The organism is Haloferax prahovense (genome assembly GCF_000723845.1).
GTDB classification, from domain to species: domain Archaea; phylum Halobacteriota; class Halobacteria; order Halobacteriales; family Haloferacaceae; genus Haloferax; species Haloferax prahovense.
Window position 1 is genome coordinate 1 of sequence record NZ_LK053002.1, and the last position, 56,285, is coordinate 56,285.

Annotated in this window: 52 protein-coding genes (1 of these 52 running past the window's edge); 21 read left to right on the forward strand and 31 right to left on the reverse strand. The window is 67.3% G+C overall.

Features of this window, described 5'->3' with window-relative positions; translation table 11 throughout:
- The 6 genes from BN984_RS17030 to BN984_RS17055 all read right to left on the reverse strand — a co-directional run.
- A partial coding sequence (locus BN984_RS17030; protein WP_049968843.1) for a DoxX family membrane protein occupies positions 1-386 on the reverse strand: 386 nt, incomplete at its 3' end.
- A gap of 183 nt (positions 387-569) precedes the next feature.
- Positions 570-2,207 carry a folylpolyglutamate synthase/dihydrofolate synthase family protein gene (locus BN984_RS17035; protein WP_081909254.1) on the reverse strand — a complete coding sequence of 546 codons (1,638 nt, stop codon included), beginning with the start codon at positions 2,205-2,207 and terminating at the stop codon, positions 570-572.
- Entirely contained in the window at positions 2,204-3,370 is a 1,167-nt protein-coding gene (locus tag BN984_RS17040) for a poly-gamma-glutamate biosynthesis protein PgsC/CapC (protein ID WP_049968844.1), read from the reverse strand. Before BN984_RS17040 ends, BN984_RS17035 begins: the two co-directional genes overlap by 4 nt.
- A 34-nt stretch (positions 3,371-3,404) precedes the next feature.
- Complete coding sequence (locus tag BN984_RS17045) at positions 3,405-3,779, reverse strand: response regulator transcription factor (protein ID WP_008093966.1); 375 nt, start codon at positions 3,777-3,779, stop codon at positions 3,405-3,407.
- A complete protein-coding gene (locus BN984_RS17050) occupies positions 3,776-6,478 on the reverse strand; it encodes a PAS domain-containing protein (protein WP_008093967.1) in 2,703 nt (900 codons plus the stop codon). The genes BN984_RS17045 and BN984_RS17050 overlap by 4 nt, the downstream gene beginning before the upstream one ends.
- 129 nt (positions 6,479-6,607) lie before the next feature.
- The gene (locus BN984_RS17055) at positions 6,608-8,224 is read right to left on the reverse strand and encodes a long-chain-fatty-acid--CoA ligase (protein WP_049968845.1); all 1,617 of its coding nucleotides are present in this window, start codon (positions 8,222-8,224) and stop codon (positions 6,608-6,610) included.
- Between the two features lie 195 nt (positions 8,225-8,419).
- On the opposite strand from BN984_RS17055, the gene BN984_RS17060 reads away from it, so the two are divergent.
- The 3 genes from BN984_RS17060 to BN984_RS19850 all read left to right on the forward strand — a co-directional run bounded on the left by BN984_RS17060 (position 8,420) and on the right by BN984_RS19850 (position 11,197).
- Complete coding sequence (locus BN984_RS17060; RefSeq protein ID WP_049968846.1) at positions 8,420-9,985, forward strand: cobyric acid synthase; 1,566 nt, start codon at positions 8,420-8,422, stop codon at positions 9,983-9,985.
- 146 nt (positions 9,986-10,131) lie between these two features.
- Positions 10,132-10,788, forward strand: a complete 657-nt coding sequence (locus tag BN984_RS17065; protein ID WP_008093971.1) for a lactate utilization protein — start codon at positions 10,132-10,134, stop codon at positions 10,786-10,788.
- A gap of 265 nt (positions 10,789-11,053) precedes the next feature.
- A complete protein-coding gene (locus tag BN984_RS19850) occupies positions 11,054-11,197 on the forward strand; it encodes an HVO_A0556 family zinc finger protein (protein ID WP_007276288.1) in 144 nt (47 codons plus the stop codon).
- An 89-nt stretch (positions 11,198-11,286) separates the two neighbouring features.
- On the opposite strand, the gene BN984_RS17070 is transcribed toward BN984_RS19850, so the two are convergent.
- Positions 11,287-12,543 carry an ABC transporter substrate-binding protein gene (locus BN984_RS17070; RefSeq protein WP_049968847.1) on the reverse strand — a complete coding sequence of 419 codons (1,257 nt, stop codon included), beginning with the start codon at positions 12,541-12,543 and terminating at the stop codon, positions 11,287-11,289.
- A 94-nt stretch (positions 12,544-12,637) separates the two neighbouring features.
- Here BN984_RS17070 and BN984_RS17075 point away from each other — a divergent pair, with 94 nt between their 5' ends.
- Positions 12,638-13,870, forward strand: coding sequence for an ABC transporter substrate-binding protein (locus BN984_RS17075; protein WP_081909255.1), 1,233 nt, complete (start codon positions 12,638-12,640; stop codon positions 13,868-13,870).
- Positions 13,871-13,900: 30 nt separating this feature from the next.
- Here the strand turns inward: BN984_RS17075 and hutH are convergent, their stop codons facing one another.
- From hutH to hutU, 4 genes are read right to left on the reverse strand one after another with little or no spacing between them, the layout of a single operon-like run.
- Entirely contained in the window at positions 13,901-15,487 is a 1,587-nt protein-coding gene (gene hutH, locus BN984_RS17080; protein ID WP_008093978.1) for a histidine ammonia-lyase, read from the reverse strand.
- Positions 15,480-16,718 carry an imidazolonepropionase gene (gene hutI / locus BN984_RS17085; protein ID WP_008093979.1) on the reverse strand — a complete coding sequence of 413 codons (1,239 nt, stop codon included), beginning with the start codon at positions 16,716-16,718 and terminating at the stop codon, positions 15,480-15,482. The genes hutH and hutI overlap by 8 nt, the downstream gene beginning before the upstream one ends.
- Complete coding sequence (gene hutG, locus BN984_RS17090; protein ID WP_049968848.1) at positions 16,711-17,661, reverse strand: formimidoylglutamase; 951 nt, start codon at positions 17,659-17,661, stop codon at positions 16,711-16,713. Before hutG ends, hutI begins: the two co-directional genes overlap by 8 nt.
- A complete protein-coding gene (gene hutU, locus BN984_RS17095; RefSeq protein ID WP_008093981.1) occupies positions 17,658-19,475 on the reverse strand; it encodes a urocanate hydratase in 1,818 nt (605 codons plus the stop codon). Before hutU ends, hutG begins: the two co-directional genes overlap by 4 nt.
- Before the next feature lie 87 nt (positions 19,476-19,562).
- Between hutU and BN984_RS17100 the strand changes: the two genes are divergently transcribed.
- On the forward strand, positions 19,563-20,213 hold the full coding sequence (locus tag BN984_RS17100; protein WP_049968849.1) for a helix-turn-helix domain-containing protein: 651 nt from the start codon (positions 19,563-19,565) through the stop codon (positions 20,211-20,213).
- Positions 20,214-20,228: 15 nt separating this feature from the next.
- Here BN984_RS17100 and BN984_RS17105 read toward each other — a convergent pair whose 3' ends face one another.
- Positions 20,229-20,630 carry a VOC family protein gene (locus tag BN984_RS17105; protein WP_049968850.1) on the reverse strand — a complete coding sequence of 134 codons (402 nt, stop codon included), beginning with the start codon at positions 20,628-20,630 and terminating at the stop codon, positions 20,229-20,231.
- A 368-nt stretch (positions 20,631-20,998) separates the two neighbouring features.
- Between BN984_RS17105 and BN984_RS17110 the strand changes: the two genes are divergently transcribed.
- A complete protein-coding gene (locus tag BN984_RS17110; RefSeq protein ID WP_008093987.1) occupies positions 20,999-22,132 on the forward strand; it encodes an MFS transporter in 1,134 nt (377 codons plus the stop codon).
- Positions 22,133-22,232: 100 nt separating this feature from the next.
- Here BN984_RS17110 and BN984_RS17115 read toward each other — a convergent pair whose 3' ends face one another.
- The 8 genes from BN984_RS17115 to BN984_RS17150 form a co-directional block, all read right to left on the reverse strand.
- The gene (locus tag BN984_RS17115; RefSeq protein WP_049968851.1) at positions 22,233-22,763 is read right to left on the reverse strand and encodes a 3-isopropylmalate dehydratase small subunit; all 531 of its coding nucleotides are present in this window, start codon (positions 22,761-22,763) and stop codon (positions 22,233-22,235) included.
- Positions 22,760-24,073: a 3-isopropylmalate dehydratase large subunit gene (locus BN984_RS17120; RefSeq protein WP_049968852.1), complete on the reverse strand. Its 1,314-nt coding sequence runs from the start codon at positions 24,071-24,073 to the stop codon at positions 22,760-22,762. The genes BN984_RS17115 and BN984_RS17120 overlap by 4 nt, the downstream gene beginning before the upstream one ends.
- A 1-nt stretch (position 24,074) precedes the next feature.
- Complete coding sequence (locus tag BN984_RS17125) at positions 24,075-25,034, reverse strand: hydroxymethylglutaryl-CoA lyase (RefSeq protein ID WP_049968853.1); 960 nt, start codon at positions 25,032-25,034, stop codon at positions 24,075-24,077.
- Positions 25,031-26,236 carry a CaiB/BaiF CoA transferase family protein gene (locus BN984_RS17130; RefSeq protein ID WP_004978204.1) on the reverse strand — a complete coding sequence of 402 codons (1,206 nt, stop codon included), beginning with the start codon at positions 26,234-26,236 and terminating at the stop codon, positions 25,031-25,033. Before BN984_RS17130 ends, BN984_RS17125 begins: the two co-directional genes overlap by 4 nt.
- A gap of 167 nt (positions 26,237-26,403) precedes the next feature.
- On the reverse strand, positions 26,404-27,804 hold the full coding sequence (locus BN984_RS17135; RefSeq protein WP_049968854.1) for a dihydroorotase: 1,401 nt from the start codon (positions 27,802-27,804) through the stop codon (positions 26,404-26,406).
- Positions 27,801-28,460, reverse strand: a complete 660-nt coding sequence (locus BN984_RS17140) for an isochorismatase family protein (RefSeq protein ID WP_049968855.1) — start codon at positions 28,458-28,460, stop codon at positions 27,801-27,803. Before BN984_RS17140 ends, BN984_RS17135 begins: the two co-directional genes overlap by 4 nt.
- 66 nt (positions 28,461-28,526) lie before the next feature.
- Positions 28,527-29,504, reverse strand: a complete 978-nt coding sequence (locus tag BN984_RS17145) for an LLM class flavin-dependent oxidoreductase (RefSeq protein WP_049968856.1) — start codon at positions 29,502-29,504, stop codon at positions 28,527-28,529.
- On the reverse strand, positions 29,501-29,902 hold the full coding sequence (locus BN984_RS17150; protein ID WP_049968857.1) for a nuclear transport factor 2 family protein: 402 nt from the start codon (positions 29,900-29,902) through the stop codon (positions 29,501-29,503). Before BN984_RS17150 ends, BN984_RS17145 begins: the two co-directional genes overlap by 4 nt.
- A 250-nt stretch (positions 29,903-30,152) precedes the next feature.
- On the opposite strand from BN984_RS17150, the gene BN984_RS17155 reads away from it, so the two are divergent.
- The 9 genes from BN984_RS17155 (at position 30,153) to BN984_RS17195 (ending at position 40,220) form a co-directional block, all read left to right on the forward strand.
- A complete protein-coding gene (locus BN984_RS17155) occupies positions 30,153-31,586 on the forward strand; it encodes an FAD-dependent oxidoreductase (RefSeq protein ID WP_049968858.1) in 1,434 nt (477 codons plus the stop codon).
- 120 nt (positions 31,587-31,706) lie between these two features.
- Positions 31,707-33,029, forward strand: a complete 1,323-nt coding sequence (locus BN984_RS17160; protein WP_049968859.1) for an ABC transporter substrate-binding protein — start codon at positions 31,707-31,709, stop codon at positions 33,027-33,029.
- A 93-nt stretch (positions 33,030-33,122) separates the two neighbouring features.
- Positions 33,123-34,088, forward strand: a complete 966-nt coding sequence (locus tag BN984_RS17165) for a branched-chain amino acid ABC transporter permease (protein WP_004978186.1) — start codon at positions 33,123-33,125, stop codon at positions 34,086-34,088.
- Positions 34,085-35,161, forward strand: a complete 1,077-nt coding sequence (locus BN984_RS17170; RefSeq protein WP_049968860.1) for a branched-chain amino acid ABC transporter permease — start codon at positions 34,085-34,087, stop codon at positions 35,159-35,161. Before BN984_RS17165 ends, BN984_RS17170 begins: the two co-directional genes overlap by 4 nt.
- Complete coding sequence (locus BN984_RS17175) at positions 35,161-35,952, forward strand: ABC transporter ATP-binding protein (protein ID WP_004978182.1); 792 nt, start codon at positions 35,161-35,163, stop codon at positions 35,950-35,952. Before BN984_RS17170 ends, BN984_RS17175 begins: the two co-directional genes overlap by 1 nt.
- Positions 35,945-36,649 carry an ABC transporter ATP-binding protein gene (locus tag BN984_RS17180; protein WP_008094004.1) on the forward strand — a complete coding sequence of 235 codons (705 nt, stop codon included), beginning with the start codon at positions 35,945-35,947 and terminating at the stop codon, positions 36,647-36,649. Before BN984_RS17175 ends, BN984_RS17180 begins: the two co-directional genes overlap by 8 nt.
- Position 36,650: 1 nt before the next feature.
- Positions 36,651-37,979, forward strand: coding sequence for an MmgE/PrpD family protein (locus BN984_RS17185; RefSeq protein WP_008094006.1), 1,329 nt, complete (start codon positions 36,651-36,653; stop codon positions 37,977-37,979).
- A 27-nt stretch (positions 37,980-38,006) separates the two neighbouring features.
- The gene (locus BN984_RS17190; protein WP_008094008.1) at positions 38,007-39,380 is read left to right on the forward strand and encodes an MmgE/PrpD family protein; all 1,374 of its coding nucleotides are present in this window, start codon (positions 38,007-38,009) and stop codon (positions 39,378-39,380) included.
- Between the two features lie 69 nt (positions 39,381-39,449).
- Positions 39,450-40,220, forward strand: coding sequence for an IclR family transcriptional regulator (locus BN984_RS17195; RefSeq protein ID WP_049968861.1), 771 nt, complete (start codon positions 39,450-39,452; stop codon positions 40,218-40,220).
- A 666-nt stretch (positions 40,221-40,886) separates the two neighbouring features.
- On the opposite strand, the gene BN984_RS17200 is transcribed toward BN984_RS17195, so the two are convergent.
- On the reverse strand, positions 40,887-41,975 hold the full coding sequence (locus BN984_RS17200; RefSeq protein WP_081909256.1) for a guanosine monophosphate reductase: 1,089 nt from the start codon (positions 41,973-41,975) through the stop codon (positions 40,887-40,889).
- A 417-nt stretch (positions 41,976-42,392) separates the two neighbouring features.
- Here BN984_RS17200 and glmU point away from each other — a divergent pair, with 417 nt between their 5' ends.
- From glmU to BN984_RS17215, 3 genes are all read left to right on the forward strand, one after another.
- Positions 42,393-43,640 carry a bifunctional sugar-1-phosphate nucleotidylyltransferase/acetyltransferase gene (glmU, locus tag BN984_RS17205; protein WP_008094012.1) on the forward strand — a complete coding sequence of 416 codons (1,248 nt, stop codon included), beginning with the start codon at positions 42,393-42,395 and terminating at the stop codon, positions 43,638-43,640.
- A 130-nt stretch (positions 43,641-43,770) separates the two neighbouring features.
- Entirely contained in the window at positions 43,771-45,168 is a 1,398-nt protein-coding gene (locus tag BN984_RS17210) for a response regulator (RefSeq protein WP_049968862.1), read from the forward strand.
- 215 nt (positions 45,169-45,383) lie between these two features.
- Positions 45,384-45,827 carry an Rrf2 family transcriptional regulator gene (locus BN984_RS17215; RefSeq protein ID WP_008094016.1) on the forward strand — a complete coding sequence of 148 codons (444 nt, stop codon included), beginning with the start codon at positions 45,384-45,386 and terminating at the stop codon, positions 45,825-45,827.
- Positions 45,828-45,853: 26 nt separating this feature from the next.
- On the opposite strand, the gene BN984_RS17220 is transcribed toward BN984_RS17215, so the two are convergent.
- The 3 genes from BN984_RS17220 to BN984_RS17230 all read right to left on the reverse strand — a co-directional run bounded on the left by BN984_RS17220 (position 45,854) and on the right by BN984_RS17230 (position 47,556).
- Positions 45,854-46,222, reverse strand: coding sequence for a winged helix-turn-helix transcriptional regulator (locus BN984_RS17220; RefSeq protein WP_008094018.1), 369 nt, complete (start codon positions 46,220-46,222; stop codon positions 45,854-45,856).
- 112 nt (positions 46,223-46,334) lie between these two features.
- Positions 46,335-46,691, reverse strand: a complete 357-nt coding sequence (locus tag BN984_RS17225; protein ID WP_008094020.1) for a hypothetical protein — start codon at positions 46,689-46,691, stop codon at positions 46,335-46,337.
- Positions 46,692-46,806: 115 nt separating this feature from the next.
- Positions 46,807-47,556, reverse strand: coding sequence for a DICT sensory domain-containing protein (locus tag BN984_RS17230; protein WP_049968863.1), 750 nt, complete (start codon positions 47,554-47,556; stop codon positions 46,807-46,809).
- A 162-nt stretch (positions 47,557-47,718) separates the two neighbouring features.
- Between BN984_RS17230 and BN984_RS17235 the strand changes: the two genes are divergently transcribed.
- Positions 47,719-47,952 (forward strand): hypothetical protein, encoded by a 234-nt coding sequence (locus BN984_RS17235; RefSeq protein ID WP_008094023.1) that lies wholly within the window; start codon positions 47,719-47,721, stop codon positions 47,950-47,952.
- 60 nt (positions 47,953-48,012) lie between these two features.
- Here the strand turns inward: BN984_RS17235 and BN984_RS17240 are convergent, their stop codons facing one another.
- The 5 genes from BN984_RS17240 to BN984_RS17260 form a co-directional block, all read right to left on the reverse strand.
- Positions 48,013-48,573, reverse strand: coding sequence for a helix-turn-helix domain-containing protein (locus tag BN984_RS17240; protein ID WP_049968864.1), 561 nt, complete (start codon positions 48,571-48,573; stop codon positions 48,013-48,015).
- A gap of 191 nt (positions 48,574-48,764) precedes the next feature.
- A complete protein-coding gene (glmS, locus tag BN984_RS17245; protein WP_049968865.1) occupies positions 48,765-50,582 on the reverse strand; it encodes a glutamine--fructose-6-phosphate transaminase (isomerizing) in 1,818 nt (605 codons plus the stop codon).
- On the reverse strand, positions 50,582-51,751 hold the full coding sequence (locus BN984_RS17250; RefSeq protein ID WP_049968866.1) for a sugar phosphate nucleotidyltransferase: 1,170 nt from the start codon (positions 51,749-51,751) through the stop codon (positions 50,582-50,584). Before BN984_RS17250 ends, glmS begins: the two co-directional genes overlap by 1 nt.
- A gap of 446 nt (positions 51,752-52,197) precedes the next feature.
- Complete coding sequence (locus BN984_RS17255) at positions 52,198-52,848, reverse strand: DUF7344 domain-containing protein (RefSeq protein ID WP_008094040.1); 651 nt, start codon at positions 52,846-52,848, stop codon at positions 52,198-52,200.
- A 472-nt stretch (positions 52,849-53,320) separates the two neighbouring features.
- Entirely contained in the window at positions 53,321-53,854 is a 534-nt protein-coding gene (locus BN984_RS17260; protein ID WP_008094042.1) for a DUF7344 domain-containing protein, read from the reverse strand.
- A 349-nt stretch (positions 53,855-54,203) separates the two neighbouring features.
- On the opposite strand from BN984_RS17260, the gene BN984_RS17265 reads away from it, so the two are divergent.
- Both BN984_RS17265 and BN984_RS17270 read left to right on the forward strand, forming a co-directional pair.
- Entirely contained in the window at positions 54,204-54,482 is a 279-nt protein-coding gene (locus BN984_RS17265) for a PadR family transcriptional regulator (RefSeq protein ID WP_008094044.1), read from the forward strand.
- Between the two features lie 592 nt (positions 54,483-55,074).
- Positions 55,075-55,497, forward strand: coding sequence for a hypothetical protein (locus BN984_RS17270; protein WP_008094046.1), 423 nt, complete (start codon positions 55,075-55,077; stop codon positions 55,495-55,497).
- A gap of 47 nt (positions 55,498-55,544) precedes the next feature.
- Here BN984_RS17270 and BN984_RS17275 read toward each other — a convergent pair whose 3' ends face one another.
- Both BN984_RS17275 and glmM read right to left on the reverse strand, forming a co-directional pair.
- On the reverse strand, positions 55,545-56,156 hold the full coding sequence (locus BN984_RS17275) for a nitrous oxide reductase accessory protein NosL (protein ID WP_008094048.1): 612 nt from the start codon (positions 56,154-56,156) through the stop codon (positions 55,545-55,547).
- A 116-nt stretch (positions 56,157-56,272) separates the two neighbouring features.
- Positions 56,273-56,285: the 3' portion of a phosphoglucosamine mutase gene (gene glmM, locus BN984_RS17280; protein ID WP_049913475.1), read on the reverse strand. The gene runs 1,313 nt beyond the window's last position; the window shows 13 of its 1,326 coding nt (coding positions 1,314-1,326); its start codon lies beyond the right edge, outside the window — the gene reads right to left on this strand; it ends in the stop codon at positions 56,273-56,275.

The following is a 56,285-nucleotide window of genomic DNA, read 5'->3' on the forward strand; positions in this document are numbered from 1 at the left end:
CCGACGATGGCGAACATCATCAGCCCGAACAGGTCACCGTTGACCACGCCGTGGGCCCAGTCGGCGTTCCCGAGGTAGAAGAACACCATCAGGACGCCGCCGAAGAAGGCGGCGAGCCGGACGAGTGCACCCACGATGAGCCCGAGACCGATGAGCGTCTCACCGACGGGAATCATGAAGTTCGTGAACTCGAGGAGCCACGGGGTCGCGGCGGCCCACGCGAAGAAGCCCTGCAGCGGCGAGGCGGCGGGGGCGTTCGCGAGGTAGCCCGCGGCGCTGAAGCCGCCGAGCTTCGTCACACCGGCGTGGAAGAACCAGTAACCGGTGATGAGGCGGGTCAGCACGAGCACGTAGCCCGTGACGCCCTGCGAGTAGTCGAAGTCCATCCTGTTCCCCAGCATCTCGATTTGTGAGTTAGCGGCCATTGTCTTTCACCTAACAAGTGGACGGACGACCCCCCATAGCATATAAAGAGAGCGTGATTTCCGAATCTAAGGAATCGAGAACGACCGAAATCGAAAGTGTGAGCCACGATACCGTCCGGTTCGGTCGTCGTTCGAACTCTAAACTCAGCTGTCGGTCGAGTCGAGCACGGTGTGGCTCGGGACCGCCGCCACGGAGTCCGCGCCCTCGGCGACCGTCGTATCTCTGTACGCCACGATTCGCTCGGCGATGGCGCCCTCCATGTCGCGCATGAAGTCGTCGACGGTGTTGCCCATCAGGACGACCGGGTCGCCCTCGGCGAGCATCTCGTCGAGGACCACGCCGGCGTCGTCGTCGGGGGTGTGTTGCGTTGTGGGCACGTCAACGGCGCGGGCGAACGCGCCGGTCTCTGCGCCGCCGACCCTGACGCGGTCGATGCAGTCGCGCTCGGCGAGGAGGTTCACGTACTCGGCGAACGAAGCCGTCCGCCCCCGGCGGTCGATACGAAGGTAGACGAACGGGAGGATTTGCTCGTCGTCCTCAGTGAGCGCGCGGCGGACGAGTTCGGTGCTCTCGACGTCGTTGACCTCGGCGGCGTTGTAGACGCGGCCGCCGGGGACGCGCGACCATTCGGGTTGCATCGCGTCGAGGTAGGCGTCGAGTTCGCCCGCCGGGAGCGGGTCTTCGCCGAGCCACTCCAACACGGCGTCGATGGCGTGGACGGTCTCCGCGCCGATGAGGTCCGCGTGGCGCGGCGGGACCTCGACCTGCTCGATGGTCGCGCCGCGATGTTCCAGTTCCTCGCGCATGTAGTCGTGAATGGCCGGGTGTTGCTCGCCGCTGATGACGTGGGTGTCCGCCGGGACCGCCCGGGCGAGCGACCGAGCGATGTCCTGTCGTCGCCGACCGAGCGTGTCGTTGTGGTCGTTTCGGACGTTGGTCAACACGAGCACGTCGGGGTCGACGAACGTCCGGTTGACGAGCCCCGTCGTGTACTCGGTAATCGCCTGATTCTCAAAGATGCCGATGTCGTCTGGGGCGTAAGCGTCGAGTTCGGGGGCGAACTCGCCGATGACGTTGATGTTCTCGTAGAGCGTCGTCCGCGGACCGAGCCGCGAAATGGGGTAGACTTCGCCGTTGTGGATGATGACGGGGTAGTTGCCCGTTATCTTGGTGAACGTGTCGTAGCCCCGGCGGTTGAACACGTCGTCGAGACGGCGGGTCGTCGAGGACTTCCCGCGCGACCCGGAGACGACGATTCGGGTGTCGAAGCGGTCGAGTGCTTCGCGGTGGCGGCGGCCGCGGGAGAGTTCCGAGAGCAGTTCGCGTATCGACGGCAGGCCGACCCGAACCGGGTCGGGGTCGGCCTGCCAGTCGTGCTCCGCGCCGACCATGAACACCGGGAGTGCGCCCTTCGCGACCGCGACGAACCGCGTAATCGACTCGCGGGCGGCGTCCTCGGAGGGATACTGCTGGGCGCTGTGTGCGAGCGTCTCGTCGTCAGTCTCCAGTCGCCAAACCCAGTCGTGTCCGTCGGCGGCGTACTCGCCGGCGGCGTCGGGGTAGCGCTCGGTCACAAACGCGGCCGATCGAACTGCCGGTCCCGCGAAAGTCGCCGCAGTGTCACTCTCACCGACGGCGCTTCTGACGCGGTCGACGGCCATCCGGGCGTCTTTCGAGCGGTCGTAGTGGCTCCCGCAGTGGGCGACCGGTTCGCTCCCGTCACGGAGCCGCCAACACCAACCGAAGCCGCGGCCGTAGACCTCGAAGGCGGTGTCGCTCACGAGCCGTCACCTCCCGAGAGCACCGACGCCGAGAGCACGGCGTCGTCGTCCGGTTGCCGCACGGTCTGGACATACGCGGAGGCGAACGCGCCGAGCGTGACGACGACCCCGGCGGTGACCACCGGCACCGACAGCGTCTGCGGGAAGCCGTTGGGTCCGGGGGCTGCGAGCGCACGGACGAGAAGCAGCATCGGGACGAACACGGCGAGTTGGAGCGGGGCGACGAGTCGCCGCTCTTTCGGCGCGGTCGCGTGAGCGTTGTACGCCATGACGCCCGCGACGACGCCGACGAAGAACGCCGCGAGCCCGCGCGAGATGGGGAGCAAGACGGTGAACCCGAGAGTAACGACGACGGCGAACGCCGACCCCGTACCGAGGAGCACCCGTCCGTACCGGAGCGTCCGGCGGTGGACGGTCGTAATGCAGAGATACGACAGCGCGACGACGACGACGTAGAGAACGAACAACCAGCGGCTCTCGACCGTGAACACGGCCACGAGTGCGGCGGCGATGACGCCGGTCCGCACGTCGAACTGTGAGCGAAGCCACTCGGCGGCGAGCATCCCGACGACGAGCACGAACACGAGACTCTGGCGAGGCATGAGCGACGACTCGGGCGAGCCGGGCACGACCGCACCGCGGAGGACCGCGATTTCGGAAGTCTCGCTGAACAGCACCGCGGGCGTGAGCCCACCGACGGCCCGCGCGATTCCCGGCGAAACGAGCGCCGCGCCGACGGCCACGAGGCCGGCGAAGACGACGAGCGTCGCGAGCGCGTCGTTCCGGCGGTGGCCCGGTTTCATCTGGTGGTAGTTGTACGCAGCCAGCCCCGGAAGGATGCTGCCGACGAAGGCAATGTTTCGAACGTCCCCCGAGAACTGAGAGAGCGTCGCCAACAGCGTCACCGGAATGAGCGTCCCGACGAGAATCGCCGCGAGGAGTTCGCTGCGGCCGTAAATGAGTGTCCGGCGCTTCAAGAAGTCGAGCCCGACGTACGCGAGCAGGGTGCTCAGGAGGAACACCGGGAACATCGCGAAGTTCTTGAGTGTGTAGACGGCGAGCACGCCAAGCGTAATCGTGCCGCCGAGTCGGTAGCCGCGCAGTTGGGTTACGCCGGCGACGACGAGGAAGCCGAACGCAGCGACGAGAGTGGCGATTAGCATGACGAGACACCGTGGTTACGAGCGTGTAGTCGGCTCATGAGAGGATTCGTTCGACGCGGGCGCGCAGTTCGAACGGTCTGAAGGGCTTGGTCACGAAGTCGGTAGCATCGAGGTCGAGCGCCCGGAGCACGTCGGCCTCGCGCCCGCGGGAGGTGAGAACGACGACAGGGAGCGACGCGAGGTCGTCGTCGTCCGCCCCGCGAAGTCGTTCGAGCGTCCCGAACCCGTCGAGTTCGGGCATCATCACGTCGAAGATGGCGAGGGCGGGGTCCGGCGCGTCGTCGTCGGTCAGATACGCCCACGCGGCCTCGCCGTCCTCGACGGGCACCACGTCGTACGCCGAGAGCGTCTCGACTATCATCTGTCGCATCGGTTCGTCGTCTTCGGCAATGAGTATCGTGTGTGTCATTCGTCTGGTTCCTCGGAATCAGTCGCCGTCGACCGCCCCGACGGCGTCACGAACTCGAACCGCGCACCACCCTCGACCGACTCGGCGAGCGAGACGGACCAGCCGTGTGCGTCGGCGATGTCGCGGACGATGGCGAGGCCGTAGCCGGTGCCCCGCGGCGTCGTGGTGTAGCCGTGGTCGAAAACGCGTTCGCGGATTTCTTCGGGGATTCCGCCGCCGTTGTCCTCGACGTAGAACCCGATTCGGTCGTCGAGCGCGCCGACGCGGACGGCAAGCGGGTCGTCCGGCGGTTCGGCGTGTTCGACGGCGTCGTCGGATGGAATCCGACTGCCTGTAGAACCATGTTCGACAGCGTCGCCGGGAGAATCCCGGCGGTCTGTCGAGCCGTGCTCGACAGCATTCCGAAAGAGGTTCTCGAAGAGCCTGAGCAGGCGGCCGTCGTCGCCCTCGACGACGAACAGTTCCCCGCGGACGAGCGTCGCGTCGCCGGTGTCGACGAAGCGCCACGCGTGGTCGACGACGCGGGCGAGGTCGACGGATTTGGCGTCGACCACGGGCGTCCGCTGGCGAGCGAGGTCGAGCACCTCCTCGACCAGTTCGGACATCCGCTCGACCGCGTTGGCGGCGCGTTCGAGGTGCGCCCGCTCGCCCGACTCAATCCCGAGGTCGAGGTAGCCGGTGGCGACCGCGAGCGGGTTTCGGAGGTCGTGGGCGACGATAGAGACGAAATCGTCGAGTCGCTCGTTGGCCGCGGCGAGGTCCGCCTCGCGGTTGCGGAGTTCCTGTTCGCGGACCGTTCCCGAGAGCGCGGTGGCGACCGTCGAGCCGAAGAGTTCGAACAGGTCCACGTCCACGTCGAGGAACGCGTCGGCGTCGGTCGAGACGACGAGGAGACCGTGGCTCCCGAGCGGGACGCGGAGGGCAGACGCCGCGTCCGACTCGGGGGGAAGGAGTCGGTCATCGACGGCCGCGGAGTCGACTCGGGTGACCGCGTCCGACTCGGAGCCGCCCGGGACGGTCTCGGTTCGAACCGCCGACTCGAACCCGTCGCCTGTCGAAGCGGCCGGCGACAGTCCCTCGCCGTCGTCGGCGAGCCAGATGGCTGCCTCGGCGTCGGGGACGAGTTCGGGGACGGCCTCGACCGCCAGCGCCGCGACCTCCTCGACGCTCTCGGTGAGAATGAGGTCCCTCGTGACCGCCTGTAGCAACCGGAGACCGTCCTCCAACCGCGCGCGGTCGGTGACGTCGATGGCGACGCCGAGGAGCTTCGACACCTCGCCGTCGTCGTCGAAGACGGGGCGGTACCACACGTCGTAGACCGCGCCGTGGTACTCTATTCGCGTGTCGACCGCCTCGCCCGACAGCCCGCGGGCGATGGCGTCGGTGGCCGCGGGCGTGTCGTCGTACAGTTCGAAGGCGGACCGGCCGACCACCTCGCCGGGGTCGCGGCCGAGCGACTCCAGACCGGCCCCTTCGGACATGGTGAACACGCCCTCGGAGTCGAACGCCGAGAGGATGACCGGCAGGTTCTGCAACAGCGTCTCGAGGCGCTGGTTGGTCGATTCGAGGGCATGGAGGTAGCGCTTCCGCGTCGTCACGTCGCGGAAGTAGACCGACAGTCCCGACGGCGAGGGGTACGCCCGGACCTCGAACCAGCTGTCGTGCTGCTCGGCGTAGGTCTCGAACGTCACCGGCTCTTGGGTCCGCATCGCCTCGTGGTAGTTGTCGTACAGTTCGGTGTCGACGACCGACGGGTACATGTCCCAGATGCGCTCGCCGAGTTCGGGCTCGCGAATCTCGCTGAAGATGGTCTTCGCGCGGTCGTTGAAGTAGACGAAGCGCCAGTCGGTGTCGAGGGCGAAGAAGGCGTCCGTCATGCGTTCGAGCAGTTCGCCCCGCTGGGTGGTGGCGACCTCGCGGTCGGTCACGTCTCGCGGGATGCCGACGACGCCGGTCACCTTCTCGCCATCGGCGGCGGGGGAGAGCTGGAGTTCGAACAGCCGCGGGTCGCCCTCGGCGTCGACGAACCGAACGTCGAGGCGTTCGGTGGTGCCCTCCGAGAGAACCCGCGAGACGGCGTCGCGATACCGCTCGTACTCGCCCGCGGGGAACAGGCCGGCATCGACGAGCGATTCGAACTGCTCGCCGCGGAGCGTCTCGGAGGCTCGCCCCGTTATCTCCTCGATTATGGGGTTCACGTACTCGACGCGACTTCGGTCGTCGAGGACGAACGCGCCGTCTTCCATCGCCTCGACGATGACGCGGTGGCTCCGAGTGCCGGGGCGGGAGTCGCCGGTGTCCGGATCCACGAGCGACCGAACCGACGCGACGAGTTCCGCGTGGGAGTCGTCGACGTCGTCGCGGATCAGGTAGTCGTCGACGCCGAGCGAGACGGCGCGAGCGGCGAACGCTTCGTCGCCCGCGGCGGCGTAGACGACGACCGGAAACTCGGCGTGAGAGCCGTCGCGGGAGACGAGCGCATCCAGTTCGAGTCCGTCGGGGAGGTCGGCGGCGGCGACGAGACAGGAGACGGGGCGGTCGTCGAGCGCCGACCGCACGGCGTCGACGCTCTCGGCGCGCGTGACCGGGCGCTCGAAGGCGTCCCGGAGCGCCGAGACGACCGCACCGGAGGCAGCGCCGTCAGCCGTGACGTAGAGAATCGCGCCGGCGGAGGTGCCTCCCGAACTCGGAGAAGACATGTTAGATACGAGATACTCGGTGAGCCAATAATATCTTGCGGGCGAAGCGGCCGACTCACCGGGAGACGAGAGTCGAAGCGGGTCGCGCGGGCCGCCGAGTCAGGGGTCGCCGGGGCGTCGGGTCGCCGCCTACCCCTGTCCGACCATCCGCTCTTCGTCGTCCCACTCGCGCTTGCGGAGTTCGTACTTCTGAATCTTGCCGGTCGCCGTCTTGGGAATCTCCTCGACGAACTCGAACTCGCGGATGGCTTTGTAGCCGGCGAGGCGGTCGCGGGTGTACTCGGCCAACTCCTCGGCGGTGATGCCGGGGTTCTCCACGTCGCCGTTCGCGGGGACGACGAACGCCTTCGGCGTCTCGCCCCACTTCTCGGACGGCGCGGGGATGACCGCCACGTCGCCGACGGCGTCGTGGTCGAACAGCGTGTCCTCCAGTTCGACCGAGGAGATGTTCTCGCCGCCGGAGATGATGATGTCCTTCTTACGGTCCTGAATCGCTATCATGCCGTCTTCGTTGACGACCGCGAGGTCGCCGGTGTGATACCAGCCTTCGAGGCGGTCGTTGAAGGCGTCGTGGGTCTCGTCGGGCTTGTTCCAGTACTTCTCCATCACCTGATTGCCGCGGACGACCACCTCGCCGATGGTAGCGTCGTCGCGCGGGACCTGTTCGCCGTCCTCGTCGACGACGCGCAGGTCGGTCCCGAGCGGGGCGACGCCCTGCCGCTGTTTGAGCGAGAAGCGCAGGCCGCCCTCGTCGGGGATGAGGCGGTTCGCGTCCGAGGTGGCGATGAGCGGGCCGGTCTCGGTCGCGCCGTAGAGTTGGGTGAACTCCCAGTCGAACTCGGATTCGGTGTGGCGAATCGTCGCGCTCGGCGCGGCGCTGCCGGCGGCGGTCACGCGGACCGGGTTGTCGCCGGCGTACGCGGGGTCGTGTTCCTCGGCGTACTCCCGCAGAATCGACAGCACCGTCGGCGCGCAGCAGAAAAAGGACACGTCCTCGTCGCGGATGGCGTCGAACACCTGCTCGGCGTCGACCCCGCGGGTGCAGACGTGTTTCGCGCCGCGGCCGGTGACGGCGTAGATGTGGCCCCAGCCGTTGACGTGGAACATCGGGAGCGTCCAGAGGTAGACGTCGTCGTCCGAGATGTGGTGGTGAATCGTCACCAGTTGGGCGTGGAGCGACTCGGTGCGGTGGGTGCGGCAGACGCCCTTCGGGTCGCCGGTCGTGCCCGAGGTGTAGTTGATGGTGATGAGTTCGTCCTCGGACATCTCGGGGCGCTCGTAGTCGTCGGCGTCGGCCTCGTCGAGGAACGCCTCGAAGTCGAGCCAGTCGCCGTCGACGGCGGCGGGGTCGTTCGTCACGAACACCTCGGCGGGCACGTCGTCGCGGACGGCCTCTATTTTCCCCGCGTACTGGTAGTCGGCGTAGACCACGCTCGCGCCGGAGTCCGAAAGCAGGTACTCGTAGTCCTCGGTCGTGAGCCGGTAGTTCAACGGGACGTGGAGCGCGCCGCACTGCATCGCGCCGAAGGCCGCCTCGAGGTGGCAGTGCGTGTTGGGGTCGAGCACCGCGATTCGGTCGCCCTTCTCGACGCCGCGGGATTGGAGCGCCGCCGAAAACCTGTCCACCCGCTCGCCGAACTCCGCGTAGGTGAAGCGCTCCCCGTCGACGCCGACGACAGCCTCGTAATCGCCGTAGTACGTCCGGGCCCGGTCGAGAAAGTCCGTCACGAGTAACTGTTTCTTCATTCATGATAGACCGAGCGGGCGAGCGAACTAAACGCACCACTTCCGGCAACATTTCACAGAATCGACGTGACCACCACAGTATGGCGGGGGACGTCGTCGGCGAGCGGTTTTGACCCTTCACTGGAGGAGGTTCGAACTTCCCTTCGCGCCGCCGAAACGAACACCTTTGAACCGCGCGGCCCTGACTCCCGGCAGATGACGACGCCGACCCTCCTCGTCGCGGGGACCGCGAGCCACGTGGGCAAGAGCACCGTCGCGGCCGGGCTCTGTCGCCTGTTCGCCGACCGCGGCCTCTCGGTCGCGCCGTTCAAGGCGCAGAACATGAGCAACAACGCCCGCGCGGTCGCGACCGCCGACGGCGACGACTTCGGCGAAATCGGCGTCTCGCAGTACGTGCAGGCCCGCGCCGCGCGGGTCGCGCCGACGACCGACCACAACCCGGTCCTGCTCAAGCCCCACGGTGACGGCACGTCGCAACTGGTGGTCCACGGCCGGGCAGTCGGCCTCAACGCCGCGGGCGACTACTACGCGACCCACTGGGAGGACGCCCGCAAGGCGGCGGTCGAATCGCATCGTCGGCTGGCGACCGAGGCGGACGTGGTCGTCGCCGAGGGGGCCGGCTCCATCGCCGAGATAAACCTCCACGACCGCGACTTGGCGAACATCGAGACCGCCCGCTTCGCCGACGCCGACATCCTCATCGCGGCCGACATCGAGCGCGGTGGGGTCTTCGCCAGCCTGCTGGGAACGCTCGAACTGCTCCCCGAGGACGTGCGCGAGCGGGTCGTCGGCGCGGTCATCACGAAGTTCCGCGGCGACCCGAGCCTCCTCGAACCGGGGCTCGACGAAATCGAGGAGCGGACCGGCGTGCCCGTCCTCGGTGTGCTTCCCTACGACGACCCCGGTCTCCCGGAGGAAGACAGCCTCGCGCTCCCCGCGGAAGGCGAGCGCGCCACCGTCGGCGACGACGACGGCGTCGCGGCCGAGCGCGCCGTCACAATCGGCGTGCCGCGACTCCCGCGCATCTCGAACGCCACGGACTTCGGCCCGCTGGCCGAGACGCCCGGCGTCCGGGTCGCCTACCTCCCGCTCGACGCGACGCTCGACGGCATCGACGGGGTGGTCCTCCCCGGCAGCAAGAACACGGTCGACGACCTGCTCGCGCTCCGCGACGCCGGCTTCGGCGACGAACTCGCCGCCTTCGACGGCCCGGTCGTCGGCATCTGCGGCGGCTACCAACTGCTCGGCGAGACCATCGAGAATGCCGACATCGAGGGCACGGGGGACGACGAGACGGTCGACGGGTTCGGCCTCCTGCCGATAGTCACACGCTTTTCCCGCGACAAGCGGGTCGAACCCGTCTCCGTCGAGTTCGACGGCGCGGGACCCTTGGCCGGCGCGGTGGGGACTATCGACGGCTACGAGATACACATGGGCGACAGCCGCATCGTCGGCGACGCGGCCCCGGTTTCGGGCGACGGCGCGGCGCTCGGACGGGTCGCGGGGACGTACATTCACGACCTATTCGCCAACGACTCGTCGCGAAACGCGTTCGTGGACGCCGTGTACGAGTCGGCCGGGCGCGACCGTCCGGCGACGAGCGCGGCGGGCGCGACAGGGGGAAAACGAGCGCGGACAGCGGGAACGCCCGAGGCCGACGCGGACGCCGGCGCGTCGGGCGACCCCTACGACCGCGCCGCCGCGCTCGTCGCCGACAACCTCGACGTGGCGGCGCTCTGCGACGCGCTCGGACTGGAGTAGCGGAGTGACCGAAACCACGACCCGTCACAGCAGGGGCGGTAACACGCCTGTAACCACCTTACACCGCCGTCAGCGAGCGTTTAACATCCGTTAGGCGCTACACTCGGGCGTCGGAGCATCCACCGACTCCACTACCACACTCACACATGTCTCAGCAGAAATCTGACTACGCAGACGACGCCGATATCGACGCCGAACTCGACCAACTCCCCGACGACGAGGTCGTCGAAGCGACCGTCGAGAACCTCGAAGCGAACGGGTTCGACGTCGTCGTCGTCGATACGGCCGACGAAGCGCTCGAAACCCTGCAGTCGCACATCCCCGCGGGCGTCTCCGTCATGAACGGCCACTCGACGACCCTCGAAGAAGTCGGGTTCGACGACTACCTGAGCGAGGGCGACCACGAGTGGGAGAGCCTGCCGGACCAGATATGGAGCATCGACGACGACGCGGAGCGACAGGCCGCCCGCCGCGAGTCCCAGACGGCCGACTACTTCCTCGGCGGCATCAACGCCATCGCGCAGACGGGCGAACTCGTCGCCGCGGACCTCTCGGGCAGTCGCATCGGCGCGTACCCCTTCGCCGCCAGCAACGTCGTCATCGTCAGCGGCGTCAACAAAATCGTGCCGACGCTCGACGACGCGCTCGACCGCCTCGAATCCGTCGCGTACCCCCTCGAGAACGAGCGCGCGAAGGAGGCCTACGGCGTCGAGTCGATGATTGCGAAGCAACTCATCTTCCGGCAGGAAGTCGAAGAGGGCCGCACCACCGTCGTCCTCATCCGCGAGCAACTGGGCTACTAAGTCCGACTCGCCTCCCCCTCGACACGTTCCCACGCTCCTCCGGGGAGCTTCCTGCGCCCGGACAATCCATCACCATCACCACCACCACCTCACCGGGCATCCCACCACCGTTCCTCCGGAACCCACGTTTTGCGGTCCCACGTCGTGAGCCGCGCCCCGTCGCCGACGAAACGACGGTTCGAACCGAACAGTTCTCGGGAGCGTCACGGACCGCGATATATCGAACCGGAGAAATGTTCTTACGACTGGAGCCGAATCGTCGGATATGCCCGAATCCGCGTACCTGCTCGATTCGTTCGACGAAGAGGACTGCACCTACTGCGACGGCGACCTCGTGACGGGGAGCTACAAAGACAACGACGCCATCGTCTGCGACGACTGCGGGACGCCGGCGGTCCAGCTCTGGTAAGCGCCTGAGCGGGCCGAGCGGGTCGGACAAACACCCGCCAGCGCCGGGTGGCGAGAGAAGCGGCCGGTGAAAGCCGGTCGGCTCAGTTCTCAGTTCCCGTTGATGATGTCGGCGACGCGCTCGCGGTCGAACAGTTGTTCGTCTTCGGGAATCTCGGGATACGCACCACCGGTGTACTCCGGCCACGCGCCGAAGCGGTCGGGGTAGAGCTGCTTGGCGGTCATCTCGGTCTGGAACAGGTTCATAATCGGCCCCTGTACCGGCGTGCCCGAGGGGAAGACGCGGTCGTTCTGGACCGCGCTGAGTTCGCTCCCGACGGGGTGGTCTTCGAGGGTCTCGCGAGTCGACGCCACGTCGTAGTACGAGTCGATACCGTAGCTGTGGAGCAACACGTCGGGGTCGATTTCCAGCATCGTCTCGAAGTCGTAGGAGGTCTCGAACGTCACGTCGCCGGCGGCGAAGGCGTCGGTGACGCCGAGCGGACGGACGTGCGAGGTCGCGAAGCCGGGAACGTTGATTTTCGAGGGGTAGAATGTCTCGTCCATGTAGATGACGACGCCGACGGACGGGCGCTCCGACTCGGGCGGGAGGTCCGATTGAATCGTGTCGAGGAGGTCGCTGTGGACCGACTCGAGCGCCGCGTAGCGGTCTTCCTCTTGGAACACCTGCCCGACGTTCTCCACGAGTTCCCAGAGCGTGTAGTACTGGTAGTCGGCGGCGTACGGCTCGGGCGGTTGGGCGTGCGTGCGGCTGTAGGCGTTGCCGAACCACGGGCCGACCTGCTCCCGAATCTCCTCGACGTCCGACTGGTCCCAGCCGTCGAAGCTGGTCACGAGCGCCGGGTCGACGAGGTGGAGGTCGGAGTCCAGTTCGTAGACGAGTTCCTTGTCGATGTTGACGCTCCCGGACCCGGAGTTGAGTTGCGCGAGCTCGCTCCGGTCGAACGAGACGCCGTCGAGGCGCTCGTAGTAGGCGTCGAGCGTCCGGCCGCCGGCGTCGCTGTCGAAGCCAAGAGAGTTCACCGCGTCGCCGTGGCCGAAGGCGACCGCCGCGTCGGCGTAAACGAGGTTGTACACCATCACGTCCGCCGGAACCGACTCGAACGTCACGTCGCCGGCGGGCGACATCGACACCGTGTACCCGGCCTGTTCGGCCTCGGTCTCTGCCTCGGTAGACGCTTCGGTCGTGGGTTCCGTCGCTGCGGCCGTCTCGGTCGCGTCCGTCGCTGATTCCGCGTCGTTCTGCCCGGCACAGCCGGCCAGCAAGCCGCCAGCGAGAAGCGCGCCGCCGCCCTTGAGGTACGCTCGGCGCGTGCGCGCCGCCCGGTCGACGAGGTCTTGGTCCATGGCTTTAGCCAATTCCAAACGGATAAATCCGTTTCGGAATTTCGGTCGGCCTAAATCGGTACGCCTATATGTATTAGGCGGGCCTAAAAATACGATGGCAGACAGCGACGGACCAACGCGCAGGAAGTTCTTGACCTACGGCGGTTCGGTCGCCGCCGGCGGACTGCTCGCCGGCTGTACCGGTTCGTCCGAGTCGGACGCGACCACGACCGGCGCGACCGCGACGGAGACCGCCGCGGCCGAATCGACGCCGACGGCCGAGTCGACCGCGGAATCGACGGACGAGGCCGACTCGTACACGGTGTCGATGGCCCCGATGGGCGAGGTGACGTTCGAGCGCGTTCCCGAGAGCATCTTCACGCGGCTGACCCACCACGCGGGGATGGCGTTCGCCCTCGGCCACGGCGACGCCGTCAACTCGATGCACGCTCCGGACTACTACGACGCGCTGTGGAACCAGTTCACGCCGCGGCTCCCCGGCGTCGAACTCGACTGGACCGGCCTGTACTCGTCGTGGGAGCCGTCGAAAGAGCGGCTCTACGAACTCGACAGCGACGTACACCTCGCAGACCCCGCCAGCGTCTCGGCGCTCGGCAGTTGGAGCCAGGACGACCTCGACGAAATCGAGGAGAACGTCAGTCCGTGGTTCGGCAACAGCTTCAGCGCGCGGCATCAAGCGCCGCCGACCGAGTGGACCGACGCCTACGAGTACTACGGCCTCTGGGAGATATTCGCCAAGGTCGCGCAGGTGCTACAGGAGGAAGCGAAGTACGAGGCGCTCACTACGGTCCGCGAGGAACTGCTCGCGGCGATTGCGGCGGACCTCCCGGCGGAAGAGGACCGCCCGACCGCCGTGCTCCTCGGCCCGAGCGACCTGGAGTCCATCTACGCCTACAACCTGAGCACGCCGGGCTTCCTGACCGCCCACACCCGCCCGCTGAAGCCGGTCAGCGCGTTCGGCGACGACGTCGATTCCGGCTCGACCGTCGACTTCGAGACGCTCCTCGAAGCCGACCCCGACGTGATTCTCACGCTCGGCGGGATGCACCCGAACACGAGCATGCCCGACATCCGGACGGGATTCCAGGACGACCCCGTCGGAGCCGAGATTTCGGCCGTGAAGAACGACCGCATCTACGCGCAGGGCGGCCGCTACCAGGGACCGATACTCAATCTGTTCCAGTTGGAGATGACCGCGAAACAGCTCTCCCCCGACCGCTTCGGCGCGTGGCCCCAGTACAGCGAGGGGCCGTACCCCGAGATTCCCGAGGAGGAACAGCTGTTCGACCGGCAGCGCGTCGCCGACATCATCAACGGGAACCTCTGAGCCGGCGACCGGCGGTACTGGCGCGCCCGCTCAGCCGGAGAGCCCGGCGTCCGCGATGGCCGCGCGAATCGCGCCGAACCGAACGAGGTCGGCCGCAGTCTCCAGTTCGCCGTCGAGCCGGCGGTCCTCGTCCAGCGGCGGAACCACGGACCGAATCGCGTCGCGGACGGCCCCAGTGCCGGTCCCGAGTTCGAGGCCCTCGTCGAGGAACTCGGCGGCTTGCGACCCACAGAGGAGTTCGACGCCGACGATGGTCGCGACGTTCTCGGCGACCGTGCGGGCGTTGAGGGCGCTCTGGCCGCTCATGCTCACGTGGTCTTCCTGCCCGCCGCTGACGGGCGTCGAGTCGATAGAGGGGCGACCGAGCGACCGACACTCGTTGAGGAGCGCCGCGGCGGTGTACTGCGCAATCATGTAGCCGGAGCGGAGCCCGCTGCGTTCGGTCAGGAACGGCGGGAGATACGACTCCTGTACGTCGGGGTTGAGCATCCGGTCGGTCCGGCGCTCGGAGATGGCCGCGAGTTCGGTCAGCGCGCCAGCGGCGTAGTCGAGGCGGAGCGCCAGCGGTTCGCCGTGGAAGTTGCCGGCGGAGACGACGGCGGCCACGTCGGTACCGGGCGCGCGCTCGTCCACCGCGCCCGCCGGGAAGACGAGCGGGTTGTCGGTGACGCTGTTGAGTTCGACTTCGACGGCCTCGCGGAGGTGTGAGACGGCGTCTCTGACCGCGCCGTGGACCTGCGGGAGACAGCGAATCGAGTAGGCGTCCTGCACGCGCTCGCAGTCCTTGTGCGATTCGAGGACGGTCGAGTCGGCGGTGAGGCGGCGAATCGCCGCCGCGCTCTCTTTCTGGCCGGGGTGGGGGCGAACCTCGTGGATGGCGGGGTCGCAGTTCGCCGTCGTCCCCATCGTCACCTCGGTCGCGAGCGCGCCCGCGGCGTCGGCGGCCTCGACGGTCCGCTCGGCGTCGACCACGAACAGCGCGGCGAGGCCGACCGTCAGTTGCGTCCCGTTGATGAGCGCGAGGCCCTCCTTGGAGGCGAGCGTCGCCGGCTCCAAGCCGACTGCTTGGAGGGCTTCGTCGCCCGGGCGTCGCTCGCCGTCGACGCGGGCTTCGCCCTCCCCGATGAGGACGAGCGCCATGTGCGCGAGGGGTGCGAGGTCGCCGCTCGCGCCGAGGCTCCCGCGGGAGCGGACGACCGGCTGGACGCCCTCGTTGAGCATCGAGACGAGCAGGTCGACCACCGAGGGTCGGATGCCCGAAAAGCCCTTGGCGAGCGTGTTGGCCCGACTGACCATCATCGACCTGACCTCCTCGCGGGTGAGTTCGCGTCCCGCGCCGGCGGCGTGGCTGCGGACGAGGTTCGTCTGGAGGCGCTCGATGTCCTCGCGGTCGATGTGTGTCTCCACGAGGTGGCCGAAGCCGGTGTTGACGCCGTAGACCGGCTCGCCGGAGTCGAGGACGGACTCGACGCGCTCGCGCGACTCGCGCATCCGCTCTCGCGACTCGGCGGCGAGTTCGACGGGTGCGTCGTGGCGTGAAACGGCGGCCACGTCCTCCGGCGTCAGCGACTCGCCGTCGAGGACGACCGAGTCGGGGAGGCCTGCGCGGTCACTCATGGGCGACCACCCCCGATTTCAGCACGGTCGAAACGGGGTTCGTGTCGAACCGGTACGAGAGGTGTGACGCGGTCGGCACGTCGAGCACGACGGCGTCGGCGGGAGCCCCGGTGCGGAGCGTGCCCGTGCCGTCGTCGCGGTCGAGCGCACCCGCGGCGGCGCTCGTGACGCCGCGGATGGCCTCGTGTGGAGTCATTCGCATTCCGACGCTGGCGAGCGTGGCGACGAATCCCATGCTTCGGGAGAAGCAGTTCGGATTGAAATCGGTGGCGAGCGCGACCTCGTGGCCCGCGTCGAGGAAGGCGCGGGCGTCGGCGTAGTCGGCACCGAGGCCGAACGCCGTGCCCGGGAGCATCACGGGCGCGACGCCGGCGTCGACCAGGGTCTCGCGGCCCCCGTCGTCGGTGTGGAGCAGGTGGTCCGCACTGGCCGCGCCGACCGCGGCCGCCACGTCGGTGCCGCCGATGGCGGCGAACTCGTCGGCGTGAATCTTCGGCGCGAGGCCGTGGTCGCGGCCCGCCTCCAGAATCCGACGGGACTGCTCGGCGGTGAACACGCCGCGCTCGCAGAACACGTCGCAGAACTCGGCGATGCCCTGTTCGGCGACCGCGGGGAGTTGGTCGGCGACGACCGACTCGGTGTACCCCTCGGCGTCCACGCCGCGCGGGACGGCGTGCGCGCCCATGAACGTCGGAATCACGTCCACCGGGTGGTCTGAACCGGCCGCGTCGATGGCCGAAAGCATCCGCAGTTCGGTCTCGGTGTCGAGGCCGTAGCCGCTCTTCACCTCGACCGTGGTCGTCCCGTGGACGAGCATCGCGTCGAGGTGCTCCGTGAGGTTCGCCGCCAACTCCTCGTCGGAGGCTTCTCGGACCGCGTCGACGGTGCGGAGGATGCCGCCGCCGTCGGCGAGAATCTCCTCGTAGGTCGCGCCACGGAGCTTCGCCACGAACTCGTCGGAGCGGTCGCCGGCGAACAGCGCGTGGGTGTGGGGGTCGACGAAGCCCGGCAGGACCGTCTTGCCGGTCGCGTCGACGGCGGTGTCTGCGCCCGCGACGGGGTAGTCCGCGAGCACTTCGTCTGTCGGCCCGACGGCGACGACTTCGCCGTCGAGCGCGGCGAACGCGGCGTCTTCGAGAACGACGACGCCGGTTCCCTCGTCGGGGCCGACGACCAGTTCGGCCGCGTCGTGGACGACCGTGAGGCCGGCCGTGGAACCCGCGTCAGTCACGCGACATCACCCCCGCGAGGAAGTGGGCGACCGCACGGGCGGCCGCGCTGACGGTTCGGCCGTCCTCGTCGTCCAGCGGCGGCGCGCACTCCACGACCTCGAAGCCGACGACGCGGGGGTCGGCCGCGACGCGGCGGAGCATCGAGAACAGTTCGCGGGTGGTGACGCCGCCGGGGGTCGGCGCGCTCGCGCCCGGCGCGGCCGTCTGGTCCAGCACGTCCACGTCGAGGCTGACGAAGACGCGGTCGCAGGCGGCCAGCGCATCGAGGGCGAAGTCGGCCGTCTCGACGGGGCCGCGGCCGACCTCGTCGGCGGTGAGGATGGTGCCGCCGGACTCGCGCAGGAAGTCGGCGTAGGCGGTCGAGGTCTCGAAGTGCCGCGCGCCGACCACGGCGAGGCGGTCGAGTCCGGCGTCGAACAACTGCCGGTAGGGCGTCCCGCTCGTCGGGCCGTCGGCGGGCTCGCGGCAGTCGAGGTGGGCGTCGAAGCTCACGACCCCGACCGAGTCGTCACCGCCGAGAAGCGGCGTGACGTTCCCGACCGTCAGGGAGTTGTCGCCGCCGAGGAAGACCGGGAGCGCGCCGCGCTCGTAGACGGCCGCGGCCTCGTCGGCGACGATGGCCTGCACGTCCGCGACGTGGTTCTCGGGGTCGTCCGCGTCGTTGTACGCCTCGACCGGGAGGTCGCCGAGGTCGGCGACGCCGGCGACCGGCCCCTCGTCGAAGTGGTGGGTCTTGACGCCGGCGAGAGCGCGCCGAATCGCGGCGGGGCCCTCGCGGGCACCGCGCCGGCCGATGACGGCCCCGTCGTAGGGTTCGCCCACGAGGGCGGCGCGGAAGTCGCCCGCGTCCTCGATTTCGGTCGGACGAACGACGTGGCCGAACTGCTCGTCGTTCGGGTCCGACGACGTTCCCTCCCACGCGGGCGGGTCGGTGCGGCTCATTCGTCACCTCGGGCGGCGGATTCGCCGGTCTCGGTCGCGTGGCCGCCGTCTTCGGCCGCGCGGTCGGCGCGGTCGGCCGCGTCGTGGTCCCGCATCGGAATTCTGACGTTCGACCGAGTCGCCTCGTCCAGCGCGTCCTCGTAACCGGCGTCGGCGTGGCGGATGACGCCCATGCCGGGGTCGGTCGTGAAGACGGCGCGGGCCTTCTTCGCCGCGAGGTCCGAGCCGTCGAGAACGACGTGGTTGTTCGTGTGCAGCGAGTTGCCGATGCCGACGCCGCCGCCGTCGTGGACGCTCACGATGTCCGCGCCCGCAGCGGTGTTGAGAAGCGCGTTCAGGATGGGCCAGTCGGCGACCGCGTCGGTGCCGTCGCGCATCGCCTCGGTCTCGCGGTACGGGCTGGCGACCGACCCGGCGTCGAGGTGGTCGCGGGTGACGACGACCGGCGCGGAGACCTCGCCCGAGGCGACGAGATCGTTGATTTTCAGCGCGAAACGAGCGCGCTCGGTGAGCCCCTCGTCGTCGGTGGTGTAGCCGAGCCAGCACACCCGCGAGGGGAGCCCCTGAAACGACACCTGCTCCTGTGCGAGGTCTATCCAGCGCATGAGCGACTCGTGTTCGGGGAAGAGCTCTCGAATCGCCTCGTCGGTGCGGTGGATGTCGGCGGGGTCGCCGGAGAGCGCGGCCCATCGGAACGGCCCGCGCCCGCGGCAGAACATCGGGCGGATGTACGCCGGGACGAAGCCGGGGAAGTCGAACGCGTGTTCCATCCCGCGGTGGTCCTGGACCTGCCCGCGGATGTTGTTGCCGTACTCGAAGGCGATTGCGCCCGCGTCCTGTAAATCGAGGATTGCCTGCACGTGGCGCTCCATCGTGTCGAGGCTCTCTTCGACGTACTTCTCGGGGTCGTCCTCGCGGAGTCGGTCGGCCTCCGCCGCGGTGTAGCCGCTCGGGTAGTAGCCTTCGAGTTCGTCGTGGGCGCTCGTCTGGTCCGTGACCACGTCCGGAATCTCGTCGCGCGCGAGCAGCTCTTCGAGCATGTCGGCCGCGTTCATCTCGACGCCCACACTGTAGGGCTCGCCCGCCTCAATCGCGTCCTTGGCGTTTTCGAGCGCCTCGTCCAGCGAGTCGGCTGACTCCATCAGGTAGTCCGTCTCGACCCGGCGCTCGATGCGGTCGGCCTGCACCTCGGCGGCGATACAGACCCCGTGGTTCATCGTCACCGCGAGGGGCTGTGCGCCGCTCATGCCGCCGAGACCGCCGGTGACGACGAGTTTGCCCCGCAGGTCGTCGTCGTAGCGCTGTCGGGCGAGTTCGGCCAGCGTCTCGTAGGTGCCCTGAATGATGCCCTGCGTGCCGATGTACGCCCACGACCCGGCGGTCATCTGGCCGTACATGATTTTCCCCTCGGCCTCCAGTTCGTGGAAGTGCTCCCAGTCGTCCCAGCGGCCGACGAGGTTGGAGTTGGCGATGAGGACGCGCGGGGCGCGCTCGTGGGTCGGGAACTTCCCCACCGGCTTGCCCGACTGGACGAGGAGCGTCTCGTCGTCGTCGAGGTCGCGGAGTTCGGCGAGGATGGCGTCGTAGGCGTCCCACGAGCGGGCGGCGCGCCCGGTCCCGCCGTAGACGACGAGGTCCTCGGGGCGCTCCGCCACTTCGGGGTCGAGGTTGTTGTTGAGCATCCGGAGCGCCGCCTCCTGTCGCCACCCCTTGCACTCGATGTCCGTCCCGGTGGGCGCGCCCTGGTACGCGCGCCACTCGTCGCTCGGGTCGCCGAGTCGGTCCCGCCGTGCCGACGATTGCTGGTCGTGCATACACCGAACTTCGGGCGCGAGACGGGTAGCAATTCCCCCACCATGCGGTGCGTGATTTATATATTCGTGCCGAGCCTTGGTCCGCGCATGTACGAGGCGAACCTCCGAATCAGGGACGACAGCGCCTACGCGGCGGCGACGGCGGGCAACGCCGCGAGCGTCGAACTGTGGTGCAACGAACACTGCGACATGCTCCACGTGAGCGGCGGGGTCGGAAGCGACGTGCTCGACCGCGTCGACGACACCGTCGGCGTGGCGGCGTCGGTCGAGCGCGGCGACGAACTCGTCGTCGTCACCGCCGACTGCCTCCGGGACCACGAGATAGACCACATCGAGGGCTACGTGCGGAAACACGGGCTACTGCTCGTCCCGCCGCTTCGCTACCGCGGCGGCGCGAAGGTCTGTCGCCTGCTCGCCGTCTCGGCCGACGACCTGACGGCGTGCTTCCGCGACCTCGTGGACAGCAGCTTCGACGTGAGCGTCGAGTCCAAGCGCGCGGTGTCGTTCGCCAGCGGGAGCGGCCCGCTTTTGGCCCCCGCCGACGCGATGCCCGAGCTCACCGGCCGCCAGCGCGAGGCGCTGCGACTGGCCCACGCCGGCGGCTACTACGACCTGCCGCGCGGCATCGAGACCGCGACCATCGCCGACGAGATGGGCGTTTCGCGGCGGACCGCCGAGGAACACCTGCGCCGGGCGGAGCGAAAAGTGATGGACTCGGTCGCGCAGTACGTACTGTAGTGCGGGAGAGGAGACTCAGTCGTCGTCAGGCGCGGCTTTCAGTTCCAGCGTGTAGCCGAAGGGATCGGTGACGTACATCGCGGGCGCGACGCCCGTCGCCCCGAGGGGTTCGAGTTGGCGGTCGATTTCGACGCCCGCAGCGTCGAGGTGCCCGCGGAGTTCGTCGATGTCGTGGGCGAACTCGATGGCGACGTGGTCGAAGGCGGTCTCCGTCGGCGGTTCGAAGTTCTCGGCCGGTCGGAGGTGGATGACGCTCGCCGGGGTGAGTCGCACGGAGAAGAAGGGCTTTTCGCCCGACTCGTACAGGTCGCGGTTCTCGATTTCGAAGCCGAGCGCGTCGCGGTAGAACTCGACCGCGGCGTCGAGGCCGTCGGCGGGGATGCGGAGATTCACGTGGTCGATTGCCGTCGCGTCCATGCCCGGACCGTCGCGGCCGCGGGTGGTAAAAATTTGTGCGGCGGCCATCGGGGACGGGGGCGCTGAACCGAGAGAATATAAACTGTATAAAGTTTAAAACTGTACAATTTCTAAAAATTGTAAAATTTGTAAAAATTATGTTGTTTGGACGGCTATTATAGCGTGTTTATTTCCGTTTATCTCCCTCAGACCATTCAGTATAAACTAATATTTGTTTACGAGTTACTCAGCGCCACGGGAAACCGCGACGCCGACAACCGGAACCGGCGTTCCGCAATCGTAACCCATTGGTAGCAGGTCGGTGTACGGAGGGTGTGAACCAACAGCCGACATCCGACGAGCGCTTGCTTGCGGGCTACCCGGGTCGGATGTTAGTCACCGTGTCGCTAGCGTGGGCGGTCCTCCAGACGGGTCGGTTTCTCTTGTCGCCGCTGCTGCCGACTATCATCGAGGAGCTACAGATAACGGAGGCGACCGCCGGTATCGCGCTGGCGCTGTTTCAGGGCGTCTACGCCATCACCCAGTACCCCGGCGGCGAGTACTCCGACCGATGGACCCGGACGACGCTCATCGTCCCCGGACTCGGCATCCTCGTCCTCGGGTTCGCCACGTTCGGCCTCGCGGGGGGTCTCGCGGGCTTCGTCGCCGCCGCGGTCATCACGGGACTCGGGAAGGGGCTGTTCGCCATCCCCTCGCGGGCGCTCCTGTCGGACCTGTTCGTCGAACGCCGCGGCCGGGCGCTCGGCCTCTACGCCGCCGGGACCGACCTCGGCGGCCTCGTTTCGTCGGGGCTCGCCATCCTCGCGCTGACCTACGCCACGTGGCGGACGCCGTTCCTCCCGGTCGCCGTCGCCCTCGCGGGGCTCACCCTCCTCTACGCGCTCTGGTCGAGAGACGGCTACGCCGTGGGGTCGCCCGAACTCCACGTCTCGGGCACGCTCCGACGCCTCTTCGCCAGCGCCGAACAGCGCCGGACGCTCCTCGCGTTCGGGCTGTTTTACTTCATGGTCGGCGGCTTCATCAACTTCTTTCCGACCTACCTCATCGAGGCGAAAGGTTTCGACCAGCAGTTGGCGAGCGCGACGTTCGCCATCGTCTTCGCCGTCGGCATCACCATCAAACCCGTCGCCGGCGGCCTGAGCGACCGGTTCCGCCGCGAGTCAATCGCCGTCGTCGGGATGCTCGTCGCCGCGGGGGCGCTCGCCGTCCTCTCGGCCGTGGAGGCGCGCCCGCTCATCTACGTCTCCGTCGTCGCGCTCGCGGCCGGCTACAAGACGGAGTTCCCCCTCGCGGACGCCATCATCATGGACAACGCGCCCGACGCCGACCGCGGAGCCGACCTCGGGGCCGCGCGGGCGCTGTTCCTCGGCGCGAACGCGATTGGACCGGCGTACGTCGGCATCGTCGCCACCTACGCGAGCTACGTCGCCGCGTTCGCGGGGCTCGCGGTCTGTCTCGTCGTCTCAGCCGGCCTCCTCTACTGGGACGCGCGGAAGCGGTGAAAAGCAGAAAGCGAAAACCGCATCGGAACGGCGTTCTCGGGTGTCTCTGTGCGGTTGTCGGTCGGTGCGGCGGAAGCGATGACGTGAGCCGAGTGCTCGCTCAGCGGTCGAGTTTCGCCTTCGTGTAGGCTTTCAATCCCCCCTGTTCGACGAGCGACTGGAGGAACTCGGGGAGCGCCTCCGCCTCGTAGGTTTCGTCTCGCGTGTGGTTCGTCACGACGCCCGCGTCGAGGTCGACGTGAATCTCGTCGCCGTCCTCGATGACGTCCGCGCCGGGGCAGATGAGCACCGGCAGGCCGAGGTTGATGGCGTTGCGGAAGAAGATGCGCGCGAACGACTGCGCGACGACCGCCGAGACGCCCGCGCCGACGAGCGACAGCGGCGAGTGCTCCCGCGACGACCCGCTGCCGAAGTTCTCGCCGGCGACGACGAAGTCACCGGGCTCGACCGACTCGGAGAACTCGAGTCTGAGGTCCTCGAAGGCGTGGGTGGCGAGTTCGTCGGGGTCCGACGAGACGATGAAGCGCGACGGCGTTATCTGGTCGGTGTCGATGTTGTCGCCGAAGACCCACGCGCGACCGGGTTCGGCGGGGTCCGGGCGGCCGCCGTCGCCGGCGAACGCGTCCGTCATGGCAGCACCTCCGCGAAGACCGTGTCGTCGTAGCGTTTCGTCTCGACCTCGCGGGGGTCCGTGATTTCGCCGTACAGCGCGCTCGCGCCGACGGTCGCCGGACTCGACAGGTAGACCGACGACTCCATCGACCCCTCGCGGCCGGGGAAGTTCCGGTTCGCCGTGGCGAGACAGACGTCGCCGTCGCCGAGGACGCCCTGATGGTAGCCCGCACAGGGGCCACAGCCGGCGCTCTGGATGACCGCGCCGGCGTCGGTGAGCGTCTGGAAGACGCCCGTCTGGAGCATGTGCTGGTAGACGGACTTCGAGGCGGGGACGACGACCATCCGGACGTTCGGGGCGATGGTCTCGCCCGCGAGGATGTCCGCGACGATTTTGATGTCTTCGTACCGGCCGTTCGTGCAGGTGCCGACGAACAGCTGGTCGATTTCGGTGCCCGCGACCTCGGTCACGTCGACCGCGTTCTCGGGGTTCGACGGCTTCGAGACCTGCGGGGCGAGGGCGGCCGCGTCGTAGCTGTGGACCGCCTCGTAGTCGGCGTCGTCGTCGGAGACGAACGCGTCGTCGAGGTCGATTTCGGTGCCGGTCTGGCGTTCGAGGTACGCCTCGGTCCGCTCGTCGGGCGCGACGAGGCCCGTCTTGCCGCCCATCTCGATTGCCATGTTCGACAGGACGAGGCGCTCGTGAATCGGGAGCGACTCGATGGTACTCCCGGCGTACTCGGCGGCCATGTAGGTACAGCCGTCGAAGCCCACGTCGCCGATGAAACGCAGGATGAGGTCCTTCGCGTAGACGCCGTCCTGGAGGTCGCCGTCGACCTCGAAGCGCAGCGTCTTCGGGACGCGGAACCAGAGTTCGCCCGTCGCGAGCGCGGTCCCGAGGTCGGTCGAGCCGACGCCGGTCCCGAACGCGCCGATACCGCCGTAGGTCGTCGAGTGAGAGTCCGCACCGATGACGAGGTCGCCGGGACCGACGAACCCCTCCTCGACGAGGACGGCGTGGCAGATGCCGTCGCCCACGTCGAACTGGTGCGCGCCGTGTTTCGCCGCGAACTCGCGGACTGCGTTGTGGTTGTTCGCGGCCTGCACCCCGTCCGCGGGGGCGTGGTGGTCGATGGTGAAGACGGTCCGGTCGGGCGCGAACAGTTCGCCGTCGTCGCCCGTCACCTCGTCGAACGTCTGGAACGCGAGCGGCCCGGTGATGTCGTGGGCCATCGCCACGTCCACGTCGGCTTCGACGTAGTCGCCGGCGCGGGCGTCGGTGCCGGACTTCGCCGAAAGCAGTTTCTCCGCGAGAGTTTTTCCGGACATCTCAGTCCTCCTCCCCGTCGGCCGCGACGGTGTCGAGGACGCCCTCGACCGTGCCGCCGGCGAGGACGTGACTCGTCAGACCGAGGCCCAGTCGGTCGGACACGTCGTGGGCGGCCGCCTCGATGCGGCCGAAATCGACCCCGTGACCGACGCCCATGCGTTCGAGCATCTGGACGAGGTCCTCGGTCGGCGTGTTGCCGACGCCGGACATGTCGCCGGGGAGGACGACGCCGCCGCCGAGGCCGCAGACCGAGGCGTCGAAGCGGTCGACGCCGACGGCCATCGCGGCCAGCGTGTTGGCGAGGCTCATCCCGTTCGTGTCGTGGAGGTGCAGGCCCATGTCGAGGCCGGGGTGGGCCTCGAACGCGGCGGTGAAGCGCTCCGTGATTTCGACCGGGTTGGCGAGGCCCATCGTCGTCGCCAGCGTCACCTCGTCGACGCCGGAGTCGACGACGCTGGCGACGACCGCGAGCGTCTCCGTCGGGTCGATTGCGCCTTCGTAGGGGCAGTAGAAGCTCGTTCCCATCCCGGCTTCGACCTCGATACCGTGGTCGTGGGCGAGTTCGACGATGTCGTCCATCTCCGCGAGCACCTCCTCGCGGGTGCGGTTCTGGTTTTTCCTCGTGTAGGTCTCGCTCACCGTGACGAGCGCGTTCACCTTGTCCACCTCGGCCTCGACGGCGCGCTCCATGCCCCGGAGGTTGGGGACGAGCGCCCGGTAGGTCACGCCGTCGCGGCGGGTGATGCGCTTCGCCACCTCGTCGGCGTCCCGCAGGGTCGGGACGGCCTTCGGGTGGGTGAACGAGGAAATCTCGATTTCGTCCACGCCGGTGTCCGAGAGGGTGTCGATTATCTCGACTTTCTCGTCGGTCGGGACGAACTCGTCGAGGCGCTGGAACCCGTCGCGGGGCAGCATCTCGACGACGTGGACGCGCGCCGGAAGCGAGTCGAGGAGGCTCATATCACGTCCTCCGCTTCGAGGTCCGAAAGCACCGACTCGTCGTAGCCGAGTCGGTCGCGGTAGACCGCGTCGTTGTGTTCGCCGAGCGACGGGCCGAGGTGGTCGACCCGACCCGGCGTCTCCGAGAACTTCGGGAAGGCGTTCTGCACGACCGCCTCGCCGAGGTCCGGGTCGTCGACCGTCAGGAACGCCTCGCGCGCCGCGTAGTGCTCGTCGTTGAGGATGTCCTCGACGTTGTACACCGGCGCGAGCGTCGCGTCGGCCTCCTCGAACGCCGCGAGCACCTCCTCGCGGCTGTGGTCGTCCATCCAGCCTTGGATGATGGCGTCGAGTTCGTCGACGTGCTCCAGTCGGTCCTCGTTGGTCTCGAAGCGCGGGTCGTCCTTCAGGTCGGGCCGGTCGATGGCGTCGAAGGTCCGTTCCGCGAGCGGTTGCGCGCTCGCGGAGATGGCGACCCAGCGGTCGTCGCCCGTCCGGTAGACGTTCCGCGGGGCCGACGAGGTCGAGCGGTTACCCGACCGCGACTCGATTTCGCCGAGTTGGTCGTAGCGGAGCGGTTGCGGGCCGAGCAGGCCGAAGATGGGTTCGATGAGGCTCGTGTCGATGTACTGACCGCCGCCGCCGTGGACGTCGCGGTGGTAGAGCGCGAACATCACCGCGAACGTCGAAAACAGCGCCGCGATGTTGTCGGCGAGGCCGGTCGGCGGGAGCAGCGGGGGCGAGTCGGGGAAGCCGTTGAGGTAGGCAAAGCCGGACATCGCCTCCGCGAGCGTCCCGAAGCCGGGGCGCTCGGAATACGGGCCGGTTTGGCCGAAGCCGGACATCCGGAGCATCACGAGGTCGTCGTTGACATCTGAGAGTCGCTCCCAGCCGACGCCCCAGCGTTCGAGCGTGCCGGGTCGGAAGTTCTCGATGAGGAGGTCGGCCTCGCTCACGAGGTCCTCGAACACCGCCGCGCCCTCCTCGGTGGAGATGTTCAGGGTGATAGACTGCTTGTTCCGCGAGAGGTACTTGTGCCAGAGGCCGACGCCGTCTTTCTGTGGGCCGAAGCGGCGGATGTGGTCGCCGAACGCCGGGTGTTCGATTTTGATGACCGTCGCCCCGAAGTCGGCCATGAAGCGGCCGACGGTCGGGCCGGATATCATCGACCCGGCTTCGAGGACGACGAGGCCGTCGAGTGGTCCGTTCGTGTCGTTCGTCATGTCGTGTGTGTCTTCTCGTTCTGTGTCGCGTGTGGTGGTCGTCAGGTGGTGCGTGTGCGTGTCCGCGTGCCCGGTCGTCTGTGCGGCAGGTCGGGCCGCGCGCCCCGGGCTCCCGCGTGGCCGGTCAGTCAGCGTCGTCGACTCCCTTTTCGGTCGCCACGGCCGGTTCACACCGGCCGGTCGATGTGAGTGCCGTGGCCCTTCGTGCCGACTATCTCGCCGTCGTCGTAGGCGAGTTCGCCCTTCACGACGGTCTGGGTCGGCCAGCCGGTGACGTCTCGACCCTCGTAGGGGGAATAGCCGCTGACGCTGTGTAACAGTTCCGGCGTGACCGTCTTCGTCTCGTCGAGGTCGACGACGACGAGGTCGGCGTCGCTCCCGACTCTGACCGTGCCTTTCTTCGGGTAGCAGTTGAACGCCTTCGCCGCGTTGGTGCTCGTCACCTCGACGGCGCGTTCGAGCGAGATGCGGCCTTCGTTGACACCTTCCGAGAGGATGAGCGGGAGCATCACCGGCGTCGAGGGGAACCCGAGCAGGCTGTCACGGATGCCCTCGCCGAACTTGTTCTCCGCGAGGTTGGCGCAGTGGTCGGTGCCGATAGTCGAGATAGTGCCGTCGGCGAGGCGCTCCCAGAGCGTCTCTTGGTCGGCTTTCGACCGAACCGGCGGGTTGACTTTCATGCGCTCGTCGCACTCCTCGGTGGTGAGCGCGAGGTAGTGGATGCACGTCTCGCCCCACGCCCGGTAGCCCGCGTCGTGGAGCGCGGCGAGTTCGTCGGCGGTCCCCCCGGCAGAGATATGGACCGCGTAAAAACGGTCGTCGTAGCCGTGGACCTTGGCGAGCGCGGCCCCGGCGACCATGCTCTGGGTCTCGGCGTAGCCGGGGAACTCCTCGACCATCACCTCGTAGCCCTCGTCGGCGTCGGCGTCGGTGTCGTCGGACTCGGAGGTGACGTAGACGTTGCCGCCGGCGAGCGCGTTCGTGATTTCGACGTTCTCGGAGTGGTAGCCGAGCGTGGTCGGCACGTCCTGTTCGGCGAGTTTCCGGATGAACGCGTCGCCGAAGTCGTCGTGCATGTCGCAGTCGACGCCGAACTTCTCGCGGGCGGCGTCCTTGTAGTTCATGTACCACTTGAACGTCGTGATGCCGAACTCCTCGATGATGGCGGGTATCTCCTCGACGTGCTCCATCGAGAGCAGGCCGAGCGAGAAGAAGTAGTCGTGGTAGTAGTTCGGCTCCGCCTCGTCGAAGTAGCCCGGCATGATTTCCTCGTAGGCCCCGGCCCGGCGGAAGTAGTTCCCGATGGTGGTCACGCCGCCGACGAGGTCGGACTTGGACTCGGACTCGGCGTCCGCCTCCAGCCCGCGGTAGATGCCGTGGTGGGTGTGCGGGTCGATTGCGCCCGGAAGCACGTGCTTGCCCGTCGCGTCGATTTCCGTCTCGCCCGAGAGCGTCCCGGGCGCGGCGATGGCGGAGATGGTCTCGCCGTCGGCCGCGACGTCGGCTTCGAAGGTGCCGTGTTCGGGGGTGACGACGGTGCCGTTCGAGATGACGAGGTCGTGGGTCATAGCGTCTCGACCCACTCCTCGACCGCCTCGGTCTCGAGCACCTCGGCGTACTTCATCCACAGGTCGAGGAGGCCGATTTTGTGCGACGCCTCGATGCGGTCGAAGATGCACTCCTGCGGCAGGACGACGCTGAGGCCGTTCTGCTTGGCGTCGACCGCGGTGGCGCGGACGCACCCGCTCGTGGAGTTGCCGACGATGATGACCGAGTCGTGGCCGCCGCGGACGAGCCGCGAGAGCAGGTCGGTCCCGTAGAACGCCGACGCGTAGGACTTGTCGACGACGGTGTCGCCCTCCTCGGGCGCGACCGGGTCGACGATGTCGAGGTCGGGGTGGTCGGGGTCGTCGTAGCTCGACGGGACGACCCGCGTGTACGTCACCGGAAGCCCCTGTTCCCGCGCGAAATCGAGGAACGGGTCGATGTGCTCGATGGCGTCCCACGCGATGTCGCCCATCGCGGTGCGGTACTCCTCGATAGCCTCGAGGATGGGGACGTTCTCGCCGACGATGAGCCGCTGCATGTCGATGACGAGAACCATCGGGTTCTCGCCCATGCCGCGGGACTCCCACGACGAGGCGCCCTCCTTGTCGTAACCAGCCTTCGTGATGACCTGTTTATCCTGTTCAGATAGCAGGTCCTCCCAGATACGGTCTGTCATGACTCGCTTCGCCTGAGATGCGGTGGCATCCAGCATAAAAGTACGGCACGGTTCGCCGGGGTCATGTTACGGGGCGAACACCTCCAGCGTCCGCGCCACCCACTCGCGGTCGACGCCGGCGGGCGCGCGGACGACCGGGAGGTCGACGCCCATCTCGCGGAGTTCGGCGAGTCGCCCCCGCGCGTCGTCGGGCGTGCCGACGAGCGCCACGAGGTCGAGGAAGTCGGCCGAGAGTTCGCGCGCCCCGGCCTCCGTCGTCGGCGCGGCGCGGACCGCCTCGACCTCGTCGCCGAAGCCGGCCTGCTCGGCCGCGCGGTCGTAGTAGCCCGGCACGTCCCGCAGGTAGTAGGCGACGTGTTCGGCCGCCGCCCGGCGCGCCTCGTCGGGGTCGTCGTGGACGGCGGTGAGGACGTACATCGCCACGTCCACGTCGCTCCGGTCGCGCCCGGCGCGGGCGGCCCCGGTGTCGAGCCACTCCAGCGCCTCCTCGAACTGCGGGCGGGGGTAGAGGTTCGGGAGCCAGCCGTCGGCGACCTGCCCGGTGAGTCGGACGTTCGCCGGCCCGAGCGCGCCGTTGTAGATGGGTATCTCCTCGCGGACGGGTTCGAACGCGTCCCAGAAACTCGTGCGCTCGGGCGAGAAGAACTCCCCGTCGAAGGAGTCGGCGTCGCCGCGGAGGTAGCGCCGCACGAGTTCGACGTACTCGTGGAGGCGCGACAGCGGGCGGTCGAAGGGGACGCCGTGGAACGTCTCGACGACGCCGGGGTGGGCGACGCCGAGGCCGAGAATCGTGCGGCCGTCCGAGTGGTCGTCGAGGGTCGCCGCGGCCGCCGCGAGCGCCGCCGGCGTCCGCGAGAACACGTTGACGATGCCCGTCGCGAGGCCGATTTCGTCGGTGTGGACGGCCCAGCGTTCGAGCTTTCCGAAGGCGGTTTTTCCCTGCCCCTCGGCGGCCCACGCCGACTCGTAGCCGAGTTCCTCGGCTCGGACGACGAGCGAGGGGTCGTCGCGGAGCGCGAACAGAACCGCGGTTCGGTCGCTCATTCCTCCGCCGGGACTGCGGCCGCGTCCTCGACCGGGACGACGCCGTCGACGGCGAGGTCGTTCCAGATGTCGAGACGCTCGATGAGGCCCCGGCGGACGACGTAGATATCGACGTAGCGAACGTCCGAGAACTCCTCACCGTCGTTGTCGACGCCGTAGAGCGACCCCGTGCTCACGACGGTGTCGCCCGCCTCTATCCAGCGGTCGAACTCCTTGGCCGCCCACTCGTACCGCGGTTCGAGGTGCGCGAGGAAGTCGTAGGCCGCGGTCGGTCCCTCGAAGGTCGCACCCGGCAGGGAGATGACGGCGTCCTCGGCGAACAGGTCTCCGACGGTGTCTCTGCGGTCGTCTTCCATCCGGTCGAAGAACTCCTCGACGATGTCTCGTGGCGAGTCCATGCGCTATGCGTGTTCTCAACCCACATAATTTTTCACTCCGATATTCCTGACTATCTGTTATTCCTGAACGTCCGAGACGGAGCGACAGCGGACGACGCAACGGCGAACGATATGCAACAGCAAGCGATGATGCAACAGCGAGCGATTCTACTCACGCACGCACCGCTGAGACCGGCGGAATCGGGAGGTTCGTTGGGACCGCCACCGCCGGAGGCGGTAGTTTTACGATAGAGTCTACCTAGCAGAGTGCATGGACGAACTAGCCCGGCGGACGCCGAGCGACGGCGTCGCCGAAGTCGTCTCGGCCGACGACATCGAGTGGGATATCGACACGGACGTGCTCGTCGCGGGCGGCGGGGGGACCGGCCTCGTCGCCGCGCTCGCGGCCAGCGAGAACCCCGACGTTCGTGTGACGGTGCTGGAGAAAGCGCCCGAGTGCGGCGGGAACACCTCGCTTTCGACGGGGATGATTCCCGCAGCGGGGACGCGACTCCAGCGCGAGGCGGGTATCGAGGAGACGCCCGCCGACATGGCCCGCGACATCTTGGAGAAAAACGATTACGAGGCCGACGAGGAGCGCGTGCGGTACCTCTGCGAGGAGAGCACGAACCTCATCCACTGGCTCGTCGACGACTGGGACGTCACGCTCCACGTCGTGGACGACTTCAAGTACCCCAAGCACTCCGAGTACCGGATGCACGCACCGGAGGGTCGAAACGGCGAGAACCTCGTCGCCGAACTGGTCGAGCGCGTCGAGTCGACGCCGAACATCGAACTCCTGACGAACGCACCCGTGAAGCAGCTCGTCGCCGACGACGGCGCGGTCCGGGGCGTCGTCGCCGGCCTCGGCCACGACGAGGCCATCGAAGCCGAGAAGGTCATCCTCGCCACCGACGGCTTCGCCGGCAACCGCGAGATGGTCACCGACTACTGCGAGGAGGACATCGAGCGGGCGCTGTACTTCGGCGCTGACGGCAACACCGGCGACGGCGTCCGCTTCGGCGCGGAACTCGGCGGCGAACTCGCCTGCATGGACGCCTATCAGGGCCACGCGACGGTGGCGAGCCAGACGGGGATGCTCTCGACCTACGCGGTCACGATGAACGGGGGCATCCTCGTGAATCGGGACGGCGAGCGGTTCGGCGACGAGTCCGCGGGGTACAGCGAGTTCGCCATCTCGGTGCTCAAACAGCCCGGCGGGCAGGCGATTCAACTGTTCGACGAGCGCATCTTCGAGCGACTCCGCGGGCAGTTCGAGGACTTCGACGAGGCCATCGAGCAGGGGACCTACCACAGCGACGACTCGGTCGCCGACCTCGCCGAGCGACTCGGTGCCGACGGCGAGCGCGCCGCGGAGACGGTCGCCGACTACAACGGGGCCGCCGCGGCGGGCGAACCGGACGAGGTGGGCCGCGTCGACGGCGCGAACCCGCTGGAAGCGCCCTTCTACGGGACCAAAGTCACCGGCGCGCTCTTTCACACGCAGGGCGGGCTCGTCGTCGACGAAGACGGGCGCGTCCTCCGAACCGACGGGAGTACGGTCGAGAACCTCTACGCCGGTGGTGGCACGGCCTGCGGTATCAGCGGCCACGGCGCGGGCGGCTACCTCTCCGGCAACGGGCTGACGACCGCGCTCGGCTACGGCCGCCTCGCCGGCATCCACGCCCGCGAGTCGCTCGACTGACGCGCGGACTCGGCCGACTCGACCGGCTCAACCGACTCGACGCGGGAATATCTTCGGAACGTGACAACACGAGTACGATAGCATTTATTACAATTGGCACCAACCTCGTGATTGATTGCCATGGGTAAGACTCTCAAGTCTTCGACGAGCAACAGGCGGCGCTTCCTCAAAGCAACGGGTGCGAGCGTCGCGGCATTGACATTAGCCGGCTGTGCGAGCGACGACGCCGGAAACGGCGGCGGCGATTCGGGCGGCGACTCCGGCGGTAACTCGGGCGGGTCCGGCGGCGACACGGGCACCACGACGGGGACGCCCGAGCAGTCCGTCGACGAGGTCATCATCGGTTCGAACCACCCGCTTTCGGGCAGTCTCGCCGCGACGGGCGTCGGGATGAGCAACGCCATCAAACTCGCCGCGATGCGGAAAAACGAGGAGGGCGGCATCGAGTCGCTCGACGGCGCGGAAGTGACCGTCATCGAGGGCGACAACCAGGGCGCACAGGAACTCGGCGGACAGGTCAGCGAGGAACTGCTCAGCGAGGGCGCGCACGTCCTCACCGGCTGTTACTCCTCGCCGGTGACGACGGCGGCGACGCAGGTCGCAGAACGGCAGGGCGTCCCGTTCGTCATCTCCATCGCGGCGGCGGACAACATCCTGCAGGGCCGCGACTTCAACTACGTCTACCGGCCCCAGCCCCCGGCCCGCCGGCTGGCGAGCGACTACGCGGACCTCGTGCCGTCGGTCATCCGCGACGGCGGCGGCACCATCGACACGGCGGGGCTGTTCTACATCAACAACAGCTACGGGCAGGCGATTCGCGACAGCCTCCGCGAGTTCCTCCCCGAGCAGAACGTCGAAATCGTCGAGGAGACGGCCATCGAGTTCGGCGCGTCGAACGCCAACACGCAGGTGTCGCGGCTCCGGAGCGCCGACCCCGACACCATCATCGCCACGACGTACGTCGCCGGCGGCGTCCTGCTCGCGCAGGCGCTGCAGGACCAAGACTACCGGCCGCCGTATCTGACCGCGTCCGCGTCCGCGACGTTCACCGACGACGACGCCGTCAGCGACATCGGCGAGTTCGCAAACGGCGTGCTGGACAACAACTACGCGCTGAACCCGACGGTCGACAAGACCGCCGAGGTCCGCTCGCAGTTCCTCGACAACTACGACCAAGAATTCTCGGCGTCGGTCGGGATGGCCTACACCGCGGCCGAGGTCATCATCCAGGCGGTCGAAGAGGCCGGCAGCGTCGAGCGCGACGACATCAACGAGGCGCTCAAGAGCCTCAGCTACGAGGACCACATCTCCGCGATGGGCGCTATCGAGTTCGACGACCAAGGCGAGAACGTCAACGCGCTCGGCCCGGTGAACCAGGTTCAGGACCTCTCGGTCAAGGTCGTCTACCCCGAAGAGTACGCGGAGGCCGACCCACAGGTCTGACCGCGACCCTCGCGCCCGTCACGTCAACGAACCGTCCCGAAAGATAGCCACCTTTTATGGGGGTTGCCAACAATTCCCGAGCGTAGAAACCGCATGGGACACCTAGTCACATCGGTCGCGCCGCTGCCGCTGCAGGGCGGTGGCCTCGGCCGATTCATCGACCCGTTCGTACAGTTCCTGACTGACATCACCAACCTGGAGCCCGTCCTCCTGCAGTTGCTCGCGTTCGGCCTCCTGCTCGGGGGCGTCTACGCGCTGACGGCGCTCGGACTGACCATGATATTCGGCGTGATGGACGTCATCAACTTCGCCCACGGCGTCTTCCTCGTCGTCGGGATGTACTCGGTGTGGTTGGTCTCCGAGATGGCGGGTATCAGCCCGTTCCTCGGCATCCCCATCGCCGCCGCCGTGCTGTTCGTCCTCGGGGTGGTCGTCCACGTACTCACGGTCGAACCCATCATCGAGGCCCCCCAGCAGAACCAGCTCATCGCCACGCTGGGCGTCCTCTTTATCATCCAGTCGGCCATCGAAATCGTGTTCACGCCCGACCCCCAGCAGGTCGAACTCTCGCTCGGGTCGATACAGGTCGGCGGCGTCTTCATCCCGCTCGGACAGTTCTACGCGCTCGTCATCGCGCTCGGGACGATGCTCGCCGTGCGGGCGTTCCTGAACCGGACCGACCTCGGCCGGAAGATTCGCGGCACGGCCGACAACCGCGACGGCGCGCGCTACGTCGGCATCAACGTCCGCCGAATCAACTACCTCACCTTCGGTATCGGCGCGGCGCTGGCCGGCGTGGCCGGCGGCTCCATCGCGCTGTTCCAGCGGTTCGACCCCTTCACGGGCGAGACGTACCTCATCAACGCCTTCGTCATCGTCATCCTCGGCGGCCTCGGGTCGTTCCCCGGCGCGTTCGTCGGCGGCCTCATCGTCGGGATGATTCAGGTGTTCGGGGGCTACTACCTCCCCGGGACCACCGCGCAGGTGCTCATCTTCCTGCTTTTCATCGGGACGCTCCTCGTCAAGCCCGAGGGCCTCTTCGGAGGTGCTGAGGCGTGAGCGCCATCGAGACTGTCCGCGACCGCTACCGGACGTTCGACGACCAGCGGTACGCCCCGCTGGTGAAGGGCGTCGGGCTGTTCGGCCTGCTCGCGGCGCTCCCGACGATTATCGAAATCGACGTCGCCGGGATGGAACTCGCGGCGCTGTTGAGCCTGAAAGTGCTCATCCTCACGGTCATCTACGCCTACACGGCCCAGGCGTGGAACATCATGTCCGGCTACACCGGGCAGTTCTCCTTCGGGCACGCGGCGTTTTTCGGCATCGGCGCGTACGCCACGCAGGCGCTCGTCGTCGACGCCGCGGTGAACCCGTGGATCGGAATGCTCGTCGGCGGCGTGCTGGCCGGGGCCTACGGGCTCATCATCGGCGCGCTCTCGTTCCGCTTCAAACTGCAGGGCCACTACTTCGCGCTGGCGACGCTCGCGTTCGCGGAACTGCTCCGCTTCGTCGTCACCAACATGTCGGAGCTCCGCGGGGCCAACGGCTACTTCAAGGCGTTCCCGCGGGACTACGGCGCGGAGTACGGCCTCGTCGCCTTCCAGTTCCAGAACGACCTGCCGTACTACTACCTCATCGTCGGCTTCCTGCTCGTCGTGACGCTCGTCTCGTGGCTCATCAAGAACTCGTGGGTCGGGCTGTACTTCTTCGCCATCCACGAGGACGAGCGGGCCGCCGCCAGCGTCGGCGTACCGAGCTTCCGATACAAGCTCATCGGCGTCGCTGTCAGCGCCTTCTTCACCGCCCTCGGCGGTGCCTACTGGTCGATGTACTTCAACACCATCCGCCCCGACACCGTGTTCGCGCTGTTCAAGAACGTCGAACTGCTCCTCCCCGCCGTCGTCGGCGGGCCGGGGACGCTTCTGGGCCCCATCGTCGGCTCGTTCATCGTCACGCCGGTCAGCGAAATCGCGCGGACGACGTTCTCCGACATCAACGGCCTCGACCGCATCATCTACGGCGCGTTCCTCGTGGCCATCGTCATCTACTCGCCGCGCGGCGTCGTCAGTTGGCCGAGCCAGGCGCGCGCGCTCTGGGAGCGCGTCCGCGGTGACGAGGAGGTGAGCGAGTGATGTCGGCAGACGAGACGAACGCGCAGAGCGTCGACGACGCGGACGCCGACATCGACCGCGACGGCGAGCAGATTCTGTCGGTCGAGGGCGTCGGCAAGCGCTTCTCCGGCCTGCAGGCGCTCGACGACGTGGACATGACCGTCAACCGCGGCGAGATTATCGGCCTCATCGGGCCGAACGGCGCGGGCAAGACCACGCTGTTCAACTGCATCAGCGGGGCGTTCCCGCCGACGAGCGGGACCGTCAGACTCGACGGCGAGGTCATCTCCGGCCTCCCGGCGCACAAAATCGCGCGGGCGGGGCTGGCGCGGACGTTCCAAATCACGCGCCCGCTGGAGGAACTGACCGTCGTCGAGAACGCGATGGTCGGCGCGCACATCCACACCCGCCGCCGGGGCGAGGCGCGCGAAATCGCCATGGAGACCCTCGAATTCGTCGGGCTCGCGGACAAGGCCGAAGAGGAGGCGGGCGAACTCACCGTGGGCGCACAGAAGCGCCTCGAACTCGCCCGCGCCGTCTCGACGCGGCCGGAAATCCTGCTCCTCGACGAGATTATGGCGGGGCTCACCCCGTCGGAGTCGAACCAGATGCTCGACCTGTTCCGCCAACTCCGCGAGCGCGGGACGAGCCTCCTCATCATCGAACACGACATGAAAGCCATCATGAACATCTCGGACTACGTGAAAGTGCTGGACCAAGGGAAGGGCATCGCCTTCGGCGCGCCCGAGACGGTGGTCGAAGACGACCGCGTCATCGAGGCCTACATCGGGGGGTTCGACGTCGATGCTTGAACTGAGCGGCGTCCGCGCGGGCTACGACGACATCGAGGTGCTCCACGGCGTCGACATGCACGTCGACGAGGGCGAAATCGTCGCGCTCATCGGCTCGAACGGCGCGGGCAAGACGACGACGATGCGCACCATCTGCGGCATCCTCTCGCCGAGCCGCGGCGAGATAACCTACCGCGGCGAGGAGATTCACTCGAAGGCGTCCCACGAAATCGTCGAGCGCGGCATCGTGCAGGTCCCCGAGAACCGCGACCTGTTCACCAACATGACCGTCATCGACAACCTGCTACTCGGCGCGCAGACCGAGGAGGCGAAGGCGGACCGCAAGGAGAACCTCGACGAGATGCTGGAGCTGTTCCCCCGGCTCGCGGAGCGCAAGAACCAGCGCGCCGGCACCATGTCCGGCGGGGAACAGCAGATGCTGACCCTCGCCCGCGCGCTCATGGGCGAGCCCGACCTGCTCATCCTCGACGAGCCCTCCATCGGCCTCGCGCCGCACCTCGTTCAGGAGGTGTTCGACGTCATCGAGGACATCCACGCGCAGGGCATGACGGTCCTCATGGTCGAACAGAACGTCCAGCAGACGCTCAAGCTGGCCGACCGGGGCTACGTCATGGAAAACGGCCGCATCAGCATGACCGCCGACGGCGACGAACTCCTCGAAGACGAGGGCGTCGTCGAGGCGTACCTCGGGGTGTGAGATGACCGACGAAGCGCTCGCGTCGTTCGTGTCTGACCTCGACCGGGGCGACCTCCCCGCGTCGGTCGCCGACCGCGCGTCCCTCGTCGTCGCCGACACCATCGGCGCGGTGCTGGGCGGCGCGTCGGACCCCGCGGTCGCCGCGCTGGCGCGCCGGTGGGCCGACGAGAACGGCGGCGAATCGACCATCATGGGGACCGCGGGCGAGCGGACCTCGGCGTACCGCGCCGCGTTCGTCAACGCGGCCGCCGGGAGCGTCCTCGAACTCGACGAGGGCCACCGCTTCGCGGCCGGCCACCCCGCCATTCACGTCCTCCCCGCGCTCCTCGCGGACGGCGAGTCGGCCTACCGCAGCGGCGACGAGTTCCTGACGGCGTTCGTCGCCGGCTACGAGGCGGCGGTCCGCGCCGCCGAGGCGGTTGTCCCGCTCGCCGACGGCCTCCACCCCCACGGCGTCTGGGGCGGCGTCGGGACCGCCGCGGCCGTCTCCCGGCTCCGCGGCCTCGACGCCGAGACGACGCTCGACGCGATGCGCATGGCGGCGAACTACGCCCAGCACACCCGGTTCGAGGCGGCCACCGAGGGCGCGACCGTCAGGAACGGCTACGTCGGGATGAGCAACCTCTCGGGGCTCCTCGCGGTCGACCAAGCCGAATCGGGGTTCACCGGCCTCGACGACGGCGTGGTCCGACACCTCGAACCCGTGGCCGCGGACGGCCCCGACCGGAGCGCCCTCGCCGACGAACTCGGCGAGCGCTGGGAAATCGAGCGCGGCTACTTCAAGGTCCACGCGGCCTGCCGCTACACCCACGCCGCCCTCGACGCCGTGGCGCTCCTCGTCGACGAGGCGGGCGTCGACGCGGCCGACATCGAATCGGTCACCGTCGAGACGTACCCCGCCGCGGCGGCGCTGTCGGACCCTGCACCCGAGAACGCCCTGCAGGCGAAGTTCTCCCTCCCCTTCGCCGTCGCCTCAGCGCTGACGGCCGGCGAGACCGGCAAGGAGGCGTTCACCGACGAGGCGCTGACGAAGGCCACGCTCGGGTTCGCCCGACGCGTCGACGTGGTCGCCACCGAGGAGTTCGCGGCCCGCGCCCCCGACGAGCGCGGCGCGCGCGTCACCGTCGGGACGGGCGACGGCGAGCAGTACGCCCGCGAGGTGCGCGCCGCCCGCGGCGGCGAACGCGACCCCTTCACCGAATCGGAACTCCGAGCGAAGTTCGACCGACTCGTCGCGCCCGTCATCGGCGACGGCGGCGTCGACGGCCTCTGGACCGCGGCGACCGAACCCGCCGCCCCCCGCGTGCTCTGCGCCCTCACTCGGGCCTGAGCACCCGTTCGACCACGCATTCAGACCATGATTTCACAGGAACCAGTCCGAGACTGGGAACGACAGGTGCACCGCTTTCTGACCGACGAGATACCCGAGGACGTGCGCGCCGACGGGGCGCGAATCGTCGCGGACGTGCTCGCGGCGACCGTCGCGGGGGCGGCCGCGCCACAGCACGCGGGCGTCTTCCGCGACGCGGCGCTGGCCGACGGCCCGGCGTCCGTCCTCGGGACCGACCGACGCGTCGACCCGTCGCAGGCGGCGCTGTTGAACGCGACGGCGGCGATAACACAGGAGATAGAGGAGGGCCACAACCGGGGCGGCCACGTGGGCGCGAGCATCGTCGCGGGCGCGGTGGGCGTCGCCGAGGCCCACGACGTTGGCGGCGAGACGTTCGTGGACGCCTGCGTCCGCTCCTACGAGCTGTGCGCGCGCTTCGAGTACGCCATCTTCGCGATGAAGGCCCGGATGAACGAGGCGATTCCGTGGCTCGTCCGCGACCCGCACTCGACGTGGACGACGCTCGGACCGGCGCTGACCGCCGCCGTCTGCGCGGGGCAGTCGCCCGACGAAGTGCGCGAGACGGTCCGGACCGCGCTGAACCTCGCGGTCGTCTCCATGCACGACCCCTTCGCCGAGGGCGCGCCGTCGCGGAACGTCACCGCCGGCTTCTCCGCGCAGGCCGGCGTGAGCGCCGCGGCGCTGGCCGCCGCCGGACTCCGGGGGTCGCCCGCCGCGATGGAGGCCGTCTACGACCCGTTCGAGACGCTCCTCGGTGACGGCGAGTTCGCCGCCCTCTTCGACTCGCTCGGCGACGACTGGTGGATTACCGAGGCCTACCAGAAGCCGTACCCGTCGTGTCGCTACACTCACGCCCCGCTCGACGCCCTGCGGGACGCCGGCGCGGACGACCTCACGCCCGCCGACGTGGACCGAATCGACGTGTACACCTACCGCAACGGCGTCGATATGAGCCACGCGCGCCCCGAGACGCTCACCGCGGCGAAGTTCTCGACGCCGTACGTCCTCGCCCGCTGGGTCGCGGACGGACGGGTCGAACTCGACCACTTCCTCGACGACGCGCTCGGCGACGAGACCGTACAGGCGCTCACGGAGCGCGTCCACCTGCACGCGGACGAGGCGTTCGAGCGGGCGTTCCCCGACGACTGGGGCGCGCGCGTCGAAGTGACCGCCCGCGACGGAAGTCGCTATGTCGGCGAGCGCGAGTACCCCCGCGGCGACTACCGCGACCCGCTCTCGGGGTCCGACCTCGCCTCGCGCAACCGCGACCTGCTCGCGTTCGGTCTCGGCGACGACGCCGCAGATGAAGCGCTCGGCGCGCTCTCGGCGGTGGATTCGAGTCCGGTCCGCGAGACCGTCGCCGCGCTGACACGGGGCTAGCCCGAACGCTCGTTCGGGTTCTCCGAACGAAACGCCAACAATTATTACCGCACTCAGTCATTGATAACTATGAACACGGGCGGGCGCGAGACGGCCGGGACAATCGGCGCTACGAAAACGTCGTTCGGTATCGTCGAACACATCAGAGACCACGACGCGAGCGGGGTGTCGGAGATAGCGAACGACCTCGGCATCTCGAAGAGTACGGCCCACAACCACCTCAAGACGCTCGCGGAGCTCGGCTACGTCGTCAGGCAGGGCGACGAGTACGCGCTGGGCCTGAAGTTCCTCGACCTCGGCGACCACGCACGGACGCGACACGCGCTGTACCACGCTTCCATCGGCGAGATGGACGACCTCGTCGAGGCCGTCGGCGAGCGCGGACAGGTGATGGTCGAGGAGAACGGCCGCGGCGTCTACATCTATCAGGTAAAATCCGAGCAGGGCCTCCAGACCGACTCGCACATCGGCACGACCGTCGACCTCCACACCACGTCGGTCGGCAAGTCCTACCTGGCCTTCTGCGACGAGGAGCGTCGAAACGAGATTCTCGACGGCGAACTGACGCGGCTGACGACGAAGACGATAGACGACCGCGACGCCCTCGAAGCCGAGTTGGCGACGATTCGCGAGCGCGGCTACGCCTTCAACGACGAAGAGCGCATCACCGGCATGCGGGCGGTCGGTGCGCCGATTCTCTCCGACGACGGGACCATTCTCGGCTCTATCAGCGTCTCCGGTCCCACCACGCGGATGAAAGGCGAGTGGTACCACACGGAAGTGCCGGAGATGGTGACGCAGGCCGCCCGCGTCATCGGCATCCGCGCGACGTACTCGTAATCGTCTCGCAGTGGCGAACGTCCGTTCGGCTGTGCTGTATTTCGTGCGATATTTGACGGTTGACGTGCTCGACATCCGGTGTCCGGAGACCGAGTCGACCGAGCGCGGAATCAAATTACACACATACGCTTGTAACGCCTCTCCGAGAGAGTCGGCCCCGACATTCGTAACACGGGGCGACTGGCTCGCGAGGCGGTGGCTTCGAGGCGAGTCACTTCCGGCAGACATATAAGAAAAACGAGTACAGCATAAACGTTGATAATTCTTCTCACCGCGGGCATCAAAAACGCGAGAAGAGCGGGCCAGTCAACCGTAGCAACACGACTGAGACCGACGGAAGAATCATGTTCGTCAACCTGAGATAATCGCCTCAGACGACCTTCAAACGGCGTTATTGTGGCATTGAGTCCACGACAGCATCACTGGTTCATCCCCGTATATTAGACGCTGAACGTCCGTTCGATTCGCTTCGTCACGCGGCCAGTCATGGGTAGACGGGTAAATAAGTAAATCGATATATATGTAGATATGTCGGGCGAAACCGTTGTGTCCGGTTCGGCTCCGGCGACTGCCGAGAGGGGACGCCGCGGGGTCGAGAGCGCCGCCGCTCGAAGCGGTCGGCTGGGCGGGGACCGCGCGTGTCCCGGTCGCCGGCCGCGGAGCGAGTCAGTCGGCCATCGGGGCCTGCAACTCGCGTTCGACCTCGTCGTCGACCTCGACGGGGCCCTCGGCGAAGACGACGCCGTGGGCACCCTCTCGCTCCTTCGCACTCGCCGCGACGCGGACGAACGACGCCTTCTCGCGGGCGTCCGGGATAGTGTGACCGCCGCAGTAGCTCACACCCGATCGAACCCCGCCGAGGAACTCCTCGACGAGCGGTTCGACCGGCCCCTTGTGGGGCGTGAGCGCCTCGACGCCCTCGCCCGCGTCCACGTCGCTCTGTTTGTCGTCGCGGTCGTCGGCCGCCTCCGTCGAGGCCATCCCGCGGGAGCGCTTGTACGTCTCGCCGTCGACCTCGACCACGTGGCCCGGTGCCTCGTCGGTGCCGGCGAAGAAGCTACCCATCATGACGGTGTCCGCACCGGCCATGAGGGCCTTCGCGGCGTCGCCGGAGGTCCGAATCCCCCCGTCGGCCATGACGTGGATGCCGAGGTCGTGCGCCCGCTCGGCGCACTCCGAGACGGCCGTGAGCTGCGGATAGCCCGCGCCCGCGACCTCGCGGGTCGTGCAGTGCGAACCCGGTCCGACGCCGACTTTCACACAGCCCGCGCCGGCCTCCCAGAGGTCTTCGACGGCCGCCGGCGTGACGACGTTACCCGCGACGATTTCGGGGTCGAACTCGTCGCGAATCCGTTCGACAGCGTCCAGACACCGCTCCATGTGACCGTGAGCGATGTCCATGACAATGGCGTCGGCGCCGGCGTCGAGGAGCGCCTCGGTCCGGTCGAGGTAGTCCTCGTTGATGCCGACCGCGCCCGAGACGGTCCCGCCCGCCTCGGCGACGCGGCGGACCTGTTCGGCCTGCTCGTCCACGTCGAGGAAGCGGTGGACGACGCCGAGGCCGCCGAGGCCGGAGAGCGCCGCCGCGAGGTCTGTTTCGGTGACGGTGTCCATAGCCGCGCTGACGAGCGGCGTGTCGAGGCGCAAGCCCGGCGTCACGTTGGTCGAGAGGTCCACGTCGCTCCGGCTGTCGACCGGGGAGCGCTGTGGAACCAGCAATACGTCTCCGTAAGAGAGTCCTGTGCGAATCTCCATCGTAACCCTCCACAGCCGAAGGGTGGGACGGTAATAACGCCCACGAACGCGGTTCGCGTCGCCGCGGAACGAAACTATTACGCGCTGGCGCTCGTCTGTTCACTAACACACGGCGCCGCGTCTCGTGCGAATCTCCAACCCATCGTAACCCCAAGACGTTCGCCGTTCGCGGGCCGTGTGGTTCGAACCGTCCGCGAGCGACAGCGTCGCGCGGGAGCGGAGTATCGAAGTCGAATTCGGGGCAGGGTTCGAAAGCGTTTTGTCAGACTGATATTGACAGATAGCTGCCGTACCGACCGCACCACCTCGAGTCGGTCACGGTAGGTGGACCAGAGGCAACCCACAGCGTCGCGATTGGTCCCTGTCTCGTACTTCGCGGACCGAAGGAATTTCTTCCGGGGAGTTCCTTACGCAGGTATGCAGACTGTCATTCTCGCCGCCGGCCGCGGCACCCGGATGCGTCCGCTCACGGACCGCCGACCCAAGCCGATGCTCCCCGTGGCCGACCGGCCGCTCGTCGCGCACACCGCCGACGCCGCCGTCGAGGCGGGCGCGACGGACATCACGCTCGTCGTCGGTTACGAGGCCGATGACGTGCGCGACTACTTCGGCGACGAGCGCGCCGGCGTCCCGGTCGAGTTCGCCGTGCAGTCGGAACAGCGCGGGACGGCCGACGCGGTCCGCGCCGCGGCCCCCCATCTCGACCCCGACGAACCGTTCGTCGTCCTCAACGGCGACGCACTGTACGACGTGCCGTCGCTCTCGACGCTCTACGAGGGGACGCCCGCGGTCGGGTCGTTCCGCGTCGACGACCCGAGTTCCTACGGCGTCCTCGACACCGACGACGAGGGCTTCGTCACCGGGGTCGTCGAAAAACCCGAACACCCGCCGTCTGACCTCGTCAACGCCGGCGCGTACGTCTTCCCGGCCGAGGCCCACGGCTGGCTCGACGTGGACGAGAGCGACCGCGGGGAACTGGAACTGACCGACGTGCTCGCGGCGACCTGCGAGGCTTACGACGTGCGCGGCGTCGCCTTCGACCGCTGGCTCGACGTGGGGCGACCGTGGGAGCTTCTCGAAGCCAACGAGTGGAAACTCGGCGAACTCGAGCCGCGAATCGACGGCGACGTGTCCGAGCGCGCCGAACTCGACGGGCCGGTCGTCGTCGAGGAGGGCGCGACGGTTCGCTCCGGCGTGGTCATCGAGGGCCCGGTGCTCGTCCGCAGCGGGGCCACCGTCGGACCGAACGCCTACGTCCGCGGGCACACGCTCGTCGGCGAGAACGCCAAGGTCGGCCACGCGGTCGAGGTGAAAAACAGCGTCCTGATGGAGGGCGCGACGGTCGGCCACCTCTCGTACGTCGGCGACAGCCTCCTCGGCCGCGACGTGAACTTCGGCGCGGGGACCAAGGTCGCGAACCTCCGCCACGACGGCGAACCAGTCCGACAGATGCTCAAGGGGGAACTCGTCTCCTCGGGTCGCCGGAAGTACGGCGTCGTCCTCGGCGACGAGGTGAAAACCGGCATCAACGCCTCGCTGAACGCAGGCGTCAGAATCCCGACCGGCGGCACGGTCAAGCCCGGTGAGTCCGTGCTCTACGACCGCATCGACGAGCGCGGCACGGCGGACAAGACGGACGAGGCGGACGAGGACGCGATGGACTGAGACTCACCGGCCGGCGAAGACTGACCGAGACGCGACGAAAACCGCCCCGGCCGTCCGATTCCTGATATCTGAAAGACACTTAATCTGCCAAACAGTTATCAGACACAACAGCGAAGACTCACGACAGTACATGGACGGGACCGAGGGGGAGTCACCGACGATACGCGTGCTCTACGTCGACGACGACGAGGGGCTGTTGGCGCTGACGAAGCGGTTTCTCGAATCGACCGACGACGGTATCGAGGTCGAGACGACCGACTCGCCGCAGCGGGCGCTGGCGCTCCTCGAAAGGGAGTCGTTCGACGCGGTCGTCTCCGACTACCAGATGCCCGAGATGTCGGGCCTCGAACTCCTGTCGGTGCTCCGTGACGAGCGCGCCTCCGACATTCCCTTCGTCATCTTCACCGGGCGGAGCCGCGAGGAGGTCGCCATCGAGGCGCTGAATCTCGGCGCGGACAGCTACCTCCAGAAGGGCGGCGACCCGACGGCGCAGTACGGTGTCCTCCGGCAGACGCTCGTCAGAATCACGGAACACAGGCGCGCGGAGCAGCGCCTCCGGGAGCGCGAGGCGCATCTCCGCGTCACCCTCGACTCCATCGCCGAGGGCGTCGTCGCCACCGACGCCAGCGGGACGGTCACCCAGCTGAACCGAACGGCCGAGGACAGAACCGGCTACGACGCCGACGCCGCAGTCGGCAAGCCGCTTTCTGACGTGTTCCACCTCGTCAACGCGGAGACCGGCGAACGCATCGACCCGCTGCAGCGCGTCGCCGAGGCGGGCGGACCGGTCGAACTCGGCGCGGGAACGAAACTCGTCACGAGCGACGGCGACGAACGGTACATCGAAGACAGCATGTCGCCCATCAGGACCGACGACGGGGAAGTCGAAGGGGTCGTCGTCGTGTTCCGCGACGTGACCGAGGCGTACCGCGAGCGGGAACGGCGAGAGCGCCAACGGCGGGCGCTCATCGACCTCGCGACCGACGAGACGGTCATCGCGGGGTCGTTCGAAGACGCCCTCCCGCGCATCACCGAGACGATGGCGACGGTGCTGAGCGTCGAGCGGGCGAGCGTCTGGCTGTTCGACGACGCCGAGACGCTCCGCTGTGTCGACCAGTACGACCAGGTGTCGGGCGGGCACACGGCCGGGGCGACGCTAACTGCGTCAAACTACCCGTCGTACTTCGAGGCGCTGGAGGCGAATCGGTCGCTCGGCGTCGACGACGTTCAGACCGACCCCGCGACCGCCGAGCTACGGAACGGCTACCTCGAACCGAAGGGCATCACGTCGATGCTCGACGCGACGGTCAGGTCGGGCGGCGAAGTCGTCGGCGTCGTCTGTCACGAACACGTCGGCGAGCCGCGGCAGTGGCGGACCGACGAACTGCGATTCGCCGCGGAGGTCGCCGACAACGTGGTCATCGCGCTCATGCGGGCGACCGACGTCGACGCGCTCCCGGCGAACGACGAGGGGGACGGGACGGGAGAGGCGAACGCAGACGAGAGCGCTGGCGAACACGGGGAGTGAACCGACCGCCGCACGGGTCGACCCGCCCGAGTCGGCCGACTCCGGGTCTACTTTTCGTCCGTTCGGAATCCCATCCGGTCAGTTCTCGTGACCGAATTCGAATATCGAACCCCCGATTCGGGCCGGGGGTTGAAAAACGTCGATTCCGCTGAGAATCCGGCGAAATCGGCGCATCACCGTGAAATCTAAAATGCCCGTAGCTCCAAAGAACGTGTATGTCGAACAGCAGCCGATTCGTCGTCGCGACGCACGTGCTGACTAACTTGGCGGTGCGGAGCGACGAGCGGCTGTCTTCCGACCGTCTCGCGTGGAGCGTCAACACGAACCCGGTGGTCATCCGTCAGCTTCTGTGTTCGCTCCGGGAGGCGGACCTCGTCGATTCCAAGCGCGGCCCGACCGGCGGTTTCACGCTGGCCCGCGAGCCGGACACCATCACGCTTCGCGACATCTACGAGGCGGTGGAGGACGCCGAGCCGTTCTGTTTCCACACGAACGAACCGAACGACGAGTGCACCGTCGGCGAACACATCCAGCCGGTCCTCGGCGAACTGCTCGAGCCGGCGATTCAGGCGATGCTCGACGAACTCGACTCGGTCACCATCGCGGAGGTCCACGAGGCGATTTTCGAGACGGCGGACGGCGACCCGCTCGAAGTGTAGTGTAGTGTAGTGTAGTGTAGCGCCGCTCAGACCGTCGACTGGACCGTCTCGGCTTCGGCCGACTCTTCGTGCTCGGCGTCGAGCCACTCGGTGGCCCACTCCTGTATCTCGTCGAACACCGGACACAGCGAGACGCCCTTGTCGGTCAGCGAGTAGTACGTCGCGACCGGCGCGTCCTCTTCCATCCGGCGGTCGACGAAGCCGTGTTCCTGCAGGTCGTCGAGGACGCGAGAGAGCGTCCGCGAACTCGCGCCGGTCGAGCGCTTCAGTTCGTTGAACCGCTTTTCACCGTCTTGGAGGTCGTGGAGGACGATGAGACGCCACTGCGACCCGATTTGCTTCAGCGAGTCGATGATGGGGCAGGGGGCGTCGTCGAGGTTCATATCCGTGGCCATACACTCACCTCGGTTCCGACCCTCTTTAGCGGTTCGGTTAGTTTACCTGCTTTCGAAACGTTACCTGATTCGCCTCCGGGCCGGTTGACCAGTTGACCGGCGACCGGCCCGCTCAGGCGAGCAGCCGCGAGAGGAGGAGAAACACGCGCTTGAGGTTCTTCGAGAGACTCGACTGGTTCTCCGAGTAGAGCATCACGTCGTCGTCCAGTCCGTGAATCTGCAGGCACCGCCCCCGGTCGGACAGGTCTTTCAGTTCGATTCCCCGGACCGTGTCGAGGGGGATAACGAGATAGCGGTACTCTTCGTCTTGGATGTCGGCGTTACAGTGGTCGCCGTAGACGTGGATGCTCCGCTCCGTGACCGCGAGTTCGTAGCCGATATAGCTCATCCCGGCGATTTCGGCCCCGGCGCGGCCGCCTTTGACCTTGCCTTTCAGGTTCGAGGCGTCGAGGAGGATTCCGTCAACCATACCGTCCGGTTCCGGGCGGGCGTTCGTAAGTATTCGCGCCCAGTTCTCCGAATTGATTCTGTGGACGGGCGCAAAGAATCGAACCCGAGTCAACAGCTTGACTTCGGTCGAACGGTTATCTGACGACGGACGCGCCGTCGCCGGAGCCATCGGATTCGATAATCGAGTACGACGAGACGAGGTGGTTGATGATGTAATCCACCGTCGAGGAGTCGTAGGTCCAGAAGCCGGTGAAGCCGAACCCCGGTTCGGTCTCCTCGGCGACGAGCGCGCACTTGTAGTCGCCGACGCCGTTGCCGTCGTAGGCGACGAACCAGGAGCGCCGAATCTCGTCGGAGCGCGCGAGGTGGAGTTGGAACTGGTCGGCCTGCGGGACCTCGCCGTTCGGGTAGATGTACGCGTGGACCGAGAGGTCGTCGCGGTCGCCGAGACGGCGGTACGTTTCGAGTTGCGGCCGGAGGTTCCCGCCGGACTGGAAGCCGGAGTGGAGTTCGCCCGCGCCGACGCGCCACGCGCGGTCCTCGATTTCGCGGGTGGCGTTGAGCATCTTCCGGCGGTCGTAGGAGGTAAACAGCGTCTCGTCGAGGTGGTCGAGAACCGGCGCGTACGAGTCGCGTTCGAACCCCGGTTCGACGTCCTCGGGGCGCGCGAGCAGGTCGTCGACCGAGACCGCCGTGTGGAACTTGTCGCCGGTACCCAGCACCGCGTAGTTCGAAGGGCCCTCGTCGGAACTCGCAGACTCCACCGAGACGTTTCGATCCGCAAAGTGCTCGGCGAGTCGCTCGACGACGCCGGGGGTCGGATTGAACACCGTCAGTGTTCGCTCCGAGGCGGCGACGCTGGAGATGAGTTCGCTGAGAGACATTACCGGGGAAACGCTACACCAGGGTATTATTCTTTGCAATAATGTGGTATGTGAATCGGAGCGGTGCCAGGACCCGAACGCCACCGGTCCCCCGGTGAGTAAGGAGTCGCTACCGGGGGCCCGCGGATTCCTAACTAACCAGTTTCGGGGTGTATATTCGGTATGATTTCCGACGCCCCTCACACCCGCCCGTCCGCGGAAGTCGACGACGAAACCGGGACGGACGCCAGTTCGTGGTTCACCGCCGAGGTGCCCGATATCGTCGCCGGGCTCGAATCCTCGCAGTCCATCGGACCACTCACCGCCGCGGCCGCCCGCGAACTCATCGCGGTCGGACGCGCGAGAGACGCGCTCGCGCTCGTCCTCGGCGAAGTCGACGGGTCGTGGCGGCGGTAAGACGGCGAGAGCCCGCGAGAAGGCGACGCAGCGAGCGAACCGGAATCGGCGGTCGGCGGACTACTCCTCACGCGAATTCGTGTCTCTGACGTACAGTTCCACCAGCGAATCGAGCAGGTGCGGCGCCAGTCGGAACCGAACGTCCACGCTGTTTTGCTCGCGGTCGTACGCGAGCTGTTGGACGTCTATCGCGGCCAGAAGCGTGCGCATCGCGTCGACGACGTAGTTGCTCGACCCCGCCTCGACGCGGAGGCTGTCGCCGAGGTGAATCGAGAGGCCGTCGACGACCGTCTCGTAGCACGTCTTGCTCGGCGCGTTGACTCGCTGGGTGCGTTCGACCAGACCGAGACTCGAAAGCGTCTCGAGCCGACGGTAGATGGTCGATTCGGAGACCTCGCAGTTCTCCGCGAGTTCTTCCGCGGTCATCGGCGCGTGGTTGCACGCTAACAGCACGTCCCGCGAGACGTCGTCCCCGAGCGCGTCGAGGAGGTCGTCGTCGGACGACTCGGGGGGAGTGTCGGTCTCGTCCGCCGCCGCGGAGGCGTCGCTCTCGTCGGTCAGCGGGCCCGGTGGCTCGTCTGCGGCCGAAAGAACGTCGTCCACGAGGTCGTGTCGGGTCATCGCGTACTACCTGACGTGGGCAGGTAATATGTAATCGGTGCCTACAGTCGAGATAATGTTCACTTATCGCCGAACGTTCGCGAACACCTGAAAATAGCGGATCGGACGCCGAAATCGAGCGTCGACGGCGGATTAATGAGATCGAAACTCGGAAAGTTGGCGGCGCTACCCGCCGCGGCCGCACGACTTGCTCACTCGACGGTGACGCACTTGGCGAGGTTACGCGGCTTGTCGATGGGCCGTTCGAGCAGGTCAGCCGCGTGGTACGCGACGAGTTGGAGTTGGACGTTGGCGAGGACGCCGGCGATGTCGGGGTGCGTGTCCGGAATCCGGAGCACGTGGTCGGCGAACTCGGTCACCTCGCCCGACCGGTCGCTCGTGATGGCGATGACGGGCGCACCGCGGGCCTGGACCTCCTTGACGTTGCTCAGCGTCGCCTCGTCGTCGTGGCCGGTGAAGATGGCGAACACCGGCGACAGCGGCGTGACGAGCGCCAGCGGCCCGTGTTTGAGTTCCGAGGCGGCGAATCCCTCGGCGTGTTCGTAGGATATCTCCTTGAACTTCAGCGCGCCTTCGAGGGCGACGGGGTGGGCGACCCCGCGGCCGATGAAGAAGTACGCGTCGCTGCCCTCGTACTCGATGGCAATCTCGCGGGCCATCGAGGTGTCGAGCACCTCCTGAACGTCTCCCGGGAGCCGCGACAGCGCCTCCATCAGGTCGCGCGCGACCGGCGACTTCGCACCGGTCACGTCCTCGACGATGCGCTCCGTGAGGAGCGTCAGCGCCGTCACCTGCGACGAGAACGTCTTGGTGGCCGCGACGCCGATTTCGGGACCCGCGCGGATGAGCAGTTCGTCGTCGCACTCGCGGGTTATCGACGAGCCGACGACGTTCGTGACCGCGAGGGTCCGCGCGCCGGCGGCGCGGGCGCGGCGCACGGCGTCGAGGGTATCGGCGGTCTCACCGGACTGGCTGACCGCGACGACGAGCGTGTCGGGCGTCACCGGCGGCTTGATGACCGAGTACTCGCCCGCCATGAACGCGTACGCGGGGATGCCGCGGGAGTTGAGGAGCGACGCCGCGTACATTCCGGCGTGGTGCGAGGTGCCCATCGCGAGGAGGTGGACCTGCTTCACGTCGGCGAACGACTCCGGCGGGAACTCCTCGAGTTCGACGCCGCCGGCGTGGGTGTTCAGGCGGCCCTGTGTGGTCCGCCGGAGCGCGCCGGGCTGCTCGTGAATCTCCTTGTACATGTAGTGCTCGTAACCGCCCTTCGTCGCCGTCTCGGGGTCCCACTCGACGTGTTCGACGGGGCGGTCGACCGCGCGGCCGGCCGAGTCCGTGATTTCGTAGCCGTCCGCGCGGGTGACGACGAAGTCGCCGTCGTGGAGGTAGACGACGCGCGCCGTGTGCTGGATGAACGCGGGCACGTCGCTGGCGAGGTAGTACTCGCCGTCGCCGACGCCGAGGACCAGCGGCGACCCGGAGCGGGTCGCGAAGATGGCCTCCTCGTCGCCGATGATGGCCGCGATGGCGTAGCTACCCGAGAGGCTGCCGACCGCGGCGCGGAACGCCTCCTCGGGAGTCGCGCCGTCGCGGAGGTTCTCCTCGATGAGGTGCGGGATGACCTCGGTGTCGGTCTCGCTGCTGAAGACGTGGCCGCGGGACTCGAGGTCGCTACGGAGCGACTGGAAGTTCGAGATGATACCGTTGTGGACGACGGCGATGCGGCCCGACTCGTCCGTGTGCGGGTGAGCGTTGCCGTCGGTGACGCCACCGTGGGTCGCCCAGCGGGTGTGGCCGATGCCGTAGTCGCCGGCGATTGGGTTCTGCTCGACGGCCGCGACGAGCTCGGAGACCTCGCCGACGCGTTTCGTCAGCGAGATGCCCGAGCCGTTTTTCACGGCGATGCCGGCCGAGTCGTAGCCGCGGTACTCCAGCCGCTGGAGCCCGTCGACGAGCGAGTCCACGGAGTTGTCCGCGCCGATGCAGGCGGTGATTCCGCACATCAGTGAGTCACCTCCACGCGCTCGCGAACGTCGCCATGTAAGACCGTTCCGGGGCCGACGACGGCCTCCGCGCCGACGCGACTGCCCGCCGTGAGCGTCACGTTCGCGCCGACCTCGGCGCGGTCGCCGATGATGCTGCCGAGACGGCGGTCGGTGTAGAGCCGGCCTTCGAGGATGACGTCCGCCCGGCCGCCGGGCGAGACGACGCCGTCGCCGACGGTCGCCCCGGTGCCGACGACGGAGTCGCGGAGGACGACGCCCGCGCCGACCCGCGCGTCGGTCGAGAGGATGGAGCGCTCGATGACGCTGTTCGCGCCGACCGACACGTTGTCTTGGAGGCACGAGCCGGCGCTGATGACCGCGCCCGGCCCCACGTCGCAGTCCTCGCCGATGACGACGTGGTCGCCGAGGAGCGCGCGCTCGTGGACCCGCGCCGACCCGGCGACGGCGGAGTCGTGTCTGCGCGCGAGGAGCGTCTCCGTCACGGAGAGGAGCCCCCACGGGTGCGAGGGGTCGAGCCAGCCGCCGTTGACGAGGACGGACGTGACGTGCCCGTCGAGGTAGTGAATCACGTCGGGGAGTCGCGTCTCGCCGTCGTGCGGCGGGATGCGCCGGAGCGCCTCGAAGACGGTGTCGTCGAAGACGTAAACGCCCGCGTTGACGAGGTAGCCCTCGCTGTCGACGGCGTGTTCGTCGATGTCGGCGATACGGCCGTTGTCCTCGACGACGACGCCGTACTCCTCGGGCGTGTCGGACTCGGCGACCGCGACCGTCGCCACCGAGTCGGTCGTCGAGAAGCGTTCGAGCACCGACGAGATGATGTCGGCGTCGATGACGTTGTCGCCGTTGCAGACGACGAAGGGACCCGAGACGAGTCCCTCGGCGAGGAGGAGCGCGTGGCCGCTGCCGAGACGCGAGTCCTGGTGGACGAACTCGATGTCCGCGTCGGAGTAGGTCGCAGAGAGGTGCGACTGGATGCGGTCGGCGCGGTGGCCGACGACGACGACGACGCGCTCGATACCCGATTCGAACAGCGCGTCGAGGACGTACTCGACGACCGGCCGGTTGGCGACCGGGAGCATCGGCTTCGGTTGGAAGGTGGTGAGCGGGCGGAGCCGTCGCCCCTCGCCGGCCGCGAGGACGACCGCCTCGGTGATGCGGTCGTTCATTCGCGCCCTCCCGCGAGCGACGGACGTTCGGAACGTGACCGTGACGGTGAGTGAGTCATAGAGGGAACAGGGACGGCGACGGGGATTGTTATACAGAGGGTTCCCCGAACCGGTCGCGCGTTAGGGTCGCGTGTGAGACTGTTGCAAACGGCGAAAGCCGGCCTAAATCGGGAGGCAGGCGGGTTCGGTCGCTCCTAATCGGTGGAGCTTCATCCGATGGTGTCGCCGCGCGGTCGAAGTCGCCACGTCGGTTGCACGGTCTGCGAATCACACCCGCGAGTCGAGAACGGGAGCGAGAGAGTCAGAAGCGGACTGGGAGCGAGAGAGTCTGAGAGAACAGACATCGACGTGCGAGCCGCGAGCAAGGCCGCCGCTGTCCGAAGCAGACCGAAGTAAAATCCAAGTTGTTCGTTGTATCGTTCGCGACGCGGGCGTGCGAGACCGGCTCAGAGGTTGAGGCGGCCCTTGTACGACTCCATCGCGGTGATAGCCATGAGCGTCGCGGTGCTCAGCACGGCCCAGCCGGCGGCCGGAATCTGTTCGAGACCGGGGACGCCGAGCAGGCCGCCGGAGACGGTCGCCGCCACGCCGGCAGCGATAGCGAGGTTCCGTTTCGGCGACGCGGCGAGCGGCGCCGACTGCTCGTCGTCGGTCTCGGTGCTGACGACGTCGCCGTCGAGGTACTGGTCGAGCTGCTTCGCGGTGTCGAGAAGCGTGATGTCACCGCGGTTCTTCTCGAAGTCGACGATTCCCGCCGAGTCCATCTTCGGGAGGTGACACTGGTACAGACCGATGTACACCCGCTTTCGCTGACTCGACGACAGCGCCTTTATCTCGATGCCGTTTTCCTTCGCGGCGATGAACTCGGCCATGTCGCCGAGCTTCGCTTCTCCGTCGTTCTCCTTGAGGAACCGGAGCGCGTCGCGCCGGCGCTGGTTCTTCAGAATCTCGAAGACGACGTCCTTCGAGAGCGCTTCGATTTCGGGTTGTTGTTGCTGTTCGGAAACCGCGTGAGACCCACCAGTCGTCTCCGCGAGTTGTTCGTTCGTCGTCTGATCAACAACGTCGGTGTCAGCTTGTAATGAATCGGTAACCATTGTTCCTTCCTCCCCCACTGTGTAGTCGGGTGCTACCGAGTGACGTGGTCAGTCGAGAGGGGAGACCACGTGACGTTTAGCACAGACCACAACCTTTGGATGCGCCCCACCAAGCGCGCCCCAGATTCAGAGGGTCAATCAACTAATAGGTTAAACGAGGATATATACTTGTCTGAGAATCCCACACTCTGATTTGTCCGACTGTTAGGGGTGCAAAATCTGCGAGTAAACTGGTTGTAACAATCTATACTAACTCAGACTTTCAATGTATCCGATAGTAACATAGTCCTACCGCGAAGTAGCAGAGTACCACGGTTTTCCGTCTAAGGAAACCGTTATCGAGAGGGACATCAAATTCGACTGGTAGTTAAACTCACGGATACACCGATTCGGCAGTAGCATCGACTGAGAATACGCGAGCGCTCCGGAGCGGGTGCCCACGGCGGTCGCGAGATGACGGTTTATCCGGCGGTTATTCCACGAGCGCTTCGAAGGCGTCGGCCGAGGTGCCCTCGCGTCGCTCGGAGAGGTACTGCGCGAACACCAGCGCGAGGAGCGCCGCGGAGACGAACACCGCGATTGCGCTCCACGAGACGAGCGCGAATCCCGGGAGCCCTCCCCACACCCCGAGGATGAGCACCCAACTGAGCGCGCCGAGAAGCGCGTAGTACCGACTCCACGATTCGCGCGCGTCGGGTTGCATCCAGAAGAACCCCCGCTTGGCGACGTTCGGGACGAGTTCGACGGAGCGCTCCTCGTCGTCGTAATCGACCAGTCCGGCGCTCTCGAGTTTCGGGAGGTGCGTCTGGTACAGCGAGATATACACGCGCTGTCGCTCTTCGTCGGTCACGTCCTCGACCGCCGTGCCGTTCTCTCGAGCCGCGACCATCGCCGCGAGTTGCTTCAACGAGATTGCTTCGCCCGCGCGGTGGAGGAAGTAGAGAATCTGCCTCCGGCGCGAGTTACTGAGGATGCGAAAGAGCTCGTCTTTTGATAGGGTTGTCATCGTCGTGTTCGGGGGCGGTCCTCGCACGCGATGCGAAAGAGGGAGCCGACCCGGTTGAGTCGTAGTACACCACAACCGACCTTTGTTATCGTGACGTTTCCGGGAGGCACCGGACCGGTTTCTAACGGAGATTAAGCTCATCTTCACGCGATATTTACTCGGAGACGGACCGTCAGCGGGAGGGAGTTATCTCGGTCTCAGAGATGATTACGTATCTCGTCGGTTTCGAGAAAAGTCCTCGCGCCGGAATGGGAGCAAACTCGCGACAGCGGCGGTAAGGAACCCAATTGTCCAGTATAGAGGTGGCTAACAATACCCGATGGCGGCGATACTTAGATTCGAGACTACAATGTTCGAATTGACTGGCTTCCAGCGCGACCTGCTGTACGTGATTGCCGGCGCAGAGCGCCCGTCCGGGCAGGAGATTAAAGAGATGATCAGCAAGGACGTCGGGGAGGTGAACCACGGTCGGCTCTACCCGAACCTCGACGCCCTCGTCGAACAGGGGTACGTGAACAAGGGACAGCACGACCGCCGAACGAACTTCTACGAGATGTCCGAGAAAGGCCACGAGTCCATCGTCGAGCGCCGAGACTGGGAAGACCGCCACGTCGGGTTCCTCGGATAGCACGCCGCCGTCCCCACAGCGGAGCGACGAACCGTCCGTTCGAACACCCGAGGGCGCGAGTGGGACGCCCGCCCCGGAAGAAACGAAGACGAGAACAGCTCGTCGCTGGTGGCCGCATCGGTCCCCGCGGTCTCGTCCGGTCCTCTCCCCTTTTCGACGCCGATTCGAGTCGAGCGACCGCAGCGGCGCTGAGCCGACCGCGTTCGACGAGGCTCGACGCCCGCCGTCGCCCCGACTCCCGACTCGCCGACGCGGTTTCGAGGTTCATAGAGGCTCGGACGGCGAGGGAGCGGCCGCAGCGCACGCCACCGAGATATTTATCAGAAGTTAGTATATTCGGTCGCCGTCAAAAATATCACAAAAAGGACATTCAAATCGACACCGCAAATCAGCCATTAATGCAGCCATAAGAGACGGATTAATTCAAGAATAAGTGCCCGCAGTCGGTCGTTTTTTCGGTCAAAACGAATCGTCGAAATTCGTCGGCGATTCGAACAGTAACGGTCTCAATAGTATCGTCTGTAGATATTCATGTATTCCTACTAATGTAATTATCGCAACATTTATGGGTGTAATCCGCAACCCCTGAGACATGGTAAGTGAACGGTCCACCGGGCAGGACCCAGAAACGACGACGACTGACGACGACGTCGGTAGACGCAAGTATCTCGCGCTGTGCGGGTCGGTATCGGCCGCCGGTGCACTCGCGGGATTCTCTGGGCTCGGCTCGGCGACGGAACAGGCCGACGAACCGGTCGGCGACGACGGGCACACGCTCGTCGTCGCGGGCACCGGTCCCGTCTCTTCGTTCGAAGTGACGGTCAGCGGCTCTATCTCACCGCTCCAATCGAACGGCGCGCTCAGCACGACCGGGACGGTCGGTCCCGCCGCCGAGGGAACCGTCGACGACGACTCGCGACGCTACCAGTTCGCGGGCGACATCACCAACTTCCAGTCGACCGACGCGGTGTCGGTCTACGTCGACGGCGTCCGCATCCCCAACGACTCGTTCTGAGGCCGTCGGAAACTCCGTTGTTTTCGAAGCGACCGACAGCGGCGGCGCTACGAGCGCATGTAGCCGCTGAGCCACTCGGGCGTCACGTCGTCGAACGATACGGTTTCCCCGCCGTGTTCGGCGACGAACCCGTCGGCGTCGGAATCCGACGAAAAGGGAATCAGGTCTTTACCCATGCCTCCGAGCACGTCGCTTTCGACGACGTACGTCATCTCGGTGGCGTCGCCGAAGGTCTCAGCGCCGGTGTGGGTCGAGATGAACGTGTCGCCGCCCTCTGTCGAGAGCTCGTAGTCGACCGTCGAGTAGTCCGTGACGTACACCGCCGTCGCCTCCCAACCCTGCTCTCGGTGTTCGAAGTAGTACGGGAACAGCCCCATGCTGAGGGTGTGGAACCACGCCGGGTTGTCGTGGCCCTCGGGCGCGTTCTCGCGGTAGAAGATCTGTCCGTTCGGGCCGGCGTGGAGGCCGATGACCATCCCGCCTTGGTCGTCTTCCTTCCCGCCCGAGAGGTCGACGGGGTCGGGCCGCTGTTCCGGGGTCGAACCGCCGCCGAGACAGCCCGCGAGGGCCGCGAGCGCGCCGAGTGAAACGGCTTTCGTCGCGGCTCGGCGCGTGATCGGACCGTTCGAGCGGTCGCGCGGCGGAGAGTCGTCGTGCATCGTCGCTCTGTGCGGAGGTCGGGCGTCATGGTACATAAACCGTGAGAACGGTCGCTCGCGTGCGCGAACTGAACTACCCCCGCGGAGGAGGCGGACGGGTCACAAAAGCGAGTGCTTCAGGCGACGACG

What these genes read in the sequence shown, in the direction of transcription:
- BN984_RS17040 (WP_049968844.1), bottom strand. Translation starts at nt 3,370, where the DNA reads ATGCTAATCGCCACTCTCGTCGCTGCGTTCGGCTTCCTCGTCGTCGCC.
- BN984_RS17045 (WP_008093966.1), bottom strand. Translation starts at nt 3,779, where the DNA reads ATGACACACACGATACTCATTGCCGAAGACGACGAACCGATGCGACAG.
- BN984_RS17050 (WP_008093967.1), bottom strand. Translation starts at nt 6,478, where the DNA reads ATGTCTTCTCCGAGTTCGGGAGGCACCTCCGCCGGCGCGATTCTCTAC.
- BN984_RS17055 (WP_049968845.1), bottom strand. Translation starts at nt 8,224, where the DNA reads ATGAAGAAACAGTTACTCGTGACGGACTTTCTCGACCGGGCCCGGACG.
- BN984_RS17060 (WP_049968846.1), top strand. Translation starts at nt 8,420, where the DNA reads ATGACGACGCCGACCCTCCTCGTCGCGGGGACCGCGAGCCACGTGGGC.
- BN984_RS17065 (WP_008093971.1), top strand. Translation starts at nt 10,132, where the DNA reads ATGTCTCAGCAGAAATCTGACTACGCAGACGACGCCGATATCGACGCC.
- BN984_RS19850 (WP_007276288.1), top strand. Translation starts at nt 11,054, where the DNA reads ATGCCCGAATCCGCGTACCTGCTCGATTCGTTCGACGAAGAGGACTGC.
- BN984_RS17070 (WP_049968847.1), bottom strand. Translation starts at nt 12,543, where the DNA reads ATGGACCAAGACCTCGTCGACCGGGCGGCGCGCACGCGCCGAGCGTAC.
- BN984_RS17075 (WP_081909255.1), top strand. Translation starts at nt 12,638, where the DNA reads ATGGCAGACAGCGACGGACCAACGCGCAGGAAGTTCTTGACCTACGGC.
- hutH (WP_008093978.1), bottom strand. Translation starts at nt 15,487, where the DNA reads ATGAGTGACCGCGCAGGCCTCCCCGACTCGGTCGTCCTCGACGGCGAG.
- hutG (WP_049968848.1), bottom strand. Translation starts at nt 17,661, where the DNA reads ATGAGCCGCACCGACCCGCCCGCGTGGGAGGGAACGTCGTCGGACCCG.
- hutU (WP_008093981.1), bottom strand. Translation starts at nt 19,475, where the DNA reads ATGCACGACCAGCAATCGTCGGCACGGCGGGACCGACTCGGCGACCCG.
- BN984_RS17100 (WP_049968849.1), top strand. Translation starts at nt 19,563, where the DNA reads ATGTACGAGGCGAACCTCCGAATCAGGGACGACAGCGCCTACGCGGCG.
- BN984_RS17105 (WP_049968850.1), bottom strand. Translation starts at nt 20,630, where the DNA reads ATGGACGCGACGGCAATCGACCACGTGAATCTCCGCATCCCCGCCGAC.
- BN984_RS17110 (WP_008093987.1), top strand. Translation starts at nt 20,999, where the DNA reads ATGTTAGTCACCGTGTCGCTAGCGTGGGCGGTCCTCCAGACGGGTCGG.
- BN984_RS17115 (WP_049968851.1), bottom strand. Translation starts at nt 22,763, where the DNA reads ATGACGGACGCGTTCGCCGGCGACGGCGGCCGCCCGGACCCCGCCGAA.
- BN984_RS17120 (WP_049968852.1), bottom strand. Translation starts at nt 24,073, where the DNA reads ATGTCCGGAAAAACTCTCGCGGAGAAACTGCTTTCGGCGAAGTCCGGC.
- BN984_RS17125 (WP_049968853.1), bottom strand. Translation starts at nt 25,034, where the DNA reads ATGAGCCTCCTCGACTCGCTTCCGGCGCGCGTCCACGTCGTCGAGATG.
- BN984_RS17130 (WP_004978204.1), bottom strand. Translation starts at nt 26,236, where the DNA reads ATGACGAACGACACGAACGGACCACTCGACGGCCTCGTCGTCCTCGAA.
- BN984_RS17135 (WP_049968854.1), bottom strand. Translation starts at nt 27,804, where the DNA reads ATGACCCACGACCTCGTCATCTCGAACGGCACCGTCGTCACCCCCGAA.
- BN984_RS17140 (WP_049968855.1), bottom strand. Translation starts at nt 28,460, where the DNA reads ATGACAGACCGTATCTGGGAGGACCTGCTATCTGAACAGGATAAACAG.
- BN984_RS17145 (WP_049968856.1), bottom strand. Translation starts at nt 29,504, where the DNA reads ATGAGCGACCGAACCGCGGTTCTGTTCGCGCTCCGCGACGACCCCTCG.
- BN984_RS17150 (WP_049968857.1), bottom strand. Translation starts at nt 29,902, where the DNA reads ATGGACTCGCCACGAGACATCGTCGAGGAGTTCTTCGACCGGATGGAA.
- BN984_RS17155 (WP_049968858.1), top strand. Translation starts at nt 30,153, where the DNA reads ATGGACGAACTAGCCCGGCGGACGCCGAGCGACGGCGTCGCCGAAGTC.
- BN984_RS17160 (WP_049968859.1), top strand. Translation starts at nt 31,707, where the DNA reads ATGGGTAAGACTCTCAAGTCTTCGACGAGCAACAGGCGGCGCTTCCTC.
- BN984_RS17165 (WP_004978186.1), top strand. Translation starts at nt 33,123, where the DNA reads ATGGGACACCTAGTCACATCGGTCGCGCCGCTGCCGCTGCAGGGCGGT.
- BN984_RS17175 (WP_004978182.1), top strand. Translation starts at nt 35,161, where the DNA reads ATGTCGGCAGACGAGACGAACGCGCAGAGCGTCGACGACGCGGACGCC.
- BN984_RS17180 (WP_008094004.1), top strand. Translation starts at nt 35,945, where the DNA reads ATGCTTGAACTGAGCGGCGTCCGCGCGGGCTACGACGACATCGAGGTG.
- BN984_RS17185 (WP_008094006.1), top strand. Translation starts at nt 36,651, where the DNA reads ATGACCGACGAAGCGCTCGCGTCGTTCGTGTCTGACCTCGACCGGGGC.
- BN984_RS17190 (WP_008094008.1), top strand. Translation starts at nt 38,007, where the DNA reads ATGATTTCACAGGAACCAGTCCGAGACTGGGAACGACAGGTGCACCGC.
- BN984_RS17195 (WP_049968861.1), top strand. Translation starts at nt 39,450, where the DNA reads ATGAACACGGGCGGGCGCGAGACGGCCGGGACAATCGGCGCTACGAAA.
- BN984_RS17200 (WP_081909256.1), bottom strand. Translation starts at nt 41,975, where the DNA reads ATGGAGATTCGCACAGGACTCTCTTACGGAGACGTATTGCTGGTTCCA.
- glmU (WP_008094012.1), top strand. Translation starts at nt 42,393, where the DNA reads ATGCAGACTGTCATTCTCGCCGCCGGCCGCGGCACCCGGATGCGTCCG.
- BN984_RS17210 (WP_049968862.1), top strand. Translation starts at nt 43,771, where the DNA reads ATGGACGGGACCGAGGGGGAGTCACCGACGATACGCGTGCTCTACGTC.
- BN984_RS17215 (WP_008094016.1), top strand. Translation starts at nt 45,384, where the DNA reads ATGTCGAACAGCAGCCGATTCGTCGTCGCGACGCACGTGCTGACTAAC.
- BN984_RS17220 (WP_008094018.1), bottom strand. Translation starts at nt 46,222, where the DNA reads ATGGCCACGGATATGAACCTCGACGACGCCCCCTGCCCCATCATCGAC.
- BN984_RS17225 (WP_008094020.1), bottom strand. Translation starts at nt 46,691, where the DNA reads ATGGTTGACGGAATCCTCCTCGACGCCTCGAACCTGAAAGGCAAGGTC.
- BN984_RS17230 (WP_049968863.1), bottom strand. Translation starts at nt 47,556, where the DNA reads ATGTCTCTCAGCGAACTCATCTCCAGCGTCGCCGCCTCGGAGCGAACA.
- BN984_RS17235 (WP_008094023.1), top strand. Translation starts at nt 47,719, where the DNA reads ATGATTTCCGACGCCCCTCACACCCGCCCGTCCGCGGAAGTCGACGAC.
- BN984_RS17240 (WP_049968864.1), bottom strand. Translation starts at nt 48,573, where the DNA reads ATGACCCGACACGACCTCGTGGACGACGTTCTTTCGGCCGCAGACGAG.
- glmS (WP_049968865.1), bottom strand. Translation starts at nt 50,582, where the DNA reads ATGTGCGGAATCACCGCCTGCATCGGCGCGGACAACTCCGTGGACTCG.
- BN984_RS17250 (WP_049968866.1), bottom strand. Translation starts at nt 51,751, where the DNA reads ATGAACGACCGCATCACCGAGGCGGTCGTCCTCGCGGCCGGCGAGGGG.
- BN984_RS17255 (WP_008094040.1), bottom strand. Translation starts at nt 52,848, where the DNA reads ATGGTTACCGATTCATTACAAGCTGACACCGACGTTGTTGATCAGACG.
- BN984_RS17260 (WP_008094042.1), bottom strand. Translation starts at nt 53,854, where the DNA reads ATGACAACCCTATCAAAAGACGAGCTCTTTCGCATCCTCAGTAACTCG.
- BN984_RS17265 (WP_008094044.1), top strand. Translation starts at nt 54,204, where the DNA reads ATGTTCGAATTGACTGGCTTCCAGCGCGACCTGCTGTACGTGATTGCC.
- BN984_RS17270 (WP_008094046.1), top strand. Translation starts at nt 55,075, where the DNA reads ATGGTAAGTGAACGGTCCACCGGGCAGGACCCAGAAACGACGACGACT.
- BN984_RS17275 (WP_008094048.1), bottom strand. Translation starts at nt 56,156, where the DNA reads ATGCACGACGACTCTCCGCCGCGCGACCGCTCGAACGGTCCGATCACG.